The 55,013-nt window shown below is 72.4% G+C and carries 55 protein-coding genes, 2 pseudogenes and 1 riboswitch; of the genes and pseudogenes, 33 read left to right on the forward strand and 24 right to left on the reverse strand.

Going from position 1 to position 55,013, the window contains the following annotated elements; translation table 11 throughout:
* Positions 1-183: 183 nt before the first annotated feature.
* Entirely contained in the window at positions 184-1,326 is a 1,143-nt protein-coding gene (locus QRN89_RS04295; protein WP_290348013.1) for an NAD(P)-binding domain-containing protein, read from the forward strand.
* 90 nt (positions 1,327-1,416) lie between these two features.
* Here the strand turns inward: QRN89_RS04295 and mltG are convergent, their stop codons facing one another.
* The gene (gene mltG, locus QRN89_RS04300) at positions 1,417-2,295 is read right to left on the reverse strand and encodes an endolytic transglycosylase MltG (protein ID WP_290348014.1); all 879 of its coding nucleotides are present in this window, start codon (positions 2,293-2,295) and stop codon (positions 1,417-1,419) included.
* A 163-nt stretch (positions 2,296-2,458) separates the two neighbouring features.
* Positions 2,459-4,279, reverse strand: a complete 1,821-nt coding sequence (locus QRN89_RS04305; protein WP_290348015.1) for an ABC transporter ATP-binding protein — start codon at positions 4,277-4,279, stop codon at positions 2,459-2,461.
* 94 nt (positions 4,280-4,373) lie between these two features.
* On the opposite strand from QRN89_RS04305, the gene QRN89_RS04310 reads away from it, so the two are divergent.
* A complete protein-coding gene (locus tag QRN89_RS04310) occupies positions 4,374-4,832 on the forward strand; it encodes a MarR family winged helix-turn-helix transcriptional regulator (protein ID WP_290348016.1) in 459 nt (152 codons plus the stop codon).
* 183 nt (positions 4,833-5,015) lie between these two features.
* Here QRN89_RS04310 and QRN89_RS04315 read toward each other — a convergent pair whose 3' ends face one another.
* Positions 5,016-5,474 carry a GNAT family N-acetyltransferase gene (locus QRN89_RS04315; protein WP_290348017.1) on the reverse strand — a complete coding sequence of 153 codons (459 nt, stop codon included), beginning with the start codon at positions 5,472-5,474 and terminating at the stop codon, positions 5,016-5,018.
* 309 nt (positions 5,475-5,783) lie between these two features.
* Between QRN89_RS04315 and QRN89_RS04320 the strand changes: the two genes are divergently transcribed.
* Positions 5,784-7,226: a Gfo/Idh/MocA family protein gene (locus QRN89_RS04320; RefSeq protein WP_290348018.1), complete on the forward strand. Its 1,443-nt coding sequence runs from the start codon at positions 5,784-5,786 to the stop codon at positions 7,224-7,226.
* Between the two features lie 222 nt (positions 7,227-7,448).
* Here QRN89_RS04320 and QRN89_RS04325 read toward each other — a convergent pair whose 3' ends face one another.
* Positions 7,449-7,613, reverse strand: coding sequence for a hypothetical protein (locus QRN89_RS04325; protein WP_290353979.1), 165 nt, complete (start codon positions 7,611-7,613; stop codon positions 7,449-7,451).
* Positions 7,614-7,835: 222 nt separating this feature from the next.
* Here QRN89_RS04325 and QRN89_RS04330 point away from each other — a divergent pair, with 222 nt between their 5' ends.
* Both QRN89_RS04330 and QRN89_RS04335 read left to right on the forward strand, forming a co-directional pair.
* Positions 7,836-9,698 (forward strand): ABC transporter ATP-binding protein, encoded by a 1,863-nt coding sequence (locus QRN89_RS04330; protein WP_290348019.1) that lies wholly within the window; start codon positions 7,836-7,838, stop codon positions 9,696-9,698.
* Positions 9,695-11,476 (forward strand): ABC transporter ATP-binding protein, encoded by a 1,782-nt coding sequence (locus tag QRN89_RS04335; protein ID WP_290348020.1) that lies wholly within the window; start codon positions 9,695-9,697, stop codon positions 11,474-11,476. The genes QRN89_RS04330 and QRN89_RS04335 overlap by 4 nt, the downstream gene beginning before the upstream one ends.
* 120 nt (positions 11,477-11,596) lie before the next feature.
* Here the strand turns inward: QRN89_RS04335 and QRN89_RS04340 are convergent, their stop codons facing one another.
* Complete coding sequence (locus QRN89_RS04340; protein ID WP_290348021.1) at positions 11,597-12,244, reverse strand: TMEM175 family protein; 648 nt, start codon at positions 12,242-12,244, stop codon at positions 11,597-11,599.
* A 153-nt stretch (positions 12,245-12,397) separates the two neighbouring features.
* Positions 12,398-13,189, reverse strand: coding sequence for a metal-dependent hydrolase (locus tag QRN89_RS04345; protein ID WP_290348022.1), 792 nt, complete (start codon positions 13,187-13,189; stop codon positions 12,398-12,400).
* Positions 13,190-13,310: 121 nt separating this feature from the next.
* On the opposite strand from QRN89_RS04345, the gene QRN89_RS04350 reads away from it, so the two are divergent.
* Both QRN89_RS04350 and QRN89_RS04355 read left to right on the forward strand, forming a co-directional pair.
* Positions 13,311-15,824 carry a DEAD/DEAH box helicase gene (locus tag QRN89_RS04350; RefSeq protein ID WP_290348023.1) on the forward strand — a complete coding sequence of 838 codons (2,514 nt, stop codon included), beginning with the start codon at positions 13,311-13,313 and terminating at the stop codon, positions 15,822-15,824.
* Between the two features lie 13 nt (positions 15,825-15,837).
* Positions 15,838-16,755: an acyl-CoA thioesterase gene (locus QRN89_RS04355; RefSeq protein WP_290348024.1), complete on the forward strand. Its 918-nt coding sequence runs from the start codon at positions 15,838-15,840 to the stop codon at positions 16,753-16,755.
* 52 nt (positions 16,756-16,807) lie between these two features.
* On the opposite strand, the gene QRN89_RS04360 is transcribed toward QRN89_RS04355, so the two are convergent.
* Positions 16,808-17,215 carry an LppU/SCO3897 family protein gene (locus QRN89_RS04360; protein ID WP_290348025.1) on the reverse strand — a complete coding sequence of 136 codons (408 nt, stop codon included), beginning with the start codon at positions 17,213-17,215 and terminating at the stop codon, positions 16,808-16,810.
* 92 nt (positions 17,216-17,307) lie between these two features.
* Between QRN89_RS04360 and QRN89_RS04365 the strand changes: the two genes are divergently transcribed.
* On the forward strand, positions 17,308-17,796 hold the full coding sequence (locus QRN89_RS04365) for a glutathione peroxidase (protein ID WP_290348026.1): 489 nt from the start codon (positions 17,308-17,310) through the stop codon (positions 17,794-17,796).
* 71 nt (positions 17,797-17,867) lie between these two features.
* Here QRN89_RS04365 and QRN89_RS04370 read toward each other — a convergent pair whose 3' ends face one another.
* Complete coding sequence (locus QRN89_RS04370) at positions 17,868-19,097, reverse strand: acyl-CoA dehydrogenase family protein (protein ID WP_290348027.1); 1,230 nt, start codon at positions 19,095-19,097, stop codon at positions 17,868-17,870.
* A 161-nt stretch (positions 19,098-19,258) separates the two neighbouring features.
* On the opposite strand from QRN89_RS04370, the gene QRN89_RS04375 reads away from it, so the two are divergent.
* The gene (locus QRN89_RS04375) at positions 19,259-19,909 is read left to right on the forward strand and encodes a TetR/AcrR family transcriptional regulator (RefSeq protein WP_290348028.1); all 651 of its coding nucleotides are present in this window, start codon (positions 19,259-19,261) and stop codon (positions 19,907-19,909) included.
* A gap of 139 nt (positions 19,910-20,048) precedes the next feature.
* On the opposite strand, the gene def is transcribed toward QRN89_RS04375, so the two are convergent.
* On the reverse strand, positions 20,049-20,591 hold the full coding sequence (def, locus tag QRN89_RS04380; protein WP_290348029.1) for a peptide deformylase: 543 nt from the start codon (positions 20,589-20,591) through the stop codon (positions 20,049-20,051).
* A 126-nt stretch (positions 20,592-20,717) separates the two neighbouring features.
* Here def and QRN89_RS04385 point away from each other — a divergent pair, with 126 nt between their 5' ends.
* The 5 genes from QRN89_RS04385 to QRN89_RS04405 all read left to right on the forward strand — a co-directional run bounded on the left by QRN89_RS04385 (position 20,718) and on the right by QRN89_RS04405 (position 25,406).
* Positions 20,718-21,965: a Mur ligase family protein gene (locus QRN89_RS04385; protein ID WP_290348030.1), complete on the forward strand. Its 1,248-nt coding sequence runs from the start codon at positions 20,718-20,720 to the stop codon at positions 21,963-21,965.
* 27 nt (positions 21,966-21,992) lie between these two features.
* Positions 21,993-22,721 (forward strand): type 1 glutamine amidotransferase, encoded by a 729-nt coding sequence (locus tag QRN89_RS04390; RefSeq protein ID WP_290348031.1) that lies wholly within the window; start codon positions 21,993-21,995, stop codon positions 22,719-22,721.
* A 168-nt stretch (positions 22,722-22,889) separates the two neighbouring features.
* A complete protein-coding gene (locus QRN89_RS04395; RefSeq protein ID WP_290348032.1) occupies positions 22,890-23,915 on the forward strand; it encodes a 6-phosphofructokinase in 1,026 nt (341 codons plus the stop codon).
* A 106-nt stretch (positions 23,916-24,021) separates the two neighbouring features.
* Positions 24,022-24,981: a cytochrome c oxidase assembly protein gene (locus tag QRN89_RS04400; protein ID WP_290348033.1), complete on the forward strand. Its 960-nt coding sequence runs from the start codon at positions 24,022-24,024 to the stop codon at positions 24,979-24,981.
* A gap of 266 nt (positions 24,982-25,247) precedes the next feature.
* The gene (locus QRN89_RS04405; protein WP_290348034.1) at positions 25,248-25,406 is read left to right on the forward strand and encodes a hypothetical protein; all 159 of its coding nucleotides are present in this window, start codon (positions 25,248-25,250) and stop codon (positions 25,404-25,406) included.
* A 96-nt stretch (positions 25,407-25,502) separates the two neighbouring features.
* Here the strand turns inward: QRN89_RS04405 and QRN89_RS04410 are convergent, their stop codons facing one another.
* Positions 25,503-26,429 (reverse strand): 2-dehydropantoate 2-reductase, encoded by a 927-nt coding sequence (locus QRN89_RS04410; protein WP_290348035.1) that lies wholly within the window; start codon positions 26,427-26,429, stop codon positions 25,503-25,505.
* 519 nt (positions 26,430-26,948) lie between these two features.
* Here QRN89_RS04410 and QRN89_RS04415 point away from each other — a divergent pair.
* Positions 26,949-27,665 (forward strand): lysophospholipid acyltransferase family protein, encoded by a 717-nt coding sequence (locus tag QRN89_RS04415; protein ID WP_290348036.1) that lies wholly within the window; start codon positions 26,949-26,951, stop codon positions 27,663-27,665.
* A gap of 128 nt (positions 27,666-27,793) precedes the next feature.
* Here QRN89_RS04415 and QRN89_RS04420 read toward each other — a convergent pair whose 3' ends face one another.
* From QRN89_RS04420 to QRN89_RS04450, 7 genes are all read right to left on the reverse strand, one after another.
* Positions 27,794-28,549 carry an urease accessory protein UreD gene (locus QRN89_RS04420; RefSeq protein WP_290348037.1) on the reverse strand — a complete coding sequence of 252 codons (756 nt, stop codon included), beginning with the start codon at positions 28,547-28,549 and terminating at the stop codon, positions 27,794-27,796.
* Between the two features lie 7 nt (positions 28,550-28,556).
* Positions 28,557-29,243, reverse strand: coding sequence for an urease accessory protein UreG (ureG, locus tag QRN89_RS04425; RefSeq protein ID WP_290348038.1), 687 nt, complete (start codon positions 29,241-29,243; stop codon positions 28,557-28,559).
* A gap of 289 nt (positions 29,244-29,532) precedes the next feature.
* Positions 29,533-30,366, reverse strand: coding sequence for an urease accessory protein UreF (locus QRN89_RS04430; protein WP_392857206.1), 834 nt, complete (start codon positions 30,364-30,366; stop codon positions 29,533-29,535).
* Positions 30,367-30,368: 2 nt separating this feature from the next.
* Positions 30,369-32,090, reverse strand: coding sequence for an urease subunit alpha (locus tag QRN89_RS04435; protein ID WP_290348039.1), 1,722 nt, complete (start codon positions 32,088-32,090; stop codon positions 30,369-30,371).
* Positions 32,083-32,430 carry an urease subunit beta gene (locus QRN89_RS04440; protein WP_290348040.1) on the reverse strand — a complete coding sequence of 116 codons (348 nt, stop codon included), beginning with the start codon at positions 32,428-32,430 and terminating at the stop codon, positions 32,083-32,085. The genes QRN89_RS04435 and QRN89_RS04440 overlap by 8 nt, the downstream gene beginning before the upstream one ends.
* A gap of 13 nt (positions 32,431-32,443) precedes the next feature.
* Positions 32,444-32,746, reverse strand: a complete 303-nt coding sequence (locus QRN89_RS04445) for an urease subunit gamma (RefSeq protein ID WP_290348041.1) — start codon at positions 32,744-32,746, stop codon at positions 32,444-32,446.
* Positions 32,747-32,882: 136 nt separating this feature from the next.
* Complete coding sequence (locus tag QRN89_RS04450) at positions 32,883-33,503, reverse strand: TetR/AcrR family transcriptional regulator (protein ID WP_290348042.1); 621 nt, start codon at positions 33,501-33,503, stop codon at positions 32,883-32,885.
* A gap of 161 nt (positions 33,504-33,664) precedes the next feature.
* Between QRN89_RS04450 and QRN89_RS04455 the strand changes: the two genes are divergently transcribed.
* Entirely contained in the window at positions 33,665-34,660 is a 996-nt protein-coding gene (locus QRN89_RS04455) for an ABC transporter permease (RefSeq protein WP_290348043.1), read from the forward strand.
* Between the two features lie 167 nt (positions 34,661-34,827).
* Here QRN89_RS04455 and QRN89_RS04460 read toward each other — a convergent pair whose 3' ends face one another.
* Positions 34,828-35,118, reverse strand: a complete 291-nt coding sequence (locus tag QRN89_RS04460; RefSeq protein ID WP_290348044.1) for a type II toxin-antitoxin system Phd/YefM family antitoxin — start codon at positions 35,116-35,118, stop codon at positions 34,828-34,830.
* Between the two features lie 107 nt (positions 35,119-35,225).
* On the opposite strand from QRN89_RS04460, the gene QRN89_RS04465 reads away from it, so the two are divergent.
* The 3 genes from QRN89_RS04465 (at position 35,226) to QRN89_RS04475 (ending at position 37,177) form a co-directional block, all read left to right on the forward strand.
* Positions 35,226-35,861: an ATP-dependent Clp protease proteolytic subunit gene (locus tag QRN89_RS04465; RefSeq protein ID WP_290348045.1), complete on the forward strand. Its 636-nt coding sequence runs from the start codon at positions 35,226-35,228 to the stop codon at positions 35,859-35,861.
* Between the two features lie 7 nt (positions 35,862-35,868).
* Complete coding sequence (locus QRN89_RS04470) at positions 35,869-36,177, forward strand: hypothetical protein (protein ID WP_290348046.1); 309 nt, start codon at positions 35,869-35,871, stop codon at positions 36,175-36,177.
* Positions 36,178-36,541: 364 nt separating this feature from the next.
* Positions 36,542-36,697: riboswitch (cyclic di-AMP (ydaO/yuaA leader) on the forward strand.
* A gap of 3 nt (positions 36,698-36,700) precedes the next feature.
* Positions 36,701-37,177 carry a C40 family peptidase gene (locus QRN89_RS04475; protein WP_290348047.1) on the forward strand — a complete coding sequence of 159 codons (477 nt, stop codon included), beginning with the start codon at positions 36,701-36,703 and terminating at the stop codon, positions 37,175-37,177.
* Positions 37,178-37,263: 86 nt separating this feature from the next.
* Here QRN89_RS04475 and QRN89_RS35780 read toward each other — a convergent pair whose 3' ends face one another.
* Complete coding sequence (locus QRN89_RS35780; protein ID WP_390702712.1) at positions 37,264-37,659, reverse strand: hypothetical protein; 396 nt, start codon at positions 37,657-37,659, stop codon at positions 37,264-37,266.
* 209 nt (positions 37,660-37,868) lie between these two features.
* Positions 37,869-38,309, reverse strand: a complete 441-nt coding sequence (locus tag QRN89_RS04490; RefSeq protein WP_290348048.1) for an ATP-binding protein — start codon at positions 38,307-38,309, stop codon at positions 37,869-37,871.
* Positions 38,310-38,604: 295 nt separating this feature from the next.
* Here QRN89_RS04490 and QRN89_RS04495 point away from each other — a divergent pair, with 295 nt between their 5' ends.
* Both QRN89_RS04495 and QRN89_RS04500 read left to right on the forward strand, forming a co-directional pair.
* Entirely contained in the window at positions 38,605-39,462 is an 858-nt protein-coding gene (locus tag QRN89_RS04495) for a helix-turn-helix domain-containing protein (protein ID WP_290348049.1), read from the forward strand.
* Positions 39,463-39,477: 15 nt separating this feature from the next.
* Complete coding sequence (locus QRN89_RS04500; RefSeq protein WP_290348050.1) at positions 39,478-39,693, forward strand: DUF397 domain-containing protein; 216 nt, start codon at positions 39,478-39,480, stop codon at positions 39,691-39,693.
* A gap of 59 nt (positions 39,694-39,752) precedes the next feature.
* Here QRN89_RS04500 and QRN89_RS04505 read toward each other — a convergent pair whose 3' ends face one another.
* Complete coding sequence (locus QRN89_RS04505) at positions 39,753-40,907, reverse strand: 8-amino-7-oxononanoate synthase (RefSeq protein WP_290348051.1); 1,155 nt, start codon at positions 40,905-40,907, stop codon at positions 39,753-39,755.
* A gap of 142 nt (positions 40,908-41,049) precedes the next feature.
* Here QRN89_RS04505 and bioB point away from each other — a divergent pair, with 142 nt between their 5' ends.
* From bioB to QRN89_RS04530, 5 genes are all read left to right on the forward strand, one after another.
* Complete coding sequence (gene bioB / locus QRN89_RS04510) at positions 41,050-42,222, forward strand: biotin synthase BioB (protein ID WP_290348052.1); 1,173 nt, start codon at positions 41,050-41,052, stop codon at positions 42,220-42,222.
* A complete protein-coding gene (locus tag QRN89_RS04515; protein WP_290348053.1) occupies positions 42,215-43,516 on the forward strand; it encodes an adenosylmethionine--8-amino-7-oxononanoate transaminase in 1,302 nt (433 codons plus the stop codon). Before bioB ends, QRN89_RS04515 begins: the two co-directional genes overlap by 8 nt.
* Before the next feature lie 59 nt (positions 43,517-43,575).
* The gene (gene bioD, locus QRN89_RS04520; protein ID WP_290348054.1) at positions 43,576-44,328 is read left to right on the forward strand and encodes a dethiobiotin synthase; all 753 of its coding nucleotides are present in this window, start codon (positions 43,576-43,578) and stop codon (positions 44,326-44,328) included.
* Complete coding sequence (locus QRN89_RS04525) at positions 44,312-44,656, forward strand: VOC family protein (protein WP_290348055.1); 345 nt, start codon at positions 44,312-44,314, stop codon at positions 44,654-44,656. Before bioD ends, QRN89_RS04525 begins: the two co-directional genes overlap by 17 nt.
* 218 nt (positions 44,657-44,874) lie before the next feature.
* The gene (locus QRN89_RS04530; RefSeq protein ID WP_290348056.1) at positions 44,875-45,555 is read left to right on the forward strand and encodes a class I SAM-dependent methyltransferase; all 681 of its coding nucleotides are present in this window, start codon (positions 44,875-44,877) and stop codon (positions 45,553-45,555) included.
* Positions 45,556-45,735: 180 nt separating this feature from the next.
* Here QRN89_RS04530 and QRN89_RS04535 read toward each other — a convergent pair whose 3' ends face one another.
* Together QRN89_RS04535 and QRN89_RS04540 are read right to left on the reverse strand one after the other, a co-directional pair.
* Positions 45,736-46,107 carry a fic family toxin-antitoxin system, toxin component gene (locus QRN89_RS04535; RefSeq protein ID WP_290348057.1) on the reverse strand — a complete coding sequence of 124 codons (372 nt, stop codon included), beginning with the start codon at positions 46,105-46,107 and terminating at the stop codon, positions 45,736-45,738.
* 128 nt (positions 46,108-46,235) lie between these two features.
* A pseudogene (locus QRN89_RS04540) lies at positions 46,236-46,439 on the reverse strand (toxin-antitoxin system HicB family antitoxin); the annotation flags it as partial.
* Positions 46,440-46,559: 120 nt separating this feature from the next.
* On the opposite strand from QRN89_RS04540, the gene QRN89_RS04545 reads away from it, so the two are divergent.
* From QRN89_RS04545 to mug, 7 genes and pseudogenes are all read left to right on the forward strand, one after another.
* The gene (locus QRN89_RS04545) at positions 46,560-47,438 is read left to right on the forward strand and encodes a TIGR03621 family F420-dependent LLM class oxidoreductase (RefSeq protein ID WP_290348058.1); all 879 of its coding nucleotides are present in this window, start codon (positions 46,560-46,562) and stop codon (positions 47,436-47,438) included.
* A gap of 300 nt (positions 47,439-47,738) precedes the next feature.
* Complete coding sequence (locus QRN89_RS04550) at positions 47,739-48,161, forward strand: GNAT family N-acetyltransferase (RefSeq protein ID WP_290348059.1); 423 nt, start codon at positions 47,739-47,741, stop codon at positions 48,159-48,161.
* A 236-nt stretch (positions 48,162-48,397) separates the two neighbouring features.
* Positions 48,398-49,732 (forward strand): annotated as a pseudogene (locus tag QRN89_RS04555) (hemolysin family protein); the annotation flags it as partial.
* A gap of 548 nt (positions 49,733-50,280) precedes the next feature.
* On the forward strand, positions 50,281-51,303 hold the full coding sequence (locus QRN89_RS04560; RefSeq protein ID WP_290348060.1) for a hemolysin family protein: 1,023 nt from the start codon (positions 50,281-50,283) through the stop codon (positions 51,301-51,303).
* Positions 51,304-51,383: 80 nt separating this feature from the next.
* Complete coding sequence (locus tag QRN89_RS04565; RefSeq protein ID WP_290348061.1) at positions 51,384-52,211, forward strand: SGNH/GDSL hydrolase family protein; 828 nt, start codon at positions 51,384-51,386, stop codon at positions 52,209-52,211.
* A gap of 59 nt (positions 52,212-52,270) precedes the next feature.
* Positions 52,271-53,704: an adenylosuccinate lyase gene (gene purB / locus QRN89_RS04570; RefSeq protein WP_290348062.1), complete on the forward strand. Its 1,434-nt coding sequence runs from the start codon at positions 52,271-52,273 to the stop codon at positions 53,702-53,704.
* A 14-nt stretch (positions 53,705-53,718) separates the two neighbouring features.
* Complete coding sequence (mug, locus tag QRN89_RS04575; RefSeq protein ID WP_290348063.1) at positions 53,719-54,273, forward strand: G/U mismatch-specific DNA glycosylase; 555 nt, start codon at positions 53,719-53,721, stop codon at positions 54,271-54,273.
* A gap of 66 nt (positions 54,274-54,339) precedes the next feature.
* On the opposite strand, the gene QRN89_RS04580 is transcribed toward mug, so the two are convergent.
* Positions 54,340-54,774 (reverse strand): hypothetical protein, encoded by a 435-nt coding sequence (locus tag QRN89_RS04580; protein WP_290348064.1) that lies wholly within the window; start codon positions 54,772-54,774, stop codon positions 54,340-54,342.
* Positions 54,775-55,013: the final 239 nt, after the last annotated feature.

Here is a 55,013-nt window from a genome sequence, read left to right on the forward strand (position 1 = left end):
TCGGCGGACCGGCCCAGCGCAGCGGGGGCTCCCGCCGACCCCGATCGGAACCCGGGCGAGGCGGCGATGAAGGCGGCCGTGCGCCCCGCGGTCGGTACGGCGCCGCCGGGCGTCCCGGGACCGCCCGCCGGTGTCCCCGACCGGAGCGGGAAGATCCACGACTTCCACATCGTTGGTAGAACCGTGAACAACTTCGCGACGCGAGACGTGGACGTGGTCGTCATAGGCGCCGGACAGGCCGGCCTGTCCGGCGCCTACCATCTGCGGCGCGTGGGCCTGCGTCCCGACATCGACTTCGTGGTCCTCGACCACGCGCCGGAACCCGGCGGAGCGTGGCAGTTCCGGTGGCCGTCCCTCACGTACGGCAAGGTCCACGGCATGCACGCACTGCCCGGCATGGAGCTGACCGGCGCCGACGAGGGCCGTCCGTCCTCCGAGGTCATCGGCGAGTACTTCACTCGTTACGAGGACGCCTTCGGGCTTCGGGTGCACCGGCCCGTCCACGTCGGCGCGGTGCGCGAGGGTGCGGGCGGCCGACTGCTGGTCGAGACGTCGGAGGGCACCTACGCCGCACGTGCCCTCATCAACGCCACCGGCACCTGGGACCGGCCGTTCTGGCCGCGCTACCCGGGCCAGGAGACCTTCCGCGGCCGGCAGTTGCACACGGCCCAGTACCCGGGTCCCGAGGCGTTCGCCGGACAGCGGGTGGTCGTGGTCGGCGGCGGCGCGTCGGGGACCCAGCACCTGATGGAGATCGCCGAGGTGGCGGCGGGGACCACCTGGGTGACCAGGAGGCCGCCGGTGTTCCGCGAGGGCCCGTTCGGTGAGGTGCAGGGGCGCGCGGCCGTCGCGCTGGTGGAGGAGCGGGTCCGGAAGGGCCTCCCACCGCGGAGCGTGGTGTCGGTGACGGGCCTGCCGGTGAACGACGCGATTCGTCGGGCCCGCGAGCGGGGCGTCCTCGACCGGCTGCCGATGTTCGACCGGATCACCCCGGAGGGGGTGGCGTGGGACGACGGACGCACGGTCGAGGCCGACGTCATCCTCTGGGCCACCGGCTTCCGCGCGGCGATCGACCACCTCGCACCCCTGAAGCTGCGCGAACCGGGCGGCGGAATCGCGGTGGAGGGCACCCGCGCGGTCCGGGACGAGCGCGTCCATCTCGTCGGTTACGGACCGTCGGCCTCGACGATCGGTGCCAACCGGGCCGGACGGGCCGCCGTCCACGAGATCGAGCGGCTTCTGCACCAGGGGCCCACCACCGAGCCGTCCGACGCCCCGCAGCCGCCGGTCGGGCCGGCCGGGGACCTGACCGCCGTGCCCGGCTGAGACACCGGATGTCCACGGCACGGCCGCCGCGTCCGGCGGGTGGTCCCGGGCCGACTGCACGTCCCCTGCCCCCGGGTCCGGGCCCGCCGGTCACCCGGAGGTGGCGGCCGCGCTGCTGCGGGTCCTGTTGAACTCGGCGACGTTCCGGTTGTGTTCCTCGTAGTCGGCGGTGAAGCGCGTGTCCCCGGGCCGGACGGTGACGAAGTACAGCCAGTCGCCCTCCGCGGGGCCCACGGCCGCCTTCATCGCCGCCTCGCCCGGGTTCCCGATCGGGGTCGGCGGGAGCCCCCGCTGCGCGTAGGTGTTGTACGGGCTCCGTAGGCCGGTGTCCTGCCGGGTGGTGTCGAGGGTGGAGCGGTTCAGGGCGTAGTTGAGGGTGGAGTCCATCTGGAGCGGCATGTTCCGGGCGAGCCGGTTGTGCACGACGCGCGCCACTCGCGCCATGTCCTCGTCGGTGTCCGCCTCCGCCTGGACGATGCTGGCGATGATCACCGTCTGGTAGAGCGTCATGCCATGGCGCTGCGCCTCGTCGGTGAGGGACGAGGTGCCGAAGCGATGGCCGGCCGTGTTGACCATGAAGCTGAGCAGGCTGCCCGGGGTCGACGTGGGGCCGACGGGGTAGGTCGCCGGGAAGAGGTAGCCCTCGGGATTGCCGCGGGCGTCCGCCGGCAGCCTGAGCCGTGCGCCCGCGGCGGTGGCCGTGCGGCGGGTGGTGCCGGCGCGCACTCCGAGTACCTTGTCCACGGCGGCGTAGACCTGCGAGGAGCGCCATCCCTCCGGGATGAGCAGGGTCTTCGGTCGCGCCTGGGGTGCGGCGGGCTTCTTCTTCGGCTGGGGCAGCAGGGTCAGGACGACGGCCGTCACCGCGCCGATCAGGCCGATCACGCCCGCGAACAGCAGGAGTCGGCCGCGGCGCGTCAGACGGAGCCCGCGCCGACGGCGCCGGGCCTTCGGGAACTCCCTCTTCATACGGGCACGCTAACCCGACGAAACCGAACATAACGGAACCCGCGCCGTCGGCCTTCCCGGCAAACCGACACCGTCACCGGCCCCGACGGACGACAGGGGTTCCTTGCACGACCACCGGCTCGGGCCGGCGGCTGAGACCCTGCCGGGGCTCGGCAGCCGGCGCTCAGGACCCGGCCGGCGCCAACTGGGCGTCCCTGCGCACCAGGGCGGCATAGCGCCCGTTCCGCTCGATCAGTTCCTCGTGCGTCCCGCGCTCGGCGATCCGTCCGCCGTCGAGGACGACGATCTGGTCGGCGTCACGCACGGTGGAGAGCCGGTGGGCGATGGTGATCGTCGTACGCCCCGCGGAGAGGGCGTCGATGGCCTGTTGCACGGCGTGCTCCGTGCGGGTGTCGAGCGCGCTGGTCGCCTCGTCCAGGATGAGCACCGGCGGATCGCGCAGAATCGTCCGGGCGATGGCGAGCCTCTGCTTCTCGCCCCCGGAGAAGCGGTACCCCCGCTCACCCACGAGCGTGTCGTAGCCGTCGGGCAGCGAGGCGATGTGGTCGTGGATCTGTGCCGCCCGCGCCGCCGCCTCGATCTCGGCGTCGGTCGCGTCCGGCTTGGCGAAGCGCAGATTGTCGGCCACCGACGCATGGAAGAGGTACGTCTCCTGCGAGACGACGCCCACGGCCCGGGCGAGGGTGTCGAAGTCGAGGTCGCGGACGTCGACGCCGTCGAGGGTGACCCGGCCTTCCGTGACGTCGTAGAGCCGGGGCACCAGATAGCTGAGCGTGGACTTGCCGGACCCGGTGGGTCCGACCACGGCGAGGCTTCCGCCCGCCGGCACGGTGATGCCGATGCCGTCGAGCGTCGGCCCGCTCCTGGCGTCGTAGCTGAAGCCGACCTTCTCGAACCGGACTTCCCCGGAGACCTCGGCCAGCCGGACCGGTTCCTCCGGCTCGGTGATGTCCACCCGCAGGTCCAGGTACTCGAAGATCCGCTGGAACAGGGCGAGCGAGGTCTGGATCTGGACACCCGTGGACAGCAGGCTCACGGCCGGTCGGAACAGCCCCTGCTGCAGTGAGACGAAGGCGACCAGCGTGCCGATCGAGATCGTGGACCCGCCGGACTGCAGCGTGAGCCCCGCGGCCCAGTACAGGAAGGCGGGCATCGCGGCCATGACGATGCCGATGACGGCCATCCGCCAGCGGCCGGCCATGCTGGAACGGACCTCGAGATCGACGAGGCGCTCGGACTCGTCGGCGAAGGACCGGGTGAGCGAGTCCGCCCGGCCCATCGTGCGGCCGAGGAGGATGCCGCTGACCGACAGCGACTCGGTGACCGTCGCGGCCATGGCCGCCATCTGCTTCTGCCGCTGGGTGGTGATGGCCTTGCGCTCGCGCCCGACCCGGCGGCTGATCCAGACGAAGACCGGCAGCAGGACGAGGGAGACGACCGTGAGCCGCCAGTCGAGCGCGAGCATGGCGACGATCGTGGCGACGACGGCCGTCAGGTTGGAGACCAGGGAGGTCGCCGTGGAGGTGACGGTCGCCTGCATGCCGCCGATGTCGTTGGCGATGCGGGACTGGACCTCACCGGTCCGCGTCCGGGTGAAGAACGCGAGCGGCATGCGCTGCAGCTGGGCGTAGACGCCGGTGCGGAGGTCGTGCATCACGCGCTGGCCGACCGTGGTCGAGATCAGCGTCTGCAGAACGCCGAACACGCTCGTCGTCACGGCGGCGACGATCATCCCGAGGGCGAGCAGCGACAGCAGGCCCGTACGGCCCTGCGGGATCGCGGTGTCGAGGATCTCGCGCAGCATGAACGGCGAGGCGACGGTGACGAGCGACGACGCTCCGACCAGAAGCCCCACCACGGCGAGCCGCGCCCGGTAGGGACGGAAGAGGCGGAGGATGCGCCGCACCTGGGCGGGCTGGGCGGGCCGCGTGGGGTCCAGTGGCCGGTCGGGAGGTGTCCAGGACGGACCGTCGTGGGTGCGCATGGGCTCCTTCCGGGGTCGGGGACCTGACAGCCCGAAGAGCATAACTCATTATTACCTATACTCACAATGAACATGGTCCTGATATCGTCCGTGCATGACCACCCCTGGCCCCGTTCCCGACACGGACGGCGTGCTCGCCGAGCAGCTGCTGCGGCTCACACGCCGGCTGCACCGCATTCAGAGGCAGCATCTGCAGCCGGTCGGCATCACCCCGGCCCAGGCCCGGCTGCTGCGCGTCGTCGCCCAGTACGAAGGGGCCCCGCGGATGGCGGACATGGCCGATCGCCTGGAGGTGGTGCCGCGCGCGGTCACCACGCTGGTCGACGGACTGGAGGCGGGCGGCCACGTCCGCCGGGTGCCCGATCCGACGAACCGCCGAGTGGTGCGGGTGGAGCTCACCGACCTCGGACGCACCACCCTGCGCGAGCTGCGCGGGGCCCGGCGCGCGGCGGCCGAGGACATCCTGGCACCGCTGAACGCGGAGCAGCGCGAGGCGCTGGGAGGACTGCTCTCCGCGCTGATCGACGGAGGCCGCCCGGGACCGGCCTGCTGAACGGACTCGTCCGGCGTCTTCTCGTACCACCGGCGAGGCGGGGCGACGGACGCGGCACCCGGGAGCGGTTCCGCCCACGGACAGCTCGGCCCTCTCGCCCATCGAGCCGATGTCGCCGTCCGCCCTCACGCCCGACCCGTCACACCGCCCGCGATCCACCGACCCCGCGGACCCGCCGTGCGCTCATTCGCCACGCATGGCCGGAGCCGGCTCGCGCAGCATGAACACGTCCACCGCATCCTCGGACTCGAGCACGAATCCGTGCCGCTCGTACAGCCGCCGGGCCGCACTGCCCTGCAGCACGTTCAGCCGGACCCGGACGCCGTCCCGGTCGCATCCCTCCAACAGCCCCTGGAGCACGGCCGCACCGATGCCGCGGCCCTGCAGACGCGGGGCCAGGTAGAAGTGCTCCAGCCAGTGAGCGTCCCCCGCCGGCCGCAGCGACACACAGCCCGCGAACGCGTCGCCCGCCTCGATCACCCAGCTGTGCGCCGCGGCGAACCCGTCCCTCAGCCGCTGCCGTACCCGCCACTCGTCGTATCGCCCGAGCCGCTCCAGATCGGGCCGCAAGACCACGGCCCGCAACTCGGCCACGACCTCGACGTCCGCCACGGAGGCCGGCCGGATCCTCCAGTCCGCCATGATCGCCAGGCTAGCGCCGTGACCGGAAAGGTCTGCGGGGAAGGTCGCGGCGTCCGCTGTGGTGCATCGCAGGACGCAGGATCGCCCTCGTACCGGATGCACTCGGGCGACACGACACCGCAGCGCGGTGCCGTGCAGGGCGCCGCGAGCCGGTGAACCCCTCCTGTCACGGCACCAGCGCCCGCGACAAGAGTCCATGAACCCGGCAACGAGAGTCCAACTGCTGCTCTTGCCTCTCATGAGTCCCAACGGCCATGTTCCTTACCGGAATTCATGAACCAGCCAGGTGCACCGGCTACAGGAGGTTCGATGAACGACGCAGCACCCGGGACCCAGGGCGACGGGCACGGCGACGGCGGCTCGATGAGCCGCCGTTCGGTTCTCAGGACGACCGCCGGAGTCGCCGGGGCCGGGCTGGCCCTCGGGGCGGCCGGCAGCGGGACGGCTTCGGCGGCGGAGAGCGCGGCCGCGACGGAGACGGTGTCACGTACCGCCGCTCCGACCCGCAAGGGCCGCACGATGGCGGGGGTTCCGTTCGAGCGGCGGAGCACCGTACGGGTGGGGATCGTCGGGCTCGGCAATCGCGGCGCCTCGATGTCGGAGCTGTACCTCGCCGTGCCCGGAGTCCGGATCGTCGCGGTGTGCGATCCCGTGAAGGACAAGGCGGAGGCCGCCGCGGCGAAGGTCGTCGGCGCCGGGCAGCCGGCGCCCGCGGTGTACACCAGGGGCGAGCACGACTACGAGAACCTCTGCGAGCGTGGCGACATCGACTTCGTGTACGTCGCCACGCCCTGGGACCTGCACTTCGAGATGGCGAAGTCGGCGCTGCTCAACGGCAAGCACGTCGGTGTGGAGTGTCCTGTCGCGATGCGTCTCGACGAACTGTGGGCGCTGGTCGACCTGTCGGAGCGCACACGACGCCACTGCATGCAGTTGGAGAACTGCTGCTACGGGCGCAACGAGATGCGTGTGCTGCGTATGGCGCACGCCGGGCTGTTCGGCGAGCTGCTGCACGGAGCGGGCGCCTACAACCACGACCTGCGGGACCTGATGTTCTCGCCGACCTACTACGAGGGCCCGTGGCGGCGGTTGTGGCACACCCGGCTGCGCGGGGACCTGTACCCGAACCACGGATTCGGGCCGGTGGCCAACTACATGGATGTCAACCGGGGTGACCGGCCCGTCAGCATCAGCAGCTTCGGTACACCGGCGCTCGGCCTCGCGGAGTACCGGGAGGCTCACATGCCCCCGGGCGACCCCAGCTGGAAGGAGACGTACATCGAGAGCGACCGCACCATCAGCATGGTGCGGACGGCGAAGGGACGGGTGATACGCCTCGAGCACGACGTCTCCACGCCGCACCCGTACAGCCGGATCAACAGCCTCGGTGGCACCAAGGGTGTGTTCGAGGACTATCCGACGCGTATCTATGTGGAACCCGACCACACGAACCACCAGTGGGGGGACTTCGCCGCCTATGCCGACTGGGACCACTGGCTGTGGAAGGAGCACAGCAACCCGCCGGGCGGCCACGGCGGTATGGACTACATCATGGTGTTCCGGCTGATGCAGTGCATGCGGCTGGGTCTCGTGCCCGACTTCGACGTCTACGACGCGGCGACCTGGACCGCCCCGGTCCCGCTGAGCCATCTGTCGGTGAAGGCGAACGGCGCCCCGCAGGAGTTCCCGGACTTCACCCGGGGTGAGTGGCGCAAGGCCCGCTCCGGGATGGACTCGGAGCGACCCGACTGACGGGCGGCGGGACCCGGCCGCCCGTACCGGGTCCCGCGCCGCCTCGTGCCGGCCCGACGGTCCGCCCGGCGCTGCCGGCGGTGCGGTCCTCCCGGCCCGCCGCGCCCGTCGTGCCGGGTTCCGGTCCGTCCGCCGGTGACGCCTCCACCGCGGCGGGTGCCTCGGCCGCCGGCGGCTCGCTCCGTACGGGCACGTACTCGACGTTGAGCACCTTCTTCGCGGTCACCCGGTCGAGGCGCCCTTCCAGCGGGAGACCACGAAGACGGCCACGCAGGTGCCGAGCAGGTTCGTCGCCACCCGCATGGCGTTGGGGAGCGCGATCCACCGGGTGAAGAGGGTCGTGGCATCCTCCGACAGATCTTGGAGCCTGCTCCAGACCCGTCCCACCGTGCCGAACCCCGACGCCCGTACCCGCCCGGACCCGGAGGCGGTGCCGCATCCCGGGCCGACCGCCGACCGGCCGCCCTCGGTCGCCGCCCCGGGAGCGGGGCCGTTCGGACGGTCACGGCCGGATCATCGGTCCTGCCCCCGAAAATCGGTTGCTCCGTGTGAATGCGGAGAGCGAACCTTGCACGTCCGCGCCGCTCATTCCGAACGATCTGGAATGTCATGCAGATTCGCGATCTCCCCTTCCCCGATCCCGGCACACCTGATGTCCGGTCGGGTCTCAGGTTCCTCGTCTGGCTCGGGCGGCGTCAGCTCGGCGGCCAGCTCGCGTCACTCGTCTGGGGGCTGCTGCACTTCTCCTCCGTGATGGCCCTCCCCTACGGCGTGGGCATCGCCGTCCAGTCGGTCGTGGAGCGCTCCGGCACCGGCCTCGCACTCGCGGGCGGGCTGATCGCACTCGCCGGCGTGGGCATCGCCGCGGGCGACACCCTGCTGCACCGCACGGCCGTCACCAACTGGATCACCGCCGCCGCGCGCACCCAGCAACTGCTCGCGCGCAGAACGGCCGAGCTCGGGTCCGCGCTCACCCGCCGGGTGGCGGCCGGCGAGGTCGTCGCGGTCTCCACGGGCGACGTCGAGAAGATCGGCTGGTTCGTGGAAGCCGTCTCCCGGTTCCTCGCCGCTGCCCTCACGATCGTCCTGGTCTGTGTGGCGCTGCTGGTCTACCAGCCGGCGCTCGGCGTCCTCGTCGCCCTCGGCGTCCCGGTGATGGCGCTCGGCGTCCTGCCGCTGCTGCCCCGCGCCACCCGGCTGGCCGACGTCCAGCGCGAGAAGGCCGGCAGGGCGACCGAACTCGCCTCCGACACCGTCGCGGGCCTGCGCGTGCTGCGCGGCATCGGCGGCGAGGAGTTGTTCCTCGACCGCTACCGGCGCGCCTCGCAGGAGGTGCGCAGGGCCGCGGTCCGCAGCGCTCGGATGTGGTCGCTGATCACGGCGCTGCAGGTGCTGCTGCCGGGGCTGCTGCTGATCGCCGTGGTCTGGTACGGCATCGGGCTGGTCGGCGACGGCCGGATCGACGTCGGCGAACTCGTCACCGTCTACAGCGCGGTGATGCTGCTGACCTACCCGCTGCGCCATTTCGAGGAGATCGCGATGGCGTACTCCTTCTCCCGCCCGTCCGCGCGGCGGGCGGCGCGGGTCCTGTCGCTGGAACGGACGACGGGCGGCGTTGCAGAGGCGGGGGGCGCGGCCCTCGGAGGGGATCTCTACGACCCGGCCACCGGACTGCTCGCCCCGGCCGGGCAGCTGACCGCGGTGGTGTGCGGCGACCCCGACGCGGCGGGACGGCTCGCCGAACGCCTGGGCGGTCACCCGCCCGAACCCGATGGGCTGCCGTCCGTGCTGCTCGGCGGCGTGGCCCTGGACGACCTTCCGCTGGAGGCGGCCAGGACCGCGGTCCTGGTGCAGGACAAGGACCCGGTGCTGCTGTCGGGCACCCTGGCCGAACTCCTGGACGTGCCGGCCTCCGGCGCTGTGCCGGCCGAGGCGGCGCTGACCGCGGCCGAGTGCGACGACGTCCTCGATGCCCTCGCGCAGGCGTCGTTGGACGAGGACCCGGCGACCGCGCCCATCACCGAACGCGGCAGGTCGCTGTCCGGCGGACAGCGCCAACGGCTGGCGCTGGCGCGGTCGCTGGTGGCGGATCCGGAGGTGCTGGTGCTCGACGAACCGACCTCGGCCGTCGACTCGCACACGGAGGCGCGGATCGGGAACGGCGTACGGACGCTGCGGGAGGGGCGCACGACCGTGGTGTTCACGTCCTCGCCGCTGCTGCTCGACCGCGCCGACCGGGTCGTCCTCGTCCACGAGGGCGCGGTGGAGGCCGTGGGAGTGCACCGCGAACTGCTGCGTGACGAACCGCGGTACCGGGCGGTGGTGACCCGGGACCCGGCGGACCCGGCGGACGCGGAGGCTCCGCCGGACGGGTACGCCGCCCCGGAGGGCAGCGACGGCGGACCCGGGCCCGCGCAGGCGTCACGGACCGCCGGCGTCGGTATCGGCATCGACATCGAGGAGACGGCATGATCGGCGTGGCGCCGCCGGAGTACGACCCGGCCGCCCCCCGGACCGCGGCCACCCTTCCGGTGGGCACCCCGGCGACCGTGCGGGCCTACGTACGCGAGCTGGCGGACCGGCACCGCCGGGCCTTCGGGGTGCTCATCGGCGTCAACACCGTGGCCGTGGTGGCCTCCATGGCCGGCCCGTGGCTGCTCGGTTCCCTGGTGGAGCGACTGGCGGACGGTGCGCGCGAGCTCCATCTGGGGCGCACCGCCGCCGTGTTCGCCGTGGCGCTCGTGGTCCAGGCGGTGTTCGTCCGGCTGGTGCGGCTGCGCGGCGCGATGCTCGGCGAGCGGATGCTGGCGGACCTGCGCGAGGACTTCCTCGTGCGGTCGGTGCGGCTGCCCCCGGGGGTGCTGGAGCGGGCCGGTACGGGTGATCTGCTCTCCCGGATCACGACGGACATCGACCGGCTGGCGAACGCCATGCGCGAGGCCGTACCGGAACTGACGATCGGTGTGTTCTGGGTGGTGCTGCTGCTCGCCGGGCTCACCGTCACCGCGCCGCCGCTGGCGCCCGCCGTGCTGGTGGCGGTGCCGCTGCTGGTGATCGGCTGCCGCTGGTACTTCCGCCGGGCGCCGGCCGCGTACCGCTCCGAGGCCGCCGGGTACGCGGCCGTGGCCGCCGTGCTGGCGGAGACGGTCGACGCGGGTCGGACCGTGGAGGCCCACCGGCTGGGGGCCCGGCGGGTCGCCCTGTCGGACCGGCGGGTCAAGGAGTGGACCGCCTGGGAGCGGTACACCCTGTGGCTGCGATCGGTGCTCTTCCCGGTCATCAACCTCACCCATGTGACCGTGCTCGGGTCGGTGCTGATGGTCGGGGGCGTGTTCGTCCTGAAGGGCTGGATCGGCATCGGCCAGCTGACGACGAGTGCGCTGATCGCCCAGATGATGGTCGACCCGGTGAACCTGATCCTGCGCTGGTACGACGAGCTCCAGGTCGCGCAGGTCTCGCTGGCCCGGCTCGTGGGGGTGCGGGAGATCGAGCCCGACGCGGGCGACGGCGACGAGCGGCCCGAGGGCCGGACGGTCCGCGCCGACGAGGTGCGCTTCGGTTACCGCGAGGGTGTGGACGTGCTCCACCGCGTCTCGCTGGACGTACCGCCGGGCACACGGCTGGCGCTGGTCGGCCCGTCGGGCGCGGGCAAGTCGACGCTGGGCCGGCTGCTCGCAGGGATCTACGCCCCGCGCACCGGCCGGGTGACGCTCGGCACCGCCGAGCTCTCCCGGATGCCGGCGGAGCGGGTCAGGGAGCACGTGGCGCTGGTCAACCAGGAGCACCACGTCTTCGTCGGCTCGCTGCGCGACAACCTGCGGCTGGCCCGGTCTGCCGCGGAGGACGCGGAGCTGTGGGCCGCGCTCGGGGCGGTCGACGCGGACGCCTGGGCGCGGGCCCTGGACGACGGGCTCGACACGGAGGTGGGCTCGGGCGGCCTGGCGCTGACCCCGGCCCAGGCCCAGCAGATCGCCCTCGCCCGTCTCGTCCTCGCGGACCCTCACACGCTGGTGCTGGACGAGGCGACCTCCCTGCTGGACCCCCGGGCGGCCCGCCATCTGGAGCGTTCGCTGGCCGGGGTCCTGGACGGCCGTACGGTCGTGGCCATCGCGCACCGGCTGCACACCGCGCACGACGCGGACGTGATCGCGGTCGTCGAGAACGGCCGGATCAGCGAGCTGGGCAGCCACGACGACCTGGTGGCGGCGGACGGGGCGTACGCGGCGCTGTGGCGGTCCTGGCACGGGTGAGCCGTACGGGACCGGGCTCCGGCCCCAGGCGCCGGCCGCGTGCGGTCCGCGGGACGGAGGCACGGGCCCGGCCTCGCCGCCGGTCCGCGGGCCCGCCGGTCCGCCGGTCCGCGTGACGGATCAGGCCGTGGGCGGGGCCTTCCGGATCAGCCGGGAGAGCCAGGCCCGTGCGGGGATCGCGGCCAGCCACCCGAACTGGGCGGCTCTCGGGGACACGAAGGCGAGGGGCACCGAGGCGGCGAAGACCACCACCATGACCACGCCCTCGTACACGGCGAGGCGCAGCCGGCGGGGCGCCGTGCCCGGTGCGGCCAGGGCGGGCCGGAGCAGGAGCCGCAGTGTCATCGCGGTGATCAGGCCCGAGGCGGCGGCGATGGACCCGGCGTAGACGGCGGTCGCCGCCGCGGTGTCCCCGTACTCGCTGATCAGACGGGTCGGGAAGGGCAGCGCGGCGATCACGGCGAGCAGCGCCAGATAGAGGTAGAGCAGACAGGAGTCGAGCCGGGCGACGCGGTGGAAGAGGGCGTGCTGGCTGAGCCACAGCACACCGATGACGACGAAGCTCAGCAGAAAGGCGCCGATGTCGGACAGTGTGCGGAGGAGGGCCTGGCCGAGGTCGCCGGCCTCCAGGTCGCCGGGCACGGTGATGTCGAGGGCGAGCAGCGTGATCGCGATGGCGAAGACCGCGTCACCGAAGGCGAGCAGCCGATCGCGCCCGATGATCGCGTCGGGGCTCTCGTCCTCCCGTTCACGTGTCGGTGTGCTCACGGCGGGGACGCTACCGGCGGTCACCGGGCGCGGCACCCGCTGCTGGGCCGAACGCCGGACGCCGTGACCCCCGCGCGCGGGGCGCCGGACGCCGCGTCCCCGGAGCGCACGGCGCCCATGACCGTGCCGGGCCGGCGACGCCGGGCGACCCGGTCAGATGAGGTTCAGCGCCGCGGCGCCGCCCGCTCCCCCGAGCAGCATGAACGCCGGCATCAGCACCTTCAGCTCGACCCAGCTGCCCGCCCGGAAACGCATCCCCTTGGGCGGCCCCACGGGGTACCAGCGCTTGTTGCCGACCGGTATGGGCCAGAGGATCGGGCAGCCCGAGACGGTCAGGGCGTCGCCGATGTCGTGCACCAGGGCGCCGAGGACGACGGGGAGTCCCAGCCACAGGTACTCCTGGCCGGGTCCGGTGAAGAGCCAGTCCGCACCGCTGCCCGGCTTGTCCAGGACCCCGGCCAGGATCCAGGCGCTCGTCGCGCCGAGCAGCCACACCAGGACGTCGCTGGACACCCGCGCGGCCCGCCACAGCAGTCCCTCGACGGCGAGCACCAGGTGCACGAAGAGGATCGCGAGGACCGCCCAGCGCCCTCCGGTCATCGCCAGCACCGAGGTGCCGCCGCCGATGAGCACGGCCCAGAGCCAGGTGTGGGTGAGCGTGCGGTGACCGCCGGTCCTGCGCTTGTCGCCGGGCTTCTTCGTCGCCTTGTAGACCGCGTACGAGAGCTTGTCGACCACTTCGCACAGGCCCCGCGAGAAGGGACCGAAGGCGCGGGAGATCGTCGCCGCCTTGTGGTCGAGGTCCGGCGCGAGCGCCGCTCCCGCGCAGATCAGCGCGCCGACGACGAGAACGGGCCATGGCATCGGATGGTCCAGGGCGGCCGCGGCCGCGCCCACCCCCAGCCAGGCCGCCGCCCCGGACAGGGAGTGCGCCGGTCCCATCATGCTCGTTCCCGCCCCATCTGCTGTTGTCCTCGTACCGAGTTGAGGGGACAGGCTACCGGTAGCGATCTTCCTCCCGGCGGCCGGTTCCCGATCCCGGCCGGAGGCCAGGCAAGATGGTGGGGTGACCCTTATCGATCAGCTGCCGCCGGACGCCGACCCCGATGCCCTTTTCGAAGCCTTCGCCACCTGGGCCGAGGGCCGGGGCATCTCCCTCTACCCGGCCCAGGAGGAGGCGCTGATCGAGGTGGTCTCCGGGGCCAACGTGATCCTCTCCACACCGACCGGCTCCGGAAAGAGCCTGGTCGCGGCGGGTGCGCACTTCGCGGCTCTCGCGCGCGACGAGGTGACGTTCTACACGGCGCCGATCAAGGCCCTGGTGTCGGAGAAGTTCTTCGACCTCTGCAAGCTCTTCGGCACCGAGAACGTCGGCATGCTGACCGGCGACGCGTCCGTGAACGCGGACGCCCCGGTCATCTGCTGCACCGCCGAGGTCCTGGCGTCGATCGCGTTGCGGGACGGCAAGGACGCCGACATCGGTCAGGTCGTGATGGACGAGTTCCACTTCTACGCGGAGCCGGACCGCGGCTGGGCCTGGCAGATCCCGCTCCTCGAACTCCCCCAGGCGCAGTTCGTGCTCATGTCGGCGACGCTCGGCGACGTGTCGATGTTCGAGGAGGACCTCACCCGCCGCACCGGCCGTGAGACCGCCGTCGTGCGCTCCGCGACCCGCCCGGTCCCGCTCTCCTACGAGTACCGCACCACCCCCATCACCGAGACGCTGACCGAACTGCTGGAGACCAAGCAGGCACCGGTCTACATCGTGCACTTCACCCAGGCGCAGGCCGTCGAGCGGGCACAGTCGCTGATGAGCATCAACATGTGCACGCGCGAGGAGAAGGACCGCATCGCCGAGCTGATCGGCAACTTCCGCTTCACCACCAAGTTCGGGCGGAACCTCTCCCGCTACGTCCGGCACGGCATCGGCGTCCACCACGCCGGCATGCTGCCCAAGTACCGGCGCCTCGTGGAGAAGCTGGCGCAGGCCGGTCTGCTGAAGGTGATCTGCGGTACGGACACCCTGGGCGTGGGCGTCAACGTCCCGATCCGCACGGTGCTCTTCACCGCGCTGACCAAGTACGACGGCAGCCGCGTGCGGACGCTCCGGTCCCGGGAGTTCCACCAGATCGCGGGCCGTGCGGGCCGGGCCGGCTTCGACACGGCCGGCTTCGTCGTCGCCCAGGCGCCCGATCACGTCGTCGAGAACGAGAAGGCGCTCGCCAAGGCCGGCGACGATCCGAAGAAGAAGCGCAAGGTCGTCCGCAAGAAGGCGCCCGAGGGCTTCGTGGGCTGGACGCAGAATTCCTTCGAGAAGCTGATCGCCTCCGACCCCGAGCCGCTCACCTCCCGCTTCAAGGTCACCCACGCCATGCTGCTGTCGGTGATCGCCCGCCCGGGCAACGCCTTCGACGCGATGCGCAAGCTGCTCGAGGACAACCACGAGCCGCGCAAGCAGCAGCTCCGGCACATCCGCCGGGCCATCGCCATCTTCCGCTCGCTCCTCGACGGCGGGATCGTCGAGCGCCTCGACACCCCCGACGCCCAGGGCCGCATCGTCCGGCTCACCGTCGACTTCCAGCAGGACTTCGCGCTCAACCAGGCGCTCTCCACGTTCGCGCTCGCGGCGTTCGACCTGCTGGACCCCGAATCCCCCTCGTACGCCCTGGACATGGTGTCGGTCGTCGAGTCGACGCTCGACGACCCGCGGCAGATCCTGGGAGCCCAGGAGAACAAGGCGCGGGGCGAGGCGGTCGCCGCGATGAAGGCGGACGGCGTCGAGTACGAGGAGCGGATGGAGCGCCTCCAGGAGATCTCGTACCCGAAGCCGCTTGAGGAACTGCTGTGGCACGCGTACGACACCTACCGGAAGTCGCATCCGTGGGTGGGTGACCACCCGGTCTCCCCGAAGTCGGTCATCCGGGACATGTACGAAAGGGCACTGTCCTTCACGGAGTTCACCTCCTTCTACGAGCTGGCCCGCACCGAGGGCATCGTGCTGCGCTATCTCGCGAGCGCCTACAAGGCCCTGGACCACACCGTCCCGGACGACCTGAAGTCCGAGGACCTCCAGGACCTGATCGCCTGGCTGGGCGAGATGGTCCGCCAGGTCGACTCCAGCCTCCTCGACGAGTGGGAGCAGCTGGCCAATCCCGAGGTGGAGACCGCGGAGGAGGCCCAGGAGAAGGCCGACCAGGTCAAGCCGGTCACCGCGAACGCCCGCGCCTTCCGGGTGCTGGTCCGCAACGCCATGTTCCGCCGGGTGGAACTGGCGGCGCTGGACCGCGTCGACGAACTGGGCCGGCTGGACGCGGAGTCGGGCTGGGACGAGGACGCCTGGGGCGAGGCGATGGACGGGTACTGGGACGAGTACGACGACCTCGGCACCGGGCCGGACGCCCGCGGGCCGAAGCTGCTGTCGATCGAGGAGGACCCGGCACACGGTCTCTGGCGGGTCCGGCAGACGTTCGCCGACCCGAACGACGACCACGACTGGGGCATCAGCGCGGAGGTCGACCTGGCGGCGTCCGACGAGGAGGGCCGGGCCGTCGTCCGCGTCACGTCCGTCGGCCGGCTGTGAGACGGGAGCGGACATGACCCACCTCGCCGGGAACGGCCCCGAGGAGACCGCCGGCGCCACGGCCGGACCCGTCGAACGGCTCGTCGACCTGCTCGACCTGGAGCGGATCGAGGTCGACATCTTCCGCGGGCTGAGCCCGAACGAGTCGCTGCAGCGGGTCTTCGGGGGCCAGGTCGCGGGCCAGGCCCTGGTCGCGGCGGGCAGGACGACGGACGGCGCCCGCCCGGTCCACTCGCTGCACGCCTACTTCCTGCGCCCGGGCATTCCGGGCATCCCGATCGTCTACCAGGTCGAACGGGTCCGGGACGGCCGGTCGTTCACGACCCGCAGGGTCACGGCGGTCCAGCGCGGGCGGACGATCTTCAATCTGACCGCGTCCTTCCACCAGCCCGAGGAGGCCGGCTTCGAGCACCAGCTGCCGCCGCGGCTGGACTTCCCACCGCCCGAGTCCCTGCCGACCGTCAGCGAGGAGATCCGCGAGCACCTGGGCGCGCTGCCGGAGGCGCTGGAGCGGATGGCGCGGCGCCAGCCCTTCGACATCCGCTACGTCGACCGGCTGCGCTGGACCGCGGAGGAGGTCAGGGAGGCCGATCCGCGCAGCGCGGTGTGGATGCGGGCGGGCGGGCCGCTGGGGGACGACCCGCTGGTGCACACGTGCGCGCTGACGTACGCCTCTGACATGACCTTGCTGGACGCCGTCCGCATCCCAGTGGAACCGCTGTGGGGCCCGCGCGGCTTCGACATGGCCTCGCTGGACCACGCGATGTGGTTCCACCGGCCGTTCCGCGCGGACGAGTGGTTCCTCTACGACCAGGAGTCCCCGGTCGCCACGGGCGGCCGGGGACTGGCGCGCGGCCGGATCTACGACCGGGAGGGCCGGCTGCTCGTCTCGGTCGTGCAGGAGGGGTTGTTCCGCCGGCTGGGCGGCTGAGGGCCGCCCGGCCGGCGTCACCGGCCCGTACGGGGTCACTGCCCCGGGCGGGTCACTTCTTGACGGGGTCGAGGCAGAGGACGAACTTGTCGGCGTCCCACTGCTGGGCGAGGGCGGCCTCGCCGACGGTGCAGGCGTTGACGTCGAAGGTGTTCTCGACGACCTTGACGACCTTGTAGTTGGCGTCCTTGTCGTCGCACCCCTTGGTCTCGACCTCGGGGTTGTTCTCCTCGCCGGTGACCTTGACGCAGTCGCCCGCCTCGGCGCGGACGGGAGCGTTGAAGACGTAGCCGATGCCGAGCTTCACCACCACGGCGACGACAATGAGCGCGACCACGCCGAGAAGCTTCTTGAGCTTGCTCTTCTTGGCGGGCGCGGGCGCGGGTGCGGCGCCGGGTATGGGCTGGCCCTCCGGGAACTGCGGTTCCTGCGGGGCGGCGGAGGGCGTGGGTGCGCTCATCTGCGGTCTTCCTCGGGTAGCTGGAGATCGAACGCGCGCACGCTACACGAAGAATAAGAAACACATAAAGACGAGGTACGAAGGAGTCCCGTATGTCCGTTCATGACATCCCTCTGCGCACTCTGTCCGGCGAGGAGACGTCCCTGGCCGACCATCGCGGCAAGGCCGTGCTCGTGGTGAACGTGGCCTCCCGCTGCGGTCTCACGCCCCAGTACGCGGGGCTGGAGCGGCTGCAGAAGACCTACGCGGACCGCGGCTTCACGGTGCTCGGGGTGCCGTGCAACCAGTTCCTGGGCCAGGAGCCGGGCACCTCCGAGGAGATCGCCACGTTCTGCTCGGCGACCTACGGGGTGACGTTCCCGCTGCTGGAGAAGACGGACGTGAACGGCGACGAGCGGCACCCGCTCTACACCGAGCTGACCCGTTTCGCGGATGCGGACGGGGAGGCGGGTGACGTGCAGTGGAACTTCGAGAAGTTCCTCGTCTCCCCGCAGGGCGACGTGGTGGCCCGCTTCCGGCCGCGGGTGGAGCCGGAGGCCGCGGAGGTCGTCGCGGCGATCGAGGCGCAGCTCGCGGCCTGAGGAACGCGCACGGCGCAGGGGCGCCGCCCGGACGACCGGGCGGCGCCCCGTGGCGTGCGGCGGCCTTCGGGTCAGCGGATGGGCATGCCGGCGAGCGTGCGGGCGATCACCAGGCGCTGGATCTCGCTCGTGCCCTCGAAGATGGTGTAGATGGCGGCGTCGCGGTGCATGCGCTCGACGGGGTACTCACGGGTGAAGCCGTTCCCGCCGAGGATCTGCACAGCCTGGGCGGTGACCTTCTTGGCCACCTCGCTGGCGAAGAGCTTGGACATCGAGCCCTCGGCCGCGGTGAACGGCTTGCCGCTCACGGCCATCCAGGAGGCGCGCCACACCAGCAGCCGGGCGGCGTCGATCTGCGTGCGCATGTCCGCCAGCTGGAAGGCGACGCCCTGGTTGTCGATGATCGGGCGGCCGAACTGCGTACGCTCCTTGGCGTACTCGAGGGCGTAGTCGTACGCGGCCCGTGCGGTACCGACCGCCATCGCGCCGACGGCCGGGCGGGAGGCCTCGAAGGTGGCCATGGCGGCGTTCTTCACCCTCTCGCCGCCGCCCGCCCGGGCCCGCTCCCGGGCGCGGGCGAGCCGCTCGTCCAGCTTCTCCTTGCCGCCGAGCAGACAGGAGCCGGGGACGCGGGCGTCCTCCAGGACCACCTCGGCGGTGTGCGAGGCGCGGATGCCGTGCTTCTTGAACTTCTGCCCCTGGGAGAGTCCGGGGGTGTTCGGCGGCACGATGAACGAGGCGTGGCCCTTGGTTCCGAGCTCGGGGTCGACGACGGCGACGACGACGTGGACGTTGGCGATTCCGCCGTTGGTGGCCCAGGTCTTGGTGCCGTTGAGCACCCATTCATCCTTGGCCTCGTCGTAGACGGCCCGGGTGCGCATGGCACCGACGTCGGAGCCGGCGTCGGGCTCGGAGGAGCAGAACGCGGCGACCTTCACGTCGTCGGCGTCCCCGTACATCTGCGGGATCCAGGTCCCGATCTGCTCCTCGGTGCCGTTGGCGAGGACTCCGACGGCGGCGAGGCCCGTGCCGACGATGGAGAGGGCGATACCGGCATCGCCCCAGAAGAGCTCCTCCATGGCCACCGGGATGCCGAGCCCGGTGGGGTCGAAGAACTGCTGGGCGTAGAAGTCCAGGGAGTAGATGCCGACCTTGGCGGCCTCCTGGATGACCGGCCAGGGGGTCTCCTCACGCTCGTCCCACTCCGCGGCGGCCGGGCGGATCACGTCCCTGGCGAAACCGTGCAGCCAGTCACGGACCTGCTTCTGGTCGTCGTTGAGATCGAGCGCGAACTCGGTCATGTCCCCTCCTGAATGTGCTCGGCACGCATGTTACTACCGGTAACCGCAGTCTGTTACCGGTGCGTAGAAGCTGTCAACCGCCAACGGTGCGGTCGGCGGGCGCACCCTGCGGAGTGTTACGTTGCGCAGGCCTCAGGATTCAGCACGGGCGGGGAGAGACCATGGAGACCACCACCACACACCAGGGCGACCAGCAGCGGTCGGCCGAGCAGCGGCGGCGCGAGCTGCTCGAAGCCGCGGACCGCGTGGTGCTCCGGGACGGCCCGCAGGCCTCCATGAACGCGATCGCCGCCGAGGCCGGGATCACCAAGCCGATCCTCTACCGGCACTTCGGCGACAAGAGCGGGCTGTACCGCGCGCTCGCCAAGCGCCACACCGACGGTCTGCTCGCCGCACTGCGCACGGCGATCGACGCCAGTTCCGACCGGCGGGAGCGCGTCGAGCACACCCTCGACACCTATCTCGCGGCGATCGAGGCACGGCCTCAGGTGTACCGCTTCCTGATGCACCCCGCCGAGGACTCCCAGCAGTCCGAGCAGGGCTTCGACGTCGGCCGGCACACCGCGCCGCTGCTGCGCAGACTCGGCGAGGAGCTGGGCAAGGTGATCGCCGAACGCGTCGACCTCGGCCCCGGCGGGGACGAGCTGGCCAGGATCTGGGCCCATGGAATCGTCGGCATGATGCACGGCGCCGGCGACTGGTGGCTCGGTGAACGCCCCTGCTCGCGGGCGCAGTTGGTACGCAGCCTCGCGGACCTGCTGTGGGGCGGCCTCTCGGTCGCCGAGGACCGCCCGGGCAGCCCCGGGTTCTGACCCAGGCCGGGCAACGGGGCGGACGCGGCCCGGGTTCCGGCACGGCCGGCAACGGGACGTCCCGTCCGGGGAGACCGGCGCACGGCCGGCGCCACCGGAGCGGGCACGGTACCCGCCCCGCCCCGTCGGCACGCGGACGCTACCGCCGGGCCCACGGGGCCCGGCGGGCCGCCCGCAGGGCGCGGGCGCGACGCAGGCCGGTGAGCCGGTCCACGTAGACCCCGCCCTCCAGGTGGTCGCACTCGTGCTGCAGGCAGCGGGCGAAGAACCCCGTGCCGTCGACCCGCACCGGATCGCCGTCCCTCGTCACGCCCTCGACCACCGCGTGGTCGTAGCGCGTCGTGCCCGCCTCGATGCCCGGCAGGGACAGACAGCCCTCCGGGCCGCGCACCTCGATGCCGTCGGCGACGACGAGCCGCGGGTTGACCACGTGCCCGACGTGGCGGACGTCCTCGTCGTCGGGGCAGTCGTAGACGAACACCCGCAGCGGCACGCCGACCTGGTTGGCGGCGAGGCCCACCCCGTTGGCGGCGTACATGGTCGCGTACATGTCCTCGATCAGCCGCGTCAGGGACGGGCCGAAGTCGGTGACGGGTTCGCAGGGCGCGTGGAGCACCGGATCCCCGAACAGGCTCATGGCCCGTACGAGGCCGGAACTGCCGGGGATCGGACGGTTTCGCATGGCCGTAAGGGTACGTTCCGCACATCGCGCCGGTGACCTCCGGGTTTCGTGACGGAGCCGCAGTTCGGGCCGCCGCCCGGAGGTCGATAGGCTGAGCCCCGACCGACGCAAGGAGGATCAAGGACGATGGCAGGACACCCTGGCAACGCAGAGTCGCTGTCGCCGCGTGCCAAGCTCGCCGTGACGGCCGGAAAGGCCGCAGCGGCGGTGTCGCGCGCAGCGGGACGCGGCAGCGGATCGGTGATCGGCGGCCGGGTTGCCCTCAAACTCGACCCCGACCTGCTGAGCAGACTGGCGCAGCACCTGGACGTGATCCTGGTGTCGGCGACGAACGGCAAGACCACCACCACCCGGCTGATCGCCGAGGCCCTGCGTGCCGCCGGCCCGGTCGTGTCCAACGCCCTGGGCGCCAACATGCCGGCCGGAATCACCTCCGCGCTGGCCGGTGGCTCGGACGCCCGCTACGGCGTGATCGAGGTCGACGAGAAGTACCTCGCCGGTGTCGCCCGCGACACCACGCCCAAGGCCATCGCCCTGCTCAACCTCTCCCGCGACCAGCTGGACCGCGCGGCCGAGACCCGGATGCTGGCCGAGAAGTGGCGCGAGGGCCTGTCCGGCACCAAGGCCGTCGTCGTCGCCAACGCCGACGACCCCCTCATCGTCTGGGCCGCGTCCTCCTCCCCCAACGTCGTCTGGGTCGCCGCCGGCCAGGAGTGGAAGGACGACGCCTGGTCCTGCCCCGCCTGCGGCGGTGTGATGCAGCGCCCCGGAGACGACTGGTTCTGCGGTGAGTGCGGCTTCCGCAGGCCGGCCGTGAGCTGGGCCCTCAGCGGGGACCACGTCCTCGACCCGCACGGCTCCGCCTGGCCCATCCACCTCCAGCTGCCGGGCCGTGCCAACAAGGCCAACGCCGCCACCTCCGCCGCGGTCGCCGCGGTCTTCGGCGTCCCGCCGCAGGTGGCCCTGGAGCGCATGTACCAGGTGCAGGCCGTGGCCGGCCGGTACGACGTCGTGTCCTTCCTCGGCCGTGATCTGCGGCTTCTGCTGGCGAAGAACCCGGCCGGCTGGCTCGAGACGTTCTCCCTGATCGACCCGCCGCCCACCCCGGTGATCCTCTCCGTCAACGCGCGCGGCGCCGACGGCACCGACACCTCCTGGCTGTGGGACGTCGACTACACCCGGCTCGCCGGCCACCCGATCTTCGTGATCGGCGACCGCAAGCTGGACCTCGCGGTCCGCCTCGAGGTCGCGGGGCTGGACTTCCGGGTCGTCGAGGACGTGGACGAGGCCGTGCGGCTCGCCCCGCCCGGGCGGATCGAGCTGATCGCCAACTACACCGCCTTCCAGGACGTCCGCCGCCGCGTCGGCAACTGACCCCACTGACCGCAGAGGATTACGAGCATGAGCGACAGCAGCCTGCGCCTGGTGTGGGTCTACCCGGACCTGCTCAGCACGTACGGTGACCAGGGCAACGCCCTGGTCGTGGAGCGCCGCGCGCGCCAGCGCGGTCTGGGCGTCACCCGCGTCGACGTCCGCAGCGACCAGCCGGTGCCGACGTCCGGCGACATCTATCTGATCGGCGGTGGCGAGGACCGGCCCCAGCGGCTGGCGGCCGAGCGGCTGCGCCGCGACGGCGGGCTCTCCCGGGCCGCCTCCAACGGCGCGATCATCTTCTCGGTCTGCGCGGGCTACCAGATCCTGGGCCACGAGTTCATCAACGACCTGGGCGAGCGGGAGCCGGGCCTCGGCCTGCTGGACGTGATCTCCACCCGCGGCGAGGGCGAGCGGTGCGTCGGCGACGTGCTGGCCGACATCGACCCGCGACTCGGCCTGCCGCAGCTCACGGGCTTCGAGAACCACCAGGGCGTCACCCACCTCGGCCCGACGGCCCGGCCGTTCGCCCGGACCGTCTTCGGCAAGGGCAACGGCACCGGCGACGGCACCGAGGGCGCGTACAACGACACCGTCTTCGGCACGTACATGCACGGGCCCGTGATGGCCCGCAATCCGCAGATCGCGGATCTGCTGCTGAAGCTGGCGCTCGACGTGAACGCGCTGCCGCCCACCGACGACCGGTGGTACGAGGCGCTGCGCGCGGAGCGCATCGCCGCCGCCACCCAGCCCGCCTGACGGGCCTCTGAAGCGCCGTTCGTACGGCAACCCGGATCGTACGAACACACGGTGTCCACTGTGCGGACGTCCGGTTCGGTTCCCGCCACCTTGCGCCGGTAGGGTGGCAGGGATCCAACCGGACGACGTGGTCCGGGAGTCGGCCCACGTTGCAAAGGTTCTCGGGCTATGCGCATTGGCGTCCTCACCTCCGGCGGCGACTGCCCCGGGCTCAACGCGGTCATCCGCTCTGTCGTGCACCGCGCCGTCGTCGACCACGGCGACGAGGTGATCGGCTTCCACGACGGCTGGAAGGGCCTGCTGGAGGCCGACTACCGCAAGCTCGACCTCGACGCCGTGGCGGGCATCCTCGCCCGCGGCGGCACCATCCTCGGTTCCTCGCGGGTGCAGCCCGCGCATCTCGTCGACGGCGTCGAGCGGGCCAAGGGACACGTCGCCGAGCTGGGCCTCGACGCCATCATCCCGATCGGCGGCGAGGGCACGCTGAAGGCGGCCAACCTGCTGGCCCAGGCCGGGCTGCCGATCGTCGGTGTGCCGAAGACCATCGACAACGACATCGCCTCGACCGACGTCACCTTCGGCTTCGACACCGCCGTCGGCGTCGCCACCGAGGCCCTCGACCGGCTGAAGACCACCGCCGAGTCCCACCAGCGGGTGCTGATCGTGGAGGTCATGGGCCGGCACACCGGCTGGATCGCCCTGCACTCCGGTATGGCGGCCGGTGCGCACGCCATCGTCGTGCCGGAGCGGCCCTTCGACATCGAGGAGCTGACCAAGCGGGTCGGCGCCCGGTTCGAGGCCGGCAAGCGGTTCGCGATCGTCGTGGTCGCCGAGGGGGCCAAGCCGCGCGAGGGCTCCATGGACTTCGACGAGGGCGGCAAGGACGTGTACGGCCACGAGCGCTTCGCCGGCGTCGCCCGCCAGCTGTCCGTCGAGCTGGAGGACCGGCTCGGCAAGGAGGCCCGGCCGGTGATCCTCGGCCACGTCCAGCGCGGCGGCACGCCGACCGCGTACGACCGCGTCCTCGCCACCCGGTTCGGCTGGCACGCCGTCGAGGCGGCGCACCGCGGCGAGTTCGGCATGATGACCGCGCTGCGCGGCACGGACATCACCATGGTTCCGCTGGCGCAGGCGGTGGAGACCCTGAAGACGGTCCCGGAGGACCGTTACGAAGAGGCCGAGACGGTCCTCTGACACGGACTCCGGGCGAGGAACCGCCCCCGGTCGCAGCGGCGGCCGGGGGCGGTTCTAGTCTTGTCCGGACAACAAGCGCGAATCAGGACGCTCCAGGAGTACGCAGATGGATCACAGCGGGCACGGCGAGCACGGGATGCCGATGGACCTGCCGCCGTTCACGCTGGGCAGGGGACTGGAATTCTCCGCGGATCCGTTCTTCCTGGTCGGCTGCCTCGTGGGGCTCGCGCTCTACGGCTGGGGCGTGGCGCGGCTGCGCCGGCGCGGTGACGCCTGGCCGGTCGGACGGACGGTGTTCTTCACGCTGGGCGTGCTGAGCATCGCGCTGGTGATGTGCACCAGGCTGAACGACTACGGCATGGTCATGTTCAGCGTGCACATGGTCCAGCACATGGTGATCAGCATGCTGTCGCCGATCCTGCTGCTGCTCGGCGCCCCGGTGACGCTGGCGCTGCGCGCGCTGCCTCCGGCGGGCCGCGGCCGCAAGGGCCCCCGCGAACTGCTGCTGGCCCTGCTGCACAGCCGCTACATGAAGATCGTCACGCACCCCGCGTTCACGATCCCGATGTTCATCGCCAGCCTGTACGGGCTCTACTTCACCCCGCTCTTCGACTTCCTCATGGGGTCCAGGCCCGGCCACATCGGAATGATGGTGCACTTCCTCGCCGTCGGACTGATCTTCTTCTGGCCGATCATGGGCGTGGACCCGGGTCCGCACCGCCCCGGCTATGTGATGCGGATGCTGGAGCTCTTCGCCGGCATGCCCTTCCACGCGTTCTTCGGCATCGCACTGATGATGGCGTCCGAGCCGATGGTGCAGGCGTACGCCGATCCCCCCGCGTCGCTCGGGATCAGCGCGCTCTCCGACCAGAACGCGGCGGGCGGGATCGCCTGGGCGTTCAGCGAGATCCCGTCGGTGCTGGTGCTGATCGCCCTGGTGTTCCAGTGGTACCGCTCCGAGCAGCGCCAGGCCGTCCGCAAGGACCGGGCCGCGGACCGGGACGGCGACAAGGAGCTGGAGGCCTACAACGCGTATCTGGCCTCCCTCCAGGCCCGCAGCCGCTGACGTCGGTCCGGGCCGCCCGGATCCGGCGGGTCGCCCGAACCGGCGGAGCCCCCGTGCTGATGTCCGGAAGGAGCGGGGTCCCCGGGACCCACTGATTCCCGGGACAGAGGGCCGGGCAGGCGGATCCCCCAAGGCGTGTGGGCGTCCGAGAGGGCGCGCGGTGACCGGCGCCCGGGAGTAGCGCGCCCCCCTCGTCCGGGGTGACGATGGCTCCACGGCCCCGACCGCGGCTCCCGGCCGCGGCGCCGGCCCGGAGGAGGACGCGCATGTCCGGTTCCACGAAGACGATGGGTGTGCTGACCGTGGCGTCCCTGGTGGTCGTGACGGGCTACACCGTGGCACTCGGAAGCAACGGCTGGCTGTGGTTCGCCTGGGTCGTACTGGGCCTCGTCACCCTGGGGATGCTGGCGTCCAAGCCCACCTGACCGCGGTCCGGGCTCGCCGGACGGCGGTCAGGGAGCCCCCGGCCGCGGCCGGGGCCGCCTCGTGGCGGTCGCCCGCGCCCGGCCCTCCACTGCCGGTCACGTCACCGGTGCCACTCGGGACTCGCGCAGGCCCAGCACCTCGTACAGGAAGCCGTTGACGGGGGTGGGGGTCCCGCTCCGCTCGCCGAGCCGGACGACGGCGCCGGTCCATGCCTCCAGCTCGGACGGCCTGCCGGACGCGATGTCACGGTGCAGCGAGGAAGTGCCCTCGGCGGGCTGCTGGTCGACGAAGGCCAGCGTGGACCGGACGATGTCGGCCGGAAGCGCGATGCCGTGTGCCTGCGCGAGCCGGTGGATCTCCGTCATCGCCTCCTCCAGCAGCCGCCGGGTCCCGGGCCGGGAACGGAACTCGCCGATGGTCGCGTCGGTGACGGCGCCCAGACCACCGAGCGGCACGACGAACAGGAACTTCGCCCACAGTTCCCGCCAGATGTCGTCGGGCACGACGGCGGTCACCCCGGCCTCCTCGAGTGCGGCCCTGAGACGCTCCACGCGCGCGGACCCCTTGTTGTCCCACTCGCCGAAGGTGAGCGAGCCCGCGCCGCCGACGTGACGGATCCGGCCGGGGCCGTCGAGGAACGCGATGATCTTCGCGATGCCTGGTACGACCGCCTCCTGTCCGACGGCATCGGCGACCTCGGCGGGGGCCTCCACACCGTTCTGGAGGGGAAGCACCGCCGTGTCCGGACCGATCAGCGGGGCGAGGGCGTCGAGCACGGCGGGCAGGTGCCCCGTCTTCACGCAGACGAGCACGTAGTCGGCCTCTCCGATCTCCCCGGGGTCGTCGGTCGCAGCCACCGGCAGCGAGAGGTCCCCGGCGGGACTCAGGACCGTCAGCCCGTCGCGCCGCAGGGCTTCGAGCTGGGCACCCCGCGCGACGAAGCGGACGTCGTGCCCGGCAGCCGCGAGCCTGCCCCCGAAGTAGCCCCCGACACCGCCCGCACCGATCACCACTGCCTTCACGGAATCCCCTTCGTCACGGGGAGCACGGAGCCGCTCCCTCGCAGGAATGACTCCGCGGGGCACCGGCTTTGTTCCCGCGACCGAGCGGAACCGGACCCTGCGCCCGCGCCCCGGAGGGCCGGGGCCGTCGTTCCGGTACTCCGCGCCCCGGAGGGCCGGGGCGGTCGTTCCGGTATTCCGCGCCCCGTTCCGGACAGGATGTCGACGGGAGGAGGGAGCCGCCCGTGCACCCGCTACGGCTCGCCGTACGACGGCTGCGGCACACGCGGCCGCCCCGCACACCAGGCGGTCCGGTACGCGCGCCGACCTGACTACGATCGGCGCCACAGCACTCGGGGTGCCCCACGACCCATGGCGGCGTCTGAAGGGCTGTCATACAACTGAGCAAGGAGTCGGCATAGTCCGGTCGGGACCGGCGACGGACGACCGGCCGTGCGGATGGACTTGCCGGGTGCGTCCACGCCGTGATCCGGCACCACACGGCCCCTGAGCCGAATCGGCAGAGTTGGGAGCGACACCGTGTTCTACTACGTGCTCAAATACGTCATCCTGGGCCCGCTGCTGCGGGTGTTGTTCCGGCCCAGGATCGAGGGGCTCGAGCACATCCCGGCGGACGGCGCGGCGATCGTCGCCGGCAACCATCTGTCGTTCTCCGACCACTTCTTGATGCCTGCCATCCTGAAACGGCGCATCACGTTCCTCGCCAAGGCCGAGTACTTCACCGGCCCGGGGATCAAGGGCCGGCTGACGGCGGCCTTCTTCCGCAGTGCCGGGCAGATCCCCGTGGACCGCTCCGGCAAGGAGGCGGGCAAGGCGGCGATCCGCGAGGGCCTCGGCGTGCTGGGCAAGGGCGAGTTGCTCGGCATCTACCCGGAGGGCACACGGTCGCACGACGGCCGGCTCTACAAGGGCAAGGTCGGCGTCGCGGTGATGGCGCTCACCGCTCGGGTGCCCGTCGTGCCCTGCGCGATGGTCGGGACCTTCGAGATCCAGCCGCCGGGCCAGGTCCTGCCGAAGATCAAGCGGGTGACGATCCGCTTCGGCGAGCCGCTGGACTTCTCCCGGTACGCGGGGATGGAGAACGAGAAGGCGGTACTGCGCGCCGTCACGGACGAGATCATGTACGAGATCCTCGCCCTGTCCGGCCAGCAGTACGTCGACGAGTACGCGGTGAAGGTGAAGGCCGCCCAGGAGGACGGGGCGAAGGGCAGGCGGATGCCCCGGCTGAGACGCTGACGCGCAACGGACGGGTGCGGTCCGGGAGCAGGGGCCGCACCCGTGTAGACGCCACCGCTCCGGCCCGGACGCGGCGCTGCGGGCCGGCCCTGGCCACCGGGCCGGACCGCAGGCACTCGGGCTCGCGTTCAGCCGCGGGCGGCCCCGCTCGGGGCGACCTCGCTCAGTGCGGTGTCGAGCAGCCGGCGCAGACACAGCGCATCGGGGGCGACCGCGGTGACCAGCGCGGCAGGGCCCGCGAGCGGGGTGAGCACGGCCGTCTCCCCGAACTGCCGCGGCTCCGGGGGGTCGTCGCCGAAGTCGGGTTCCACCACGAGGAGTTGACCGACCGCTCGGTGACCGCCGAGCACCGCCCCGCCGTCCCAACCGCCGGGCGCACCGGGGCCGAAGGCGAGTTCCTGGTCCAGCAGCGGGCGACCGGCGCGGTGGACGGTGAGGCGCGTGGTGAGCGTGCCGGTCTCCTCGCCGTGCCTGCCGAGGATCTGCTCCTCGCGCAGCACGAGGCGCGCCGTCCCGGCGAGCGCCACCCGCGTGTGCATCCGCAGTTCGCTGCCGCGTGCCGAGATCAGCTGCTCCGGCAGCCAGCGCAGTTCCGCGTCCTCCCCCACGTCCAGCGAGATGTCGTAGGCGGCGGCCTCCGGGGTGCGTCCGGGCAGCGCCACGGTGGCCGCGGCGGAGTCCATGTGCAGCCGGGCGCCTTCGCCGACACCGACCTCGATCGCGAGCCGGTCCCCGCCGAGCGGGGCGCTCATCGCGCCGACGACGGTGACCCTCGTGTACGGTCCGCCGGCGCGGGTCCGGCGCAGCGCCAGCGGACCGTCGCTCTCCAGCACGGGCAGTGCGTCGCGCTCGGCGACGACCCGTGCGGTGGCCCGGACGCTCATCCGGCGGTCACGCGCCGGTCCACGCGCGGAGCCGGTCGCGTACCCAGTCGGCGACCGGGCCGACACCGTCCTCGCCGGTCAGCGAGGTGAACACGACGGGCAGCCCGCCCCGCTGCTCCTCGGCGTCGCGGGCCATGCGCCGGAGATCGGAGCCGACGTAGGGGGCGAGATCGGTCTTGTTGACGACGAGGAGGTCGGCGGTGGTGACGCCGGGGCCGCCCTTGCGCGGGATGTCGTCGCCTCCGGCCACGTCGATGACGAAGATCTGTGCGTCCACGAGGCCCTTGGAGAAGGTGGCGGTGAGGTTGTCGCCGCCGGACTCGACCAGGATCAGGTCGAGTGGCCCGACCGCGTCCTCCAGGTCCTCGACCGCTTCGAGGTTGGCGGAGATGTCGTCGCGGATGGCCGTGTGCGGGCAGGCGCCCGTCTCGACGGCCTGGATCCGCTCGGGCGGCAGGACGGCGTTGCGCAGCAGGAACTCGGCGTCCTCGCGGGTGTAGATGTCGTTGGTGACGACGGCGATCGACAGCCGGTCGCGCAGGGTGCGGCAGAGGGCGGCGACGGTCGCGGTCTTGCCGGAGCCGACCGGCCCGCCGAGACCGATGCGAAGGGCGCGCCGGGTGCCGTCGGGGCGTACGGCGTCGGCGCTGACGGCGGCCGGGCCGGAGTGGTCGTGAGCGTGGTCGAGATGCATGGGGCGGCTCCCTCGTGGTGCTGCCGCGGAGCGTGGGCTGCTCCGCGGTCCGTGGCGCCGGCGCGTGGACGGTCGCGGTGGGCTCGTGGGGCGAGTGGTCTCGGGTGCTGCGGTGTGCGCGGCGGGGGCTGGTGTTGCCTGGGCTACGTCGGCTGCGGGCTCCGTGGTCGGGGGTCGGGGGGCCGGGGCTGGAGGCAGGAGGCGGAGGGCTCTGTCTGCGGCGGGCGCGGCTCCGGGGCTGTGGGTCGTGTGGCTCCGTGTGGCTCCTGAGGGGTGTGGGCGTGGGGCGCTATGAGGCGAAGAGCCGCACGGGCCAGGCCGCGTGCTGTTCCGCGGTGATCTCCAGCAGCGGGGCCGAGGCGGCGGGGAGGGCCTCGGTTCCGTGTTCGGCGGCCTGCCGTGCCGCGGTCACGGCCCGCCCGGCGACCCGGTCCATGTCGGGGGTCAGCCGGGCGAGGACGGCGGTGGCCTCGAAGGGGTCCAGGCTCAGCAGGCGCACGGCGGCGGTGGCGGGTCCGCCGACGGCCTCGTACACGGCACAGTGCGCGGCGTCCTCGGGGCCGAGCCCGGCGGCACGGGCGGTGAGCCCGAGCACGACGGGCTGGTGCGCCCCCTTCGGCAGGGCACGGGCGAGGGCGTCCAGTTCCGGTGACGGCCAGGTGGCGCGGGCGGCCCGCATCAGCTGCCGACCGAGCTTCCGCGCCGATGCGCGCAGGGCCGGTGACGGGGTGCGCGCATCGGCGGCCTTGTCGAGTGCGAGCGGGTCCAGCCCGAGCGCCGCCGCGGCGGCCAGCCCGGCGGCGGTCAGGCCCGTGGTGTGCAGCCGTCCCCGGCAGAACGCCGCGAGGTCCCGGGCGTCGCCGAGCCGGCCCGCCCTGACCGCCGCCTCGGCCCCGCCGGAGTGGGCGTGCCCGCCGGCCGGGAACCTCCCGTCGGCGAGGACGAGCAGCGCGGCACGCGCCGGGGCACCGGACCGTGGTCCGGCCTCCTCCGCCCCGCGCGCTCCCGCGGCCGCGTGCTGCCCGTCCCCGGCGGGCCCGGCGCCCCGGTCCCCACCGGGCGACGGGAGCGGACGGAGGCCGTTCGCGCGGGCCTCCGTGTGCGGGTCCATGACGTCGCTCATGATCAGAACAGGAAGTAGCGCTGGGCCATCGGCAGTTCGCCGGCGGGCGCGGGCTCCACCGCGTCGCCGTCGACGGTCACCGTGAAGGTGTCGGCGTCGACCTCGACGCGGGGCAGGGCGTCGTTCTCCTTCATGTCCGCCTTGGTGACACCGCGGGTGCTGCGGATCGGGACGAAGCGCTTGCCCAGGCCGAGGCGTTCGGGCAGCCCGTCCTCGATCGCGGCGCCGGAGACGAAGTTGAACGAGTTGGCCGCCGGGGCCCTGCCGAGCGCGCCGAACATGGGGCGCGGGAGCACGGGCTGGGGGGTGGGGATGGAAGCGTTGGCGTCGCCCATCTGCGCGTACGCGATCTGTCCGCCCTTGAGGACGAGTTGGGGCTTCACACCGAAGAAGGCCGGTTCCCACAGCACCAGGTCGGCGAGCTTGCCCGGCTCGACCGAACCGATCTCGTGGTCGAGTCCCTGCGCGACGGCCGGATTGATCGTGTACTTGGCGACGTACCGGCGGGCCCTCAGGTTGTCGGCGCGGCCGTCGCCCGGCAGGGCGCCGCGGCGCCGCTTCATCGCGTGCGCCGTCTGCCAGGTCCGCAGGACGACCTCGCCGACGCGTCCCATGGCCTGGGAGTCGGACGAGACGATGGAGATGGCGCCGATGTCGTGGAGGACGTCCTCGGCGGCGATGGTCGACGGCCTGATCCTGGACTCGGCGAAGGCGAGGTCCTCCGGGACCGCCGGGTTGAGGTGATGGCAGACCATCAGCATGTCGAGGTGTTCCTCGATGGTGTTGACGGTGTGCGGCCTGGTCGGGTTGGTGGAGCTGGGCAGGACGTACGGCTCGGAGACGACGGTGATGATGTCCGGGGCGTGCCCTCCGCCCGCGCCCTCGGTGTGGTAGGCGTGGATGGTCCGGCCCGCGATCGCCGCGAGTGTGTCGCCCACGAACCCGGCTTCGTTGAGGGTGTCGGTGTGGATGGCGAGCTGTGCGCCGGTCTCCTCGCAGACCCCGAGGCAGGCGTCGATGACGGCCGGCGTGGCCCCCCAGTCCTCGTGGATCTTGAAGCCGAGTGCGCCGCCGCGCAGTTGGGAGTACATGCCCTCGCGGGACGTCGTGTTGCCCTTGCCGAGCAGCCCGATGTTGACGGGGAACGACTCGAGCGCCTCGAACATCCGGGCGAGATGCCAGGGTCCGGGGGTGATCGTGGTCGCCTTGGTCCCCTCGGCGGGCCCGGTGCCCCCGCCGACGAGCGTGGTGATCCCGGACGTCAGCGCCTGCTCGACCACGGTGGGCGAGATGAAGTGGACGTGGGCGTCGACGGCGCCCGCTGTGACGATCTTCCCGTTGCCCGAGATGACCTCGGTCTCGGGTCCGATGACGAGGTCCGGGTGGACGCCGTCCATCGTGTCCGGGTTGCCCGCCTTGCCGATGCCGGTGACGCGCCCGTCCCGGATGCCGATGTCGGCCTTGACGACCCCCCAGTGGTCGATGATCACCGCACCGGTGACGACCGTGTCCGGGGCGCCCTCCGCCCGTGTCGTACGGGACTGGCCCATGGACTCGCGGATCACCTTGCCGCCGCCGAAGACCGCCTCGTCGCCGGCCCGTCCGGGGCCCCCGGAGCGGTCCTCCTCGATCTCGACGAGGAGGTCGGTGTCGGCGAGACGGATCCGGTCGCCGGTCGTGGGGCCGAAGAGGTCCGCGTACACCGCGCGCGTCAGTTCAGGCACGGGGGGCTCCGTTCCGCGCCGGGGCGTCGCTCGTGTCGAGCGGTCCCGCGGTCTCGCCGCGCAGTCCCGCGACGACACGCAGTCCCGCGATCGGTACGAGCTCGACCTCCACGGGGATCCCGGGCTCGAACCGGACGGCGGTGCCCGCCGCGATGTTCAGCCGCAGGCCGCGCGCGGCGGCGCGGTCGAAGTCGAGCCCGGGGTTGGCCTCGGCGAAGTGGTAGTGGGAGCCGACCTGTACGGGCCGGTCCGCTGCGTTGAGGACGGTCAGCCGGGTGACCTCGCGGCCTTCGTTCAGCCGGACCGGTCCGTCGGCGTGCAGGATCTCTCCGGGGATCATGGGCGCGCTCCCGTCAGACGATCGGGTCGTGGACCGTGACGAGCTTGGTCCCGTCGGGGAAGGTCGCCTCGACCTGGACGTCGTGGATCATCTCGGGGATGCCCTCCATGACGTCGTCGCGGGTGAGCACCTTCCGTCCGGACGCCATGAGTTCGGCGACGGTGCGTCCGTCGCGGGCGCCCTCGAGGATGTGCGTGGTGATGAGGGCCACGGACTCGGGGTGGTTGAGCTTCACCCCGCGTGCCCTGCGCTTCTCCGCGACGTCTGCGGCGACATGGATGAGCAGCCGTTCCTGCTCATGCGGCGTCAGTTGCACGTTCTCCACCTCACGTTCGGCCTGCCCGGACGCAGCCGGGTGCGGCGGACGGTAGTGGACGTCAACAGTCTGTTGACTCTCCACGGCCCTTCCGCTGCCAAGGTTTGAACGTTAAGGCCGAAGTTTTTCCGGCGCGTTAACTGATCTTTGGCACGTGCATGGACATCAGCGCGCGCAGCCCGTCCTCCAGCACCTCGACGCGCACATCACCGAACAGGGCCTGCTGGGCGATGAAGCCCTGGGCGGTGGCGATCATCGTCCGGGCGACATGGTCCGCGGGCACGTCCGCTGACAGGCTCCCGCTCTGCCGGTAGGCGTCCACCACCTGCGACCAGGCATGCCGCATGCCGCGGTAGCCCTCGTTCAGGATCGCGGCCAGCTGGTCGTTGCGCAGCGTCTCCGTCCAGACCTGGACGATGAGACGGGCGAAGGCCTGACGGTCGCCGCCGGGGACCTGCTCCTCCAGGAACGTGCGCAGCACCCGCCCGAGAAGGACGTCGGGCGTGGGCGGCACCGCCATCCCGGCCGCCTCCTCGAAGGCCCCTCGTATGCCGGCGAACGCCTCGCGGGCGATGGCCGAGATCAGCTCGTCCTTGCCCTTGAAGTAGCGGTAGACGGCACCGGCCGACAGGCCCACCTCGCCGAGGATGTCCTGCATCGACGTGGCGTGGAAGCCGTTGCGGGCGAAGCAGCGGGCGGCACCGTCGAGGATCTGCCGACGGCGGGCCTCCAGGTGCTCCTGGGATACACGAGCCATGCCCCCAACCTAAAACGAACATTCCTTCTTGACAACTGACGCTTCCGTCAGAACAGTGGGGAGCGGATCGAAAACGAACGATCATTCTCTTTGATCGGACTCCGTACGAGCCCGGAACGACCCCGTACGACTTCCGTGGAACCACCCGAAACGAGGGACCCATGTCCACCGCCTCCCCGGCCCGCCGCACGATCGCGGTGATGCTCCTGATACCGGCCGTCGCGGCCCTCGCCCTGTGGGCCTTCGCCTGGCCCGCGGCCCGCCTCGCCCCGCACGACCTCCCCATCGGCGTCGCGGGTCCCGCCTCCGCGGCCGCACCACTGGAACAGCGCTTCGAGCACCGGCAGGGGGCGTTCGACGTGCACCGCTACGACGACGAGTCCGCGGCCCGCGAGGCGATCGAGGACCGCGTCGTATACGGAGCGGTGGCGGTGACGCCGCAGGGGCCGAAGGTGCTGACGGCGACCGCCGCGAGCCCCGTCGTCGCCCAGTTGCTCAGGGAGTCGGTGACGGCGGGCGCTCCCCCCGGGACCCGGGTGGCCGTCGAGGACGTGGTCGCGCCCCCCGCCGGTGACCCCCGGGGGAGCGCGCCGGCCTCCAGCGTCCTGCCGCTCGCGCTGGCGGGTGTGGCGGCCGGGGGGATGGTGACCGGACTCGGGCTGCGGGGCGCCCGCTCGGCGGCGGCGCTGACCGGTGCGGCGGTGTTCGTGGGCGTCAGCGCGACGGCGATCGCACACAGCGGGCTCGGGATCCTCGCGGGCGACTGGTGGACGGAGGCGGCGGCGTTCACGCTGACCACCCTGGCGGTGGGCGCCGGCGTCGCCGGGCTCGCCGCACTGCTGGGACCTGCCGGAATCGGCCTGGGTGCGCTGCTGATCGTGCTCCTGGGCAATCCGTTCTCGGGTGTCGCGAGCGCGCCGGAACTGCTTCCGGAGCCGGTCGGCCTGATCGGTGAGTGGCTGCCGCCGGGCGCCGGTGGCTCACTGCTGCGGTCGGTGGCGTACTTCGACGGCAGCGGGGCCGGCGGGCCCGCGCTGACCCTGAGCCTGTGGGCGGCCCTGGGCCTGACCGCGGTGCTGATCGGCGGCGGTCGCCGACGCTCCGTCGCCCCGGCCTTCGCCACGACGCGTCCCGTCGAACCGGCAGCGGCCGGCTGACCGGACGGGTCCGCCGGCGCCGGACAGGACCCGAACGGCCCCCGCGACCCGGCCCCCGGAACGGCCGCGCGTTCCCGCTGTAGCGGACGGGAGCGCGCGGCCTCGCCGTGCGCGCGGTGCGGTCCGACGCGACGTCGGCAGCGTTGCGCGGGACCGGCCGCGGCGCTTCAGACGCCGCCGCCCGCACCCGGCCGCCGGTGCTCCGCCGCGATGCCGAAGCGGCCGCGTTCGCCGGTAGCGGACGGCTCGGTGGAGCGCAGCGACGACACGGAGGAGACGGCCGACTCCTCCGCCACCTGCTCGGCAGTCTCCAGTCGCTCCAGGTCAGCGGCCGACACCAGGGCCACGAGCGGCTTCCCGTGGCGGGTCACGACGACCCGCTCGCCGCCGTAGACGACGCGGTTGATCAGTTCGGCGAGTTCAGCTCGCGCTTGCGTCACCGGAATCTCGTAGGCCATGCTCCCCATCATAACGGTCTGTACGTCCTGTACATTTTTTACAGAGTCCGCCAGAGACGCCGCAGACAAAAGGCCGCCAGGGGCGGCCGCTTGAGGAGTGGTACGCCGTGAACCGTCCGTCCGCCCGTCATGTCCGGCCCGAGTTCACCGAACGCGCGAGCGGCGGGCAGCGCACGCTCGACCCGTACGCCAAGCTGCTCGACGAGCGGATCGTCCTCCTCGGCGCTCCCGTCGACGCCACCTCGGCCAACGACGTCATCGCACAGCTCCTCTACCTGGAGTACGCCGCGCCGGACCAGGACATCTCGCTCTGCATCAACTCGCCCGGCGGCTCGATCAGCGCCATGTCCGCCGTCTACGACACCATGCAGACGGTGACCTGCGACATCGTCACCACCTGTCTGGGACAGGCCGCGTCGACCGCCGCCGTGCTCCTCGCCGCCGGCGCCCCGGGCAAGCGCATGGCCCTGCCCGGTGCGCGCGTCGTCGTGCAGCAGCCCTCCCTGCCTGAGCCGGTTCAGGGGCAGCCCACCGATCTGGATGTCCAGGCACAGGAATTGCTGCGGCTGCGGGAGCAACTCGCCGCCATGCTCGTGCGCCATTCCGGCCAGAGCGTGGAGCGCATCGCCGCCGACCTCGACCGCGCCACCGTGTTCGACGCCGCGGGCGCCCTGGAGTACGGACTGATCGATCACCTCGTCAAGAACCGGAAGGCGTCGCTGACTTCCGCCGGCCTCGGGTGAGCCGTCGGTGCTGCCGCCGGAACTACCGCCCCTGCCCGCACTGACGTGCGCCGAGAGCGAGTTCATCGACCGCTATCTCGAAGTGGTCGACCAACTGGGAAGGATCAACCCGGCACGCGGGGCACACACGTATGGCGCCCTGCGCGCCGCACAGGCCCTGGTCGCCCGGGCCACGGCCCTCCGGGACGCCCTGACGGTCATGCACATGCGCGGTGAGAGCGAGCTGCACACGGCCACATTGGCGCGCGCCCTGCGGGTGTTGGACGGGGAGCGCAGGGCATCCCGAATCACCGTGCCGCCGGAGGAGCCGAGTTGACGACCCACCGGAAAACGGGTCTCGTGGGACGTCCGACGCGCCCGCGAAGCGTACGAGTGGGTGTCGCCCATCCGGACCAGCACGGGCTTCGACTTTCGTCCCGTGCAAGTTGCGCAACGGCATCGCCCAATTGGCCCAATGGCCGGCTTCGTCGCAGGTACGGGGCTCGTCGCCCGCCGACGCCATGTCCCCCGAACGGCTCTGTCCACTCGAACAGATCAGTGGTGAGGAGCCTCACAAATCGTCGTTTCGACTCGGAAATCCGGCAGTTCGTGGGTCAAGATCCCTGGGACGACAAGCCCCCGCCACCGCGGCGGGGCGGTCCGGGCGGACGCCGAGTCCTGCCGCCGCACCGGATGCCTGGTCGACATGAGGGCTTCGGCAGGAGTGGAGGACCCAGCAGTGCGGGCCGGCCGCCGGACGGTGGCAGGTCCTTGGGGTGAAGCCGCGTGAGCGGCCGGGCATCTTCGCCAGTCCGAACCCGACAGGTCATCCTTCACAGGCGGCTGACGAAGGGTTGCGCATGACTGCGCAGACACATCTCCCGTCCCTGCTGTCCCGGACGGGTGCCGTCTCGGCACTCACGATCGCCGCCGTCGGCGGCTCACTGATCGTGCCGGGCGGTGCGACGGAGGCCCAGGCGGCCTCGGCGTACGCGACGAAGGCTCTGAAGGTCGCCGCTTCGAAGAAGGGAGCGCCGTACAGGTACGGAGCCACCGGTCCGAGCCGCTTCGACTGCTCCGGGCTCACGCTCTACGCCTACAAGAAGGCGGGCAAGAAACTGCCGCGCACGGCCCAGCAGCAGTACAACCGCACCCGCCATATCTCCTCCTCCCAGCGGCAGCGCGGTGACCTGGTGTTCTTCCATTCGCGGGGACACGTGTACCACGTCGGCATCTACGCCGGGGCCGGGAAGATCTGGCACTCGCCGAAGACCGGTTCCGTCGTGAAGCTGACCAAGATCTGGTCCAAGAGCGTCCGTTACGGGCGCGTGCGCTAGAGGCCGTGTCCGGCGAACAGCGCCGTCCGCCCGGTGCGCCGGCCGGGCGCACCGGGCTCCGGTGTCGCCCGCCGGCCGTCGGGACGTCACCGGAGCAGCGGAGCGGTCACGGGCGTCAGCCGCAGGGAGGCGAGGGCCCCGCCGCTCACTCCCTCCACGGCGCGCCTGGTGCGCGGCCGCCGCAGCGTGCGTCCGAGCCGGTCGACCGGCAGCGCCACGGACGGGAACCGGACCGGGCTTCCGCTGTCGGAGCCGGCGGGCCGGCCGCTGATCAGCAGTGCTCCTGCGCACCCGCCGCGGAAGGGCGTGGAGAGCGCTCCGGCACGAGCCTGGGCGACCCCGGCCGTGGTGTGCCGGTCCCCCTGGTACGCCCTGGTGAGTGCGGGGATGGGAGTCGCGGCCGTGCCGGAGACGGCAGCGGCGACGGCCGAGTCCCCGCTCGGCGTGCGACGGCTGGAACCGGCGGCGTTCCGCAGCACCATCTCGGTGGCGCACCGTGGTGAGGAGTGGGGGCCGGCGGCGGGATCGTTGCGCGCCCTGAGGTCGGGGTTCGCCCGAGCCTCGGCCGACGCCGCTCCCCGGGCGCCGCTCGATGCGGCCGCCGGTTGCCGGGGGTGCGGGAGTCCCGCCCCGCGGCAGTGAGGCCGCGCGCGGCCCGCCCGGACGCTCGGGGCGGCGCCGGTCCGGGCGCTCACTCGGGACGCTCCACCTCGGCCGCGCTCCAGGGCATCGCGATCCACACGGTCTTGCCGCCCTCGGGGGTGGGGTCGACGTGCAGCTTGCCGCCGCACTCCGCGACGAGCCAGCGGATGATCACCATGCCGCGGCCGTTGTCCTGCTGCACGGCCGCGGGCAGGCGCTGGGGGCGGCGCGGATGGCTGTCCGTGACACCGATGCACAGGCGCTCGTCACGCTCGAGGCGTACGTCGACCGTGAAGGTCGGCGACAGCCCGAAGGTGTGCTGGACGGCGTTGGTGGCGAGTTCGGAGACGATGAGACGGACGGTGTCGGCGGTCTCGGTCTCCCCCGGCAGTCCCCATTCGCCGAGGACCTCGGAGACGTATCTGCGCGCGGTGGATACCGAGGCGGGATCGCTCGGCAGTGTGACGGAGGCTTCCTGATGGTCTGCCATGGCGAGCTGTCCCTTTCCCACCGGGGCTGCCGGAGCGCGGCACGCAGCGGATGCGGGTGCCGGAACAGCCTCGGACTGCGCTTCGCGCCAGACTGCCACCGTCGCCGGCTCCATGGCAGGGGATCCACCAGGATATGCATATATCTGTCCCTCAAAGCGGTGAACTCTGCTACGCGAGAACGTATTTGGGCGCACACTTGGCGCTTGGCGCTGCGCCCGCCGGTGTCCGCCTGCCGGTCACCGGTGCCGCCCGGCGGCCGATGAGGCGGGCCGCGGAGACAGGAGGAGACACGGCATGCGGCAGGGTCCCGCGGTACGCCGGCGCAAGCTCGGGGAGGAGTTGCGCGGTCTGCGGCTGGGCGTCGGTCTCACGAGCCGGGAGGCGGCTCTCCTGGTGGGCTGGAACCAGTCGAAAGTGAGCCGTATAGAGACCGGAACGAGCGGTGTGAAACCAGCCGATGTCGCCCGGCTGCTGGACGCCTACGGGGTGGCCGACCAGCGGCTGCGCGAACTGCTGGGCACGCTGGCCGGTACGGCGGACGGCGGGGGAAAGGGCTGGTGGCACGCGTACCGGGGGGTGATTCCGCCGCAGTACCGGGATTTCATCAGTCTGGAGTCCCAGGCGAGCACGGCGCGCACGCTGGAGACCTCGGTGGTGCCCGGGCTGCTGCAGACGCCCGACTACGCGCGGGCGGTGACCCGTTCCGCCCTGGAGGGTGTCCCCACGGCGACGGTGGACTCGCTGGTCGAAGTGCGCATCGCGCGTCAGCGCGTACTGCGGGCGGAACGCCCTCTGACCTTCAGTGCCGTGCTGGACGAAGCGGTCCTCCGGCGCCAGGTCGGCGGCCGGGAGGTGATGCGGGGACAGTTGCGCCGGGTGCTGGAGATGGCCCAACTCCCGCATGTGCGGCTGCAGATACTGCCCTTCGCCACGGGTGGTTACGTGGGACTGACCGGATCTTTCGTTATCTTCTCCTTTCCGAACACTTCCGATCTAGACGTGGTTGTTCTCGACCACTTGACGAGTAGTCTCTACCTCGAACGGAAGGAAGACCTCGAGACGTACGGCGCCGCCTTCCGCACCATGCAGGCGCATGCGCTCTCACCGACGGACTCGTTGGATCTCGTCGCAGGGATCCGTGACGGCGCGTAGAAAAGGCACCCCCCAATGTCTGCTCACGACGCACGTGTACGCCCGCTGCCGGGCACGTCCTGGCAACGCAGCAGCCGCAGTGTCGGAATGAACAACTGCGTGGAGACCGCACGGTGCCCCGACGGCGCCCTGGCCGTGCGCGACTCGAAGAACCCCGGGCTGCCGCTCCTCGTGTTCTCACCGGCCGCCTGGACCGGCTTCGTCAGCGGCCTGGGCGCGCCACCGCGGTGACCCGGTCGGTCGGAGCCTCGGGCGCGCCGTCGCGGACCGACGGCGCCCCGCCGCCCTCTTCAGGCCGCAGGCGCCGTTGCGAGGATGGTGGCGACCGCCGTCCCGATCTGCTGATCGGTGAGGTCGGCGCGCGCCGTGAGCCTGATCCGTGAGATCCCGTCCGGCACGGACGGCGGCCGGAAGCAGCCCACGGCCAGCCCGGCGGCCCGGCAGTCCGCCGCCCAGCGCACCGCCGACTCCGGCGACGGCGCCTGCACGGAGACGACGGCCGCGTCCGGCCGGGCAGCGGTCAGCCCCGCCGCCGTCAACCTCCCGTGCAGCGTGCCCGCCACGGTCCGGGCCCGGTCCGCGAGGCCCGGCTCGCGGCGCAGCAGCCGCAGGCTCGCGAGGGCGGCGCCCACCGCGGCCGGGGCGAGTCCGGTGTCGAAGATGAACGTACGGGCGGCGTTGACGAGATGCTCGATCACCCGCGCCGGGCCGAGGACCGCCCCGCCCTGGCTGCCGAGGGACTTGGAGAGGGTGAGGGTGGCGACGACACCCGGAGCCCCGTCGAGGCCCGCCGCCTGCAGGGCTCCCCTGCCGCCCTCGCCGAGGACGCCGAAACCGTGTGCGTCGTCCACCACCAGGGCGGCCCCGTGCCCACGGCACACTCCTGCGAAGGCGCCCAGCGGCGCGGCGTCGCCGTCCACCGAGAAGACCGAGTCGGACACGAGCAGGGCTCTCCGGCCGGGGTGGGCGTCGAGCGTCTTGGCCACGGCCTCCGGATCGGCGTGCGCCACGACGGCGGTCTCCGCGCGCGCGAGCCGGCAGCCGTCGACGATCGAGGCGTGGTTGCCGGCGTCCGAGACGATGAGGGACCCGTGCGCGCTGAGGGCCGTGAGCACCGCGAGGTTCGCCGCGTACCCGGAGGAGAACACCAGCGCGGCCTCGAACCCGCAGAACTCCGCCAGTTCGCGCTCCAGTTCCGCGTGCAGCTCGGTGCTGCCGGTCACCAGCCGGGAGCCGGTCGCCCCCGCTCCCCACCGCCGGGCGGCCGAGGCGGCCGCCTCGGTGACCTCGGCCCTGCGGGTGAGGCCGAGGTAGTCGTTGCTCGCCAGGTCGAGCAGGTCCGACGCCGCGGGCCGCGGGCGGAGCGCACGGACGAGGCCCGCCTCCGCACGTCGGCGCGCCGCTTCGTCCGTCCAGTCGAAAGGATCCTGAGGCACTGGGGGCATGGTCCGGTCCTTTTGTAGGCAGCGAACAGACCCTAGCGGGGGACGCCAGAGGTCAGAGTGTGGCCATACACACACCTCAATCGGGGGCTGTTGTGGAGTTCCTCCTTGGCCGGGGGGCTTCCGGTAAGCAAGGATCTGCGCCATGGACCTCCTGAACACGCTGGTGGACAAGGGCCTGCGGCGTGAGCTGCCGACCCGCGAAGAAGCGCTCGCCGTACTGGCGACCTCCGACGACGATCTGCTCGATGTGGTGGCCGCGGCCGGAAAGGTGCGCCGTCAGTGGTTCGGGCGGCGGGTGAAACTCAACTATCTCGTCAACCTCAAGTCCGGGTTGTGTCCGGAGGACTGTTCGTACTGTTCCCAGCGGCTCGGTTCCAAGGCGGAGATCCTCAAGTACACCTGGCTGAAGCCGGACGAGGCGTCCGAGGCGGCGGCCGCCGGGGTCGCCGGCGGCGCGAAGCGGGTCTGCCTGGTCGCCAGCGGCCGCGGTCCGACGGACCGCGACGTCGACCGTGTCTCGAAGACCATCGCGGCCATCAAGGAGCAGAACGAGGGCGTCGAGGTCTGTGCGTGCCTGGGGCTGCTCTCCGAGGGCCAGGCGGAGCGGCTGCGCGACGCCGGCGCCGACGCGTACAACCACAACCTCAACACGTCCGAGGGGACGTACGGGGACATCACGACCACGCACACGTACGCGGACCGCGTGGACACGGTCCAGAAGGCGCATGCCGCCGGGCTGTCGGCCTGCTCGGGACTGATCGCGGGCATGGGCGAGAGCGACGAGGACCTGGTCGACGTGGTGTTCGCGCTGCGGGAGCTGGACCCCGACTCGGTACCGGTGAACTTCCTCATCCCGTTCGAGGGCACGCCCCTCGCCAAGGAGTGGAACCTGACGCCCCAGCGGGCGCTGCGGATCCTCGCGATGGTCCGGTTCGTGTGCCCGGACGTGGAGGTGCGTCTCGCGGGCGGCCGCGAGGTCCATCTGCGCACGCTGCAGCCGCTGGCGCTGCATCTCGTCAACTCGATCTTCCTCGGCGACTACCTCACCAGTGAGGGGCAGGCCGGCAAGGCGGACCTGGAGATGATCACGGACGCGGGCTTCGAGGTCGAGGGCTCGGACACCACGACCCTGCCGGCGCACCGGGCGGGCGCCGCCGCGGGCGGCTGCGGTTCGCACGGCGGCGGGGGCTGCGCCCCGTGCGGCGACACCGCCGAGGAGGCCGCGCCCGAGACCGCCGGCGCCTCCGGGGCTCGCCCCGACCTGGTGGCCGTCCGCCGGCGCGGCGCGGGAACCGACCTCGCCCCCAATGCGTAGCTCCGCCGCACGCGGGCTGGTGGCCCTGGACCGGGCCCACGTCTGGCACCCGTACGGCCCCATGCCGGGCCGTACGGACCCGCTGGTCGTGGAGTCCGCGTCCGGGGTACGGCTCCGGCTCGCCGAACCGGCCCACGGGCAGACCGAACTGGTCGACGGCATGTCGTCGTGGTGGTCGGCGGTGCACGGCTACAACCACCCCGTGCTGAACGAGGCCGCGCGCGGCCAGCTCGAACGGATGAGCCACGTCATGTTCGGCGGGCTCACCCACGAGCCGGCCGTCCGGCTCGCCACCCGGCTCGTCGAGATCACTCCGGAACCCCTGCGGCACGTCTTCCTCTGCGACTCGGGCTCGGTGTCCGTCGAGGTCGCGGTCAAGATGTGCCTCCAGTACTGGCGTTCGACGGGACGCCCGGACAAACGCCGGCTGCTGACCTGGCGCGGCGGCTACCACGGCGACACCTGGCAGCCCATGTCGGTGTGCGATCCCGAGGGCGGGATGCACGAGTTGTGGTCCGGGGTCCTCCAGCGGCAGGTCTTCGCGGACGCACCCCCGGCCGGCCACGACGCACCCTTCGACCCCGCGTATGCCGAACATCTGCGCGAGCTCGTCGCGCGGCACGCCGACGAACTGGCCGCGGTGATCGTGGAACCGGTGGTGCAGGGCGCGGGCGGGATGCGGTTCCACTCCCCCGCCTATCTGCGGGTGCTGCGGGAGGCCTGCGACGAGCACGACGTGCTGCTGGTCCTCGACGAGATCGCCACCGGGTTCGGGCGCACGGGCAGGCTCTTCGCGACGGAGCACGCGGGTGTCTCACCCGATGTCATGTGTCTGGGCAAGGCGCTGACCGGCGGTTATCTGTCCATGGCGGCGACGCTGTGCACGGGAAGGGTGGCCGACGGCATCTCGCGTGGCGAGGTGCCCGTGCTGGCCCACGGGCCGACCTTCATGGGCAATCCGCTCGCGGCGGCGGTCGCGTGCGCGTCGATCGACCTGCTGCTCTCCCAGGACTGGGAGCGGGAGGTCAAGCGTCTGGAGACCGGGCTCCGCGCCGGGCTGGCGGAAGCGGCCGGCATCGACGGCGTCCTGGACGTCCGCGTCCTGGGCGGGATCGGCGTCGTCCAGCTCGACCGGCCCGTGGACATGGCTGCGGCGACCGGGGCCGCCGTCCGTGAGGGCGTGTGGCTGCGTCCCTTCCGCGATCTGATCTACACCATGCCGCCGTACGTCACGAGCGACGCGGATCTCGCGCTGATCACGCGGGCGGTCCGCGCCGCCGCCGCGGCGGGCTGAACCGGGGACGTGCGGGGGGGCCTGCCTCACCCGTACGTCCATCACCAGCAAGGAGCACCATGGGCGTCATCGTCGTCAGCGGCACCGGTACCGAGATCGGGAAGACCGTCGTCACCGCGGCCGTCGCCGCGACGGCCGCCGCGCAGGGCCGGTCGGTCGCGGTGCTGAAGCCGGCTCAGACGGGCCTCTCGCGGGGCGAGCCGGGTGACGCCCAGGAGGCGGCTCGCCTCGGCGGCCCGGGGGTCGCGGGGTTCGAACTCGCCCGGTTCCCCGAGCCGCTCGCCCCGGCCACGGCGGCCCGCCGGGCCGGCCTGGCGCCGGTCGGGCCGCACGAGGTCGCCGACGCGGCCGCGAAGCTGGCGGGGGAGCACGACCTGGTTCTGGTCGAGGGCGCGGGCGGGCTGCTCGTCCGGTTCGACGGGAAGGGTGGCACGCTCGCGGACGTCGCTCGACTGCTGGACGCGCCGGTGCTGGTCGTGGCCCCGGCCGGGCTCGGGACGCTCAACGCGACCGCGCTCACCACGGAAGCCCTGCGCGCCCGTTCCCTGGAGCCGCTGGGAGTGGTGGTGGGCAGCTGGCCCGCGACGCCCGACCTCGCCGCCCGCTGCAACGTGGCCGATCTGCCGGAATCGGCCGGAGCGGCACTGCTCGGGGCGGTCCCCGAGGGCTCCGGCTCACTGGCTCCCGAGGCGTTCCGGGACGCGGCGCCGCGCTGGCTGGCGCCCGCGCTCGACGGGTCCTGGGACGCGGAGGCGTTCGCGGCGGACTTCGGGCCCGGGCCGTACGCTGAGCGCCATGCGAGCACGGGTTGAGGAGATCGTTTTCGACTGCGCGGAGCCGTCGGCCCTCGCACGGTTCTGGGCCGAGCTGCTCGGCGGCGAGGCCGTCGAACGCAGCGCCGACTGGGCGTACGTCGACCCGCCCGGCTTCGTGCGCGTCGCCTTCCAGCGGGTTCCCGAGGGCAAGACCGTCAAGAACCGGCTGCATCTGGATGTCGGCGCCGGCGACGTGGACTCGGCGGCCGCCTGGGCGGCCCGGCTCGGCGCGACTCCGGCCGGGGCGGTGGTCACGGACGACTACGGCCGCTTCCAGGTGATGCTGGACCCGGAGGGGAACGAGTTCTGCTTCGTGGGCGAGTGACGACCCCGGCTCATGGCCGCAGGGCAGGCCGGCCCGGGGTGACGGCCGCGGCGCGCCGGGGCCCGGGCGGGAGTCCCGGCAGCGCGCCCGGCGCGCCGCCGCGGAACGCGCCTGACTGAGTCGGGTCGCTCGGGGGGAGAATCACCCTGTTCGCCGTCCTGCCGTACGAGGCGGTTCGTACGGCGGACGGACGAGTCGTACTCCGGAGGAGGCCAGCCATGCTGTCGCGCAGCTCCAGGGTTCCCCGGGACGCCGTACACCATCCGCTGTTCGCCCGCTTCTACGCCCGGTTCAGCGTGGCGGCCGACCTCAAGGGCGGTGTGGCCGCGCACCGTGAGGAACTGCTCGCCGGTCTCTCGGGCCGCGTGATCGAGATCGGCGCGGGGAACGGGCTGAACTTCGCGCACTACCCGGCGGCGGTCTCCGAGGTCGTCGCCCTGGAACCGGAGCGCACCCTGCGGCAGTTGGCGGTCACGGCCGCGGTGCACGCCGACGTGCCCGTCGACGTGGTGCCGGGCGCGGCGGAGGCGCTGCCCGTGAAGAGCGAGGCCTTCGACGCGGCGGTCGCCTCACTGGTGCTGTGCAGCGTGCGGGATCTGCCACGCGCCCTCGCGGAGATCAAGCGCGTCCTGCGCCCCGGTGGTGAACTGCGGTTCTTCGAGCACGGGGCCGCTCCCGGCCGGCCCATGGCCGCGGTGCAGCGCGGCCTGGACCGTACCGTGTGGCCGCGGATCTTCGGGGGCTGTCACACCGCCCGTGATCCGCTCGGCGCGATCGAGGCCGCCGGCTTCGAACTGGGGACGTACCGCAGTCTGCGCGTGCCCGGGAAGGGGCCCGGGCTGCCGACGTCCTTCTGTGTACTGGGCGTTGCCCGCCGACCGCACGAGGACACTCGCTGAGCCCGTCGGCCGCACGAGGACACGCCCGACCCCGTCAGCCGCACGAGGACACTTGCCGGGCTCATCGGCCGGCTGCGACCGCGGGGGCGCGCCGACCGTGCCTGCACCGGTCGGACGGTGCGCCACCGGCTCCGCGGACCGGCCGGGGCCCACCGCTCCGAAGGCCGCCGGTCCCGGGGGTCACTGGATCCAGCCGCGCAGTTCGCGTGCGATCCCGTGGACGCCGGTCTTGCCCTCCTTCACCAGCCGTGCGAGGTCACGCACGCGTTCGGGGGAGGTCGCCACCGGCAGTCCGCTCGCGACGAGGTAGCCGTAGGCGACCGCCGTCGCGAACATCGCATTGGAGTGCTCCAGGGCAGGCACGTGCACGAGCACCTGCATCAAGGCGGCGGCGCGCGTGTACGGCTCGTCGTAGACGGCCATGCCGAAGATCTCCGCCTCATGGCGGCTGACCGCGGCGATCAGCGCACCCCAGTCGGTGACCTGCGGGTCTCCGGGCATCTTCTGCTCGGCGACCATGAGCAGCCAGGCGAGATCGATCGACAGGTTCAACGCTCGCCTTGCGCGGTCGCCTTGGTGCGCCGGGTCCGGCGCCCGGTGCCGCTGGACTCGCCCGCGCTCGCGCCTGCGACCGGGCCCTCGCCGCCCGGCGGGTGCGCGGGAGCGGCCTGGGCCGGGGCTCCGAACTCCTCGGCGAACACCGATTCGTACTGCTTCATGAAGTCGGCCGCGGCCTCGACGAAGGCACGCCCCACCTCACCCGCGTCCTGCTTGACGAGCTCCTCGATGTACCGGTTCACGCTGAGCCCGCGCTGATGCGCCCTGCGGCGCGCCGCAGCGGCGGTGCTCTCGTCCACCCGTACGTTCAACTGTGTCTTGGCCACCCCTTCAAGCTAGCGCCGTGACGCTAGCGGCGGCAAGGGGAGCGCAGCCCGGACAGGAGGACGTTTCCACGTCACCGCGCACCACGGCGCGCGCATGAACGCGCCGTCGGAGGAGGACAGTTGATCAAACCGTTCCGGTTCGGGATCACCATGGTGACGCCGGCCGACGGCGTGGAGTGGCGCGCGCGGTGCCGGCGCGCCGAGGAACTCGGTTACGACGTCATCCAGGTGCCCGACCACCTGGGCATGGTCGCCCCCTTCCCCGCACTGATCGCTGCCGCGGAGGCGACCGAACGCCCCCGGGTGGGCACGTTCGTCCTCAACGCCGCGTTCTGGAACCCCGCGCTGCTCGCCCGTGAGATCGCCACGGCCGACGCGCTGACGGGCGGAAGGCTCGAGATCGGACTGGGAACGGGCTATGTGAAGGAGGAACACGACCGGGCGGGGCTGGAGTTCCTTCCGCCGGGCAGGCGCGTGGACCGGCTCCGGAGCACCGTCGACGAGATCGAGCGGCTCCTCGCGGACGACGGGCACGCCCCGCGCCCGGTGCAGCGCCCCCGGCCCCCGCTGCTGCTCGGCGGGAACGGCGACCGGCTGCTGCGGCTGGCGGCCGAGCGGGCGGACGTCGTGGGCTTCACCGGGGCCCGGACCGGGGACGGAGGGCCGGGCGTGCTCACCGCCGGCGAAATGGACGAACGCGTGGCGGCCTACCACGGGTTCGCGGCCGGGCGTGCGGAACCGGCCGAGCTGAACCTGCTGATTCAGGTCGTCGCCGTGACCGACGACCGGCAGGCTGCGGTCGAGTCGCTGCTCCCGCTGGTCCCCCCGCTGGGCACGGAGGACGTGCTGGAACTGCCGGTGCTGGCGGTCGGCACCGTACGGCAGATCGCCGACCAGCTGCGGGCGCGGCGCGAGCGGTACGGCTTCTCGTACCTGACGGTCCTCGACCCGTCGATGGAGGCATTCGGCCAGGTGATCAGGGAACTCCGCGGCACCTGAACCGCCCGACCCGGTGCGCATGGCCGGAACGGTTACGGGAAAGCGCGTGTCGGAGGCGGGCGCGCGAGGGCGTGCCACCGGAGCGGTCGCGGGAGGCGCGCAGGTGGGCAGGAGCATGTTGAGGGCGGTGGAGCACGGCGCGGCCGTGGAACGCCAGGGCGTCGCCGGGGCAACCTCCGGCGCGGGCGGCGCGACCACCCGCGGAGCGCGGGGCGGGATGCGCCCCTGCCACCGGCGGAACCCGGGCCGGGCCCGGAATCCCTTCGACGGCACGTCCGGGACGGTGATGGGATGGCCACCATGAGCGATCCTCGGACAAGGCCCGCCTCGCCGGCCGATCTCGACGCCGTGCTCGCCTTCTGGAAGGTGGCCGCCGAGGGCACGAGCATCAGCGACGACCGGGGCGGGGTCGAACTGCTGGTGGCCAGGGACCCGGAGGCCCTGATCCTCGCCGAGCGCGACGGGGTGCTGGCCGGAACGGTCATCGCGGGTTTCGACGGCTGGCGCTGCCATCTCTACCGGCTGGCGGTCCATCCCGGTCACCGGCGGCAGGGAGTCGGCGGTGCGCTGCTCAAGGCGGCGGAGGAGCGGTTCCTGAGGCTGGGCGGGAGGCGCGGTGACGCGATGGTGCTCGACCGGAACGAGTCCGCGCACCCCGCGTGGCGGGCGGCCGGCTACACGCCCGAGCCGCAGTGGAGCCGCTGGGTGAAGCCGCTCGCCTAGGGAGCGGGCGCGGGGCCGGCCACGGGCGGGGCGGTGGACCTGCGGGCGGATGCGCGTCAGAGGCGGGCCGGCCGGTCCCCGCATTGCCGTACGGCCGACGACAGGCCGAAGACCAGGAGGGTCGCTTGCCCTCCGCGTGAACGAAAGGTGTGAGCGTCCTCCCATGCGCGAGCCCCAGGCGGCTGACGTCGCGCGATCCTCATCGCCCTGCCGGACCATGGGACGGAGGTGAACCGATGACCGAAGTGCTCCTGCTTCTCGTGGCGGTGCTGCTCGCACTCGCCTGCGGGGGATTCGTCGCAGCCGAGTTCTCCCTCACCACCGTCGAGCGGGTCGATCTCGAACGGGCGGCCGAACGGGGTGAGCGCGGTGCCGCGAGCGCGCTGAAGGCCGTACGGGAACTCACCTTCCACCTCTCCGGCGCCCAGCTGGGCATCACGGTCACCAACCTGGTCGTCGGCATGCTCGCCGAGCCGTCCATCGCCAAGCTGATCAGCGGCCCGCTCCGGGCCCTGGGCGCCGCACCGTCCGTGGCGTCCTCCCTCGCCCTCGTCATCGGCACGGCACTGTCCACCGTCTTCCTGATGGTCGTGGGAGAGCTGGTCCCCAAGAACTGGGCGATCTCGCGCCCGCTCGCGGTCGCCCGGGTGGTCGCCACCCCCCAGCGGATCTTCTCCGCGATCTTCCGCCCGCTGATCCGCCAGCTGAACAACACCGCCAACCGCGTCGTGCGCCGGCTCGGCCTGGAGCCCACGGAGGAGCTGGCGTCGGCGCGCAGCCCCCAGGAGCTCGTCGCCCTGGCCCGCCACTCCGCCAAGGAAGGGGCGCTGGAGGCGGACACCGCGGAGATGTTCGTGCGGACCCTGATGCTCGCCGAACTGACCGCGGAGAACGTCATGACGCCTCGCGTGCAGGTCACCGCCCTCGATGTGCAGGCCACCGCCGAGGACGTCGCCAACGCGACGCGCGCCACGGGCCTGTCCCGCTTCCCGGTGTACCGGGGCAGCCTGGACACCGTCGTCGGGGTCGTGCACATCAAGGACGTCCTGGCCGTTCCGGCCGAGCGCCGCCACCGTCATCCGGTCTCCGAGCTGATGCGCGACCCCCTGCTCGTACCGGCCACCCTGACCGTCGACCGGCTGCTCGATCTGCTGTCGGGCAAGCGGACCATGGCCGTCGTCATCGACGAGTACGGCGGCACGGCCGGGGTGGTGACCCTGGAGGACATCGTCGAGGAGGTCGTCGGGGAGGTCAGGGACGAGCACGATCCGCACGAGACGCCGGATCTCGCCCGGGCCGGAGAGGACGCGGACGGCCGCGCGCTGTGGTCGGCGGACGGTGCGGCCCGGATGGACCAGCTCGAGGTCATCGGACTGCGAGTGCCGGAAGGGCCGTACGAGACGCTGGCCGGGCTGATCGCTGCGCGACTGGGCCGGATTCCCACCGTCGGCGACACCATCGAGCACGCCGGCTGGCGGCTCGACGTCGTCGACGCCTCGGGGCGACGGGCCGCGCGGGTCCTGCTCCATGAACCGCGTGTCACGGAAGAGCCCCCGGCGCGCGACGGCCGGCTCCGAGGGCAGCGACGACGCGGGTCCGTAGCACCCGAGCGGGCCGAGCGGCCGAAGGGGCCGAGCGAGGAGGAACGACCGGGCACGGTGGCGCGGGGACCGGCCCGAGCACTGGGCGCGCCCGAAGGACCGGGCGCCGCCGGCAAGGGCGGCGAGCCCGAAACACCGCGAGCGTCCGCAGGACAGGGCAGCGAACCCCGAGCACCGGGCGCGCCCGAAGGACCGGGCGCCGCCGGCGGGGACGGCAAGGGCAGCGAGGACGGTGAGGCGGAACAGTCCGGCCGGCCCGACGGGCCCCGGGTGGACACACCCGGCAGCGCCGCGGACGGGTCCGGCCACGGCGCCGCCGGGCCGTCCGACGCCGAGACTCCGGACGCCTCCGGAGGGCGGCCGGAGAGCAGTGGCACCGCTGACGGGGCGGACCGCTCCGCCCGGCCGCGCGGCACCGGCACCGGCACCGGCACCGGCACCGCAGGAGAGCCGGAAGGCACGGGAGGCGCCGGCCGGGGCCACGGATCCACCGGCTCCGATACGAGGAGGGGTACGCGATGACCGCCGTTCAGCTCTTCATCGGCTTTCTGACGCTGGTCGTCAACGCCTTCTTCGTGGGGGCCGAGTTCGCCATGATCTCCGTGCGCCGCAGTCAGATCGAGCCCGAGGCGGATGCCGGGAACCGGCGCGCCCGGAGCGTCATGTGGGGTCTGGAGCACGTCTCGGCGCTGCTCGCCGCCGCCCAGCTCGGCATCACCCTGTGCACCCTGGTGCTGGGCGTGGTCGCGGAACCGGCCATCGCCCATCTGCTGGAGCCGGTCTTCGACGCCGTCGGCGTACCCCACGCGCTGATCCATCCGATCTCGTTCGTGATCGCCCTCGCCGCCGCCACCTATCTGCACATGCTGCTCGGCGAGATGGTCCCCAAGAACATCGCGCTGGCGGAGCCGACCCGCACCGCCCTGCTCCTCGGTCCTCCACTGGTGGCGCTCACCAGGGCCCTGAAGCCGGTCATCTTCACGATCAACGCCTTCGCCAACGCCCTGCTGAAGCTGCTGCGGGTCGAGACCAGGGACGAGGTCACCGCGACCTTCTCTGACGACGAGCTCGCCCGGATGGTGAGCGACTCCGGGGCCGCCGGGCTGCTCGACGACCGGGCGGCCGGGCGCCTGCAGGACGCCCTGGAGCTGGGACGGCGCCCGGTCGTGGACGTGGTGACGCCCGTCGAGCGGGTGATCTACGCACAGGTCGGCACGACGCCCGAGGAACTGGAGCGGCTCGCGGCGGAGTCCGGCTTCTCCCGCTTCCCCGTCGTGGACAGCACCCGCAGGATCCTCGGCTATCTGCACGTGAAGGACGCGCTGGACCAGGTGCCCCGCAACCGCCCCTTCCCGGTGTCGGCGCTGCGTCCCATCGCCCGGGTGCGGGCCGGGACCCCGCTCGACGACGTACTGACCGCCATGCGACGCAGCCGCACCCACCTGGCGGCGGTCCTGGACGAGAACGGGAGGCTCGCCGGCCTGGTCACGATGGAGGACGTGCTCCGCATCCTGGTCGGGCCTCCCGGCCGGCCCCGCTGACGCTCGCTGACGGCCGCTGACGGGTCCGGCTCCGGGCCACGGCGAGGGCACGACATACCGCGCGGTAGGATCGCACGGCCATGGAGATGAATGCCTCATACACCAGTCTTGTCGCGGTCGGTGACTCCTTCACCGAGGGCATGTCGGATCTGCTCCCCGACGGCACGTACCGGGGCTGGGCGGATCTCCTCGCCGCTCGGCTGGCCGCCCGCACGCCCGGCTTCGAGTACGCGAACCTGGCCGTCCGGGGCAAGCTCATCGGCCAGATCGTCGAGGAGCAGGTGGGCGTCGCCGCCGCGATGCGGGCGGACGTGGTCACGCTGGTCGGCGGCCTCAACGACACGCTGCGCCCCAAGTGCGACATGGCCCGGGTACGCGACCTGCTGGAAGAGGCCGTCGAACGCCTCGCTCCCAGCTGCCGCCGGCTGGTGCTGATGCGCAGTCCGGGCCGGCAGGGGCCGGTCATGCAGCGCTTCCGGCCCCGCATGGAGGAGCTGTTCGAGCACATCGACGGCCTGGCGGCCCGGCACGGCGCGCTGGTCGTCGACCTGTACGGCGCGGAGGTCCTCGGTGACCAGCGCCTGTGGGACGTGGACCGGCTGCATCTCACGGCGGAGGGGCACCGGAGGGTGGCCGAGGCCGTCTGGCAGGCGCTCGGCCTGGCCGCCGAGGACGACTGGCGCTCCCCCCTGCCCCCGCATGTCCCCCTCGGCTGGGCGGCCCGCCGGTCCGCCGATCTCCGGTTCGCGCGGGAACACCTGATTCCGTGGATCGGCCGGCGCCTCACCGGACGCTCGTCGGGCGACGGCCTGCCCCCGAAGCGTCCGGAGCTGCTGGCGTGGGACGCGGACGGCAGCCCTCGGACCGGACTGCACGACGCCGGCCTGCACGACGCCGGCCTCTCGTAGCAAGCCACAAATCGGGGCGGGGCGCTGGCCTGCGCGAACCGCCAGTAGAATCCGTACACGTGACTGCAAAGCCTCGCATCCCCAACGTCCTGGCCGGCCGCTACGCCTCGGCGGAGCTCGCCGAGCTGTGGTCCCCCGAGCACAAGGTGAAGCTGGAGCGTCAGCTCTGGCTGGCTGTGCTGCGCGCACAGAAGGACCTCGGGATCGAGGTGCCGGACGCCGCCCTCGCCGACTACGAGCGGGTCCTCGACGAAGTCGACCTGGGCTCCATCGCCGAGCGGGAGAAGGTCACCCGGCACGACGTGAAGGCACGGATCGAGGAGTTCAACGCCCTCGCCGGCCACGAGCACGTGCACAAGGGCATGACCTCCCGCGACCTCACCGAGAACGTCGAGCAGCTGCAGATCCGGCTCTCGCTCGAGCTGGTGCGGGACCGTACGGTCGCCGTGCTGGCCCGGCTCGGCAGGCTGTCCGCCGAGTACGCCGAGCTGGTGATGGCCGGCCGGTCCCACAACGTCGCGGCGCAGGCCACGACGCTGGGCAAGCGGTTCGCGACGGCGGCGGACGAGCTGCTGGTGGCCCACTCCCGGGTCGAGGAGCTCCTCGCCCGCTACCCGCTGCGCGGTATCAAGGGTCCGGTCGGCACGGCCCAGGACATGCTCGACCTCCTCGGCGGGGACGCCGCGAAGCTGCAGGAGCTGGAGCAGCGCATCGCGGGCCATCTCGGCTTCGCCCATGCCTTCACCTCCGTGGGTCAGGTCTATCCGCGGTCGCTGGACTACGACGTGGTCACGACGCTGGTGCAACTCGCCGCCGCGCCCTCGTCGTTGGCGAAGACGATCCGGCTGATGGCCGGACACGAGCTCGTCACCGAGGGCTTCAAGCCGGGCCAGGTCGGCTCCTCCGCGATGCCGCACAAGATGAACACCCGCTCCTGCGAGCGCGTCAACGGCCTCATGGTCATCCTGCGCGGCTACGCCTCGATGACCGGCGAGCTGGCGGGCGACCAGTGGAACGAGGGCGACGTGTCCTGCTCGGTCGTGCGCCGGGTCGCGCTCCCGGACGCGTTCTTCGCGTTCGACGGCCTGCTGGAGACCTTCCTGACCGTGCTCGACGAGTTCGGTGCCTTCCCCGCCGTCGTGGCTCGCGAGCTCGACCGGTACCTGCCGTTCCTCGCGACCACCAAGGTGCTGATGGGTTCCGTGCGGGCGGGCGTCGGCCGCGAGGTCGCCCACGAGGCCATCAAGGAGAACGCGGTCGCCTCCGCCCTGGCCATGCGCGAGCAGGGCGCCGAGCGGAACGAACTGCTGGACAAGCTCGCCGCCGACGACCGCATCCCGCTGGACCGTGCCCAGCTGGACGCGCTGATGGCCGACAAGCTGTCCTTCACCGGCGCGGCGAGCGACCAGGTCGCGTCGGTGGTCTCCCGCATCGAGGAGATCGCCAAGCAGCACCCGGACGCCGCCGCCTACACGCCGGGTTCCATCCTCTGACCCCGCGCCCCCCTGTGCCCCGGATCACCGCCGCCGAGCTGGAGGCCGCCCGCGATCGCCTCGTCCCCGATGTGATCGCGGACGGTCTGTCCGTCCTCTTCTGCGGGATCAACCCCGGGCTGATGACGGCCGCGACGGGGCATCACTTCGCCCGGCCCGGCAACCGCTTCTGGCCCGTCCTCCATGCGTCGGGCTTCACCGCGCGGCAGTTGATGCCGTCCGAGCAGGAGGAGCTGCTGTCCCACGGGCTGGGCATCACCAATGTCGCTGCCCGCGCCACCGCGCGGGCGGACGAACTCACCGCCGAGGAGTTCCGCGAGGGCGGCCGGATCCTCAGGGAGAAGGTGGAACGCCATCGCCCCCGCTGGCTGGCCGTCGCGGGAGTCACCGCCTACCGCACGGCCTTCGGGGACCGAGGAGCGCGCATCGGCCCGCAGGACCGCATGATCGGCGGAACCCGGATCTGGGCCCTGCCGAACCCCAGCGGGCTGAACGCCCACTGGACACTGCGGGCCATGGCGGAGGAGTACGGCCGGCTGCGAGCGGCCGCGGCGGCTCCGGCGTCCTGACCCACGCCCGGGCGCTTCCCTTCAGGGGCCGAGGTCTTCGTCCGGGCGGGTGTTGCGGGACGGCCCTCATGGCGGATCGACCTCGGTGACGACGGCCAGCAGCTGGTACGGCAGCTCGGTGTCCCATTGGGAGACCCCCAGCACGACCCACTGGCCCTCGACGTGCCACACGTGCACGTCCGGCACCGACGCGCTGAGCAGGCCCCAGGGCTCGGGTATGTGCTCCTCCTCGACGGACCTGGCGAGCACCGAACTCAGACTGAAGACCTGAGGCAGACCCCATCGCGCGCTGAGGACGGCGGCGAGCGCCTCCCGCTCCGCGTCGTACTGCTCCTCGGTGACCTCCCTCCGCGATCGGTCGTCGCGGAACTCCTCGCTCGTGCTCAGCTCGGCCGTGTGGTAGCCCGGGGCACTGGTGCCCACGTCCGACCTGACCGGCTGCGCGGGGAAGGGCCGGGAGCGCAGCAGGTCGATGGTCGCCAGATGCCGTGCGATGGTCATGGAGTCAGTAAACCTTTCCCCACTGACATGTGGCGGTCTGTCAGGCGTCCGGCGGCGGACCGCCCACCAGTCTGCGCACACTGCCCGGCGCCCGTGCGGCCGTCACCGTCGGACCGCTCCACCGACCGCTCCACTGACCGTTCCGCCGACCGTTCCGCCGACCGACAAGTCCCTCCGGATGCCGGCGGAGACCAGTTGCCCGTCCGGTCCGGCAGGTGGTCCGCGACGCTTCCCCTCGT

The sequence above is a fragment of the Streptomyces sp. HUAS CB01 genome (assembly GCF_030406905.1).
Lineage (GTDB): Bacteria > Actinomycetota > Actinomycetes > Streptomycetales > Streptomycetaceae > Streptomyces > Streptomyces chengbuensis.

What these genes read in the sequence shown, in the direction of transcription:
- QRN89_RS04550 (WP_290348059.1), top strand. Translation starts at nt 47,739, where the DNA reads ATGAGCGATCCTCGGACAAGGCCCGCCTCGCCGGCCGATCTCGACGCC.
- QRN89_RS04305 (WP_290348015.1), bottom strand. Translation starts at nt 4,279, where the DNA reads ATGCGCACCCACGACGGTCCGTCCTGGACACCTCCCGACCGGCCACTG.
- bioB (WP_290348052.1), top strand. Translation starts at nt 41,050, where the DNA reads ATGGACCTCCTGAACACGCTGGTGGACAAGGGCCTGCGGCGTGAGCTG.
- QRN89_RS04515 (WP_290348053.1), top strand. Translation starts at nt 42,215, where the DNA reads ATGCGTAGCTCCGCCGCACGCGGGCTGGTGGCCCTGGACCGGGCCCAC.
- QRN89_RS04315 (WP_290348017.1), bottom strand. Translation starts at nt 5,474, where the DNA reads ATGGCGGACTGGAGGATCCGGCCGGCCTCCGTGGCGGACGTCGAGGTC.
- QRN89_RS04375 (WP_290348028.1), top strand. Translation starts at nt 19,259, where the DNA reads ATGGAGACCACCACCACACACCAGGGCGACCAGCAGCGGTCGGCCGAG.
- QRN89_RS04430 (WP_392857206.1), bottom strand. Translation starts at nt 30,366, where the DNA reads ATGAGCGACGTCATGGACCCGCACACGGAGGCCCGCGCGAACGGCCTC.
- QRN89_RS04440 (WP_290348040.1), bottom strand. Translation starts at nt 32,430, where the DNA reads ATGATCCCCGGAGAGATCCTGCACGCCGACGGACCGGTCCGGCTGAAC.
- mltG (WP_290348014.1), bottom strand. Translation starts at nt 2,295, where the DNA reads ATGAAGAGGGAGTTCCCGAAGGCCCGGCGCCGTCGGCGCGGGCTCCGT.
- QRN89_RS04495 (WP_290348049.1), top strand. Translation starts at nt 38,605, where the DNA reads ATGCGGCAGGGTCCCGCGGTACGCCGGCGCAAGCTCGGGGAGGAGTTG.
- ureG (WP_290348038.1), bottom strand. Translation starts at nt 29,243, where the DNA reads ATGCATCTCGACCACGCTCACGACCACTCCGGCCCGGCCGCCGTCAGC.
- def (WP_290348029.1), bottom strand. Translation starts at nt 20,591, where the DNA reads ATGCGAAACCGTCCGATCCCCGGCAGTTCCGGCCTCGTACGGGCCATG.
- QRN89_RS04390 (WP_290348031.1), top strand. Translation starts at nt 21,993, where the DNA reads ATGAGCGACAGCAGCCTGCGCCTGGTGTGGGTCTACCCGGACCTGCTC.
- QRN89_RS04560 (WP_290348060.1), top strand. Translation starts at nt 50,281, where the DNA reads ATGACCGCCGTTCAGCTCTTCATCGGCTTTCTGACGCTGGTCGTCAAC.
- QRN89_RS04335 (WP_290348020.1), top strand. Translation starts at nt 9,695, where the DNA reads ATGATCGGCGTGGCGCCGCCGGAGTACGACCCGGCCGCCCCCCGGACC.
- QRN89_RS04580 (WP_290348064.1), bottom strand. Translation starts at nt 54,774, where the DNA reads ATGACCATCGCACGGCATCTGGCGACCATCGACCTGCTGCGCTCCCGG.
- QRN89_RS04385 (WP_290348030.1), top strand. Translation starts at nt 20,718, where the DNA reads ATGGCAGGACACCCTGGCAACGCAGAGTCGCTGTCGCCGCGTGCCAAG.
- QRN89_RS04455 (WP_290348043.1), top strand. Translation starts at nt 33,665, where the DNA reads ATGTCCACCGCCTCCCCGGCCCGCCGCACGATCGCGGTGATGCTCCTG.
- QRN89_RS04330 (WP_290348019.1), top strand. Translation starts at nt 7,836, where the DNA reads ATGCAGATTCGCGATCTCCCCTTCCCCGATCCCGGCACACCTGATGTC.
- QRN89_RS04320 (WP_290348018.1), top strand. Translation starts at nt 5,784, where the DNA reads ATGAACGACGCAGCACCCGGGACCCAGGGCGACGGGCACGGCGACGGC.
- QRN89_RS04475 (WP_290348047.1), top strand. Translation starts at nt 36,701, where the DNA reads ATGACTGCGCAGACACATCTCCCGTCCCTGCTGTCCCGGACGGGTGCC.
- QRN89_RS04505 (WP_290348051.1), bottom strand. Translation starts at nt 40,907, where the DNA reads ATGCCCCCAGTGCCTCAGGATCCTTTCGACTGGACGGACGAAGCGGCG.
- QRN89_RS04345 (WP_290348022.1), bottom strand. Translation starts at nt 13,189, where the DNA reads ATGATGGGACCGGCGCACTCCCTGTCCGGGGCGGCGGCCTGGCTGGGG.
- QRN89_RS04365 (WP_290348026.1), top strand. Translation starts at nt 17,308, where the DNA reads ATGTCCGTTCATGACATCCCTCTGCGCACTCTGTCCGGCGAGGAGACG.
- QRN89_RS35780 (WP_390702712.1), bottom strand. Translation starts at nt 37,659, where the DNA reads ATGGTGCTGCGGAACGCCGCCGGTTCCAGCCGTCGCACGCCGAGCGGG.
- QRN89_RS04370 (WP_290348027.1), bottom strand. Translation starts at nt 19,097, where the DNA reads ATGACCGAGTTCGCGCTCGATCTCAACGACGACCAGAAGCAGGTCCGT.
- QRN89_RS04450 (WP_290348042.1), bottom strand. Translation starts at nt 33,503, where the DNA reads ATGGCTCGTGTATCCCAGGAGCACCTGGAGGCCCGCCGTCGGCAGATC.
- QRN89_RS04565 (WP_290348061.1), top strand. Translation starts at nt 51,384, where the DNA reads ATGGAGATGAATGCCTCATACACCAGTCTTGTCGCGGTCGGTGACTCC.
- QRN89_RS04355 (WP_290348024.1), top strand. Translation starts at nt 15,838, where the DNA reads ATGACCCACCTCGCCGGGAACGGCCCCGAGGAGACCGCCGGCGCCACG.
- QRN89_RS04460 (WP_290348044.1), bottom strand. Translation starts at nt 35,118, where the DNA reads ATGGCCTACGAGATTCCGGTGACGCAAGCGCGAGCTGAACTCGCCGAA.
- QRN89_RS04500 (WP_290348050.1), top strand. Translation starts at nt 39,478, where the DNA reads ATGTCTGCTCACGACGCACGTGTACGCCCGCTGCCGGGCACGTCCTGG.
- QRN89_RS04310 (WP_290348016.1), top strand. Translation starts at nt 4,374, where the DNA reads ATGACCACCCCTGGCCCCGTTCCCGACACGGACGGCGTGCTCGCCGAG.
- QRN89_RS04360 (WP_290348025.1), bottom strand. Translation starts at nt 17,215, where the DNA reads ATGAGCGCACCCACGCCCTCCGCCGCCCCGCAGGAACCGCAGTTCCCG.
- QRN89_RS04525 (WP_290348055.1), top strand. Translation starts at nt 44,312, where the DNA reads ATGCGAGCACGGGTTGAGGAGATCGTTTTCGACTGCGCGGAGCCGTCG.
- bioD (WP_290348054.1), top strand. Translation starts at nt 43,576, where the DNA reads ATGGGCGTCATCGTCGTCAGCGGCACCGGTACCGAGATCGGGAAGACC.
- QRN89_RS04395 (WP_290348032.1), top strand. Translation starts at nt 22,890, where the DNA reads ATGCGCATTGGCGTCCTCACCTCCGGCGGCGACTGCCCCGGGCTCAAC.
- QRN89_RS04400 (WP_290348033.1), top strand. Translation starts at nt 24,022, where the DNA reads ATGGATCACAGCGGGCACGGCGAGCACGGGATGCCGATGGACCTGCCG.
- QRN89_RS04420 (WP_290348037.1), bottom strand. Translation starts at nt 28,549, where the DNA reads ATGAGCGTCCGGGCCACCGCACGGGTCGTCGCCGAGCGCGACGCACTG.
- QRN89_RS04490 (WP_290348048.1), bottom strand. Translation starts at nt 38,309, where the DNA reads ATGGCAGACCATCAGGAAGCCTCCGTCACACTGCCGAGCGATCCCGCC.
- QRN89_RS04530 (WP_290348056.1), top strand. Translation starts at nt 44,875, where the DNA reads ATGCTGTCGCGCAGCTCCAGGGTTCCCCGGGACGCCGTACACCATCCG.
- QRN89_RS04405 (WP_290348034.1), top strand. Translation starts at nt 25,248, where the DNA reads ATGTCCGGTTCCACGAAGACGATGGGTGTGCTGACCGTGGCGTCCCTG.